This window comes from Kitasatospora sp. NPDC088861, assembly GCF_044750105.1.
Taxonomy (GTDB): domain Bacteria; phylum Actinomycetota; class Actinomycetes; order Streptomycetales; family Streptomycetaceae; genus Kitasatospora.
The window spans coordinates 283733-339647 of record NZ_JBIVJF010000004.1; the positions used below are offsets into that span (position 1 = coordinate 283733).

At 73.9% G+C, this 55915-nt stretch carries 52 protein-coding genes and 1 pseudogene (2 of these 53 cut by a window edge); 27 read left to right on the forward strand and 26 right to left on the reverse strand.

The features are described 5' to 3' along the window. The 10 genes from ACIP37_RS10465 to ACIP37_RS10510 form a co-directional block, all read left to right on the forward strand. Positions 1 to 69: the 3' end of a FecCD family ABC transporter permease gene (locus ACIP37_RS10465; RefSeq protein WP_400805282.1), read on the forward strand. It extends 897 nt beyond the left edge of the window; the window shows 69 of its 966 coding nt (coding positions 898–966); its start codon lies beyond the left edge, outside the window; it ends in the stop codon at positions 67 to 69. Beyond that, entirely contained in the window at positions 66 to 1100 is a 1035-nt protein-coding gene (locus tag ACIP37_RS10470) for a FecCD family ABC transporter permease (RefSeq protein ID WP_400804917.1), read from the forward strand. Before ACIP37_RS10465 ends, ACIP37_RS10470 begins: the two co-directional genes overlap by 4 nt. After that, positions 1100 to 1942 carry an ABC transporter ATP-binding protein gene (locus ACIP37_RS10475; RefSeq protein ID WP_363627563.1) on the forward strand — a complete coding sequence of 281 codons (843 nt, stop codon included), beginning with the start codon at positions 1100 to 1102 and terminating at the stop codon, positions 1940 to 1942. The genes ACIP37_RS10470 and ACIP37_RS10475 overlap by 1 nt, the downstream gene beginning before the upstream one ends. A 100-nt stretch (positions 1943 to 2042) precedes the next feature. Beyond that, positions 2043 to 3032 carry an ABC transporter substrate-binding protein gene (locus ACIP37_RS10480; protein ID WP_400804913.1) on the forward strand — a complete coding sequence of 330 codons (990 nt, stop codon included), beginning with the start codon at positions 2043 to 2045 and terminating at the stop codon, positions 3030 to 3032. Between the two features lie 103 nt (positions 3033 to 3135). Then, the gene (locus ACIP37_RS10485; protein ID WP_400804910.1) at positions 3136 to 4344 is read left to right on the forward strand and encodes an acetyl-CoA carboxylase biotin carboxylase subunit family protein; all 1209 of its coding nucleotides are present in this window, start codon (positions 3136 to 3138) and stop codon (positions 4342 to 4344) included. Further along, the gene (locus ACIP37_RS10490; RefSeq protein WP_400804907.1) at positions 4341 to 6056 is read left to right on the forward strand and encodes an IucA/IucC family protein; all 1716 of its coding nucleotides are present in this window, start codon (positions 4341 to 4343) and stop codon (positions 6054 to 6056) included. Before ACIP37_RS10485 ends, ACIP37_RS10490 begins: the two co-directional genes overlap by 4 nt. Continuing rightward, positions 6053 to 7273 (forward strand): MFS transporter, encoded by a 1221-nt coding sequence (locus ACIP37_RS10495; RefSeq protein ID WP_400804904.1) that lies wholly within the window; start codon positions 6053 to 6055, stop codon positions 7271 to 7273. Before ACIP37_RS10490 ends, ACIP37_RS10495 begins: the two co-directional genes overlap by 4 nt. Continuing rightward, positions 7270 to 9024 (forward strand): IucA/IucC family protein, encoded by a 1755-nt coding sequence (locus ACIP37_RS10500; protein ID WP_400804901.1) that lies wholly within the window; start codon positions 7270 to 7272, stop codon positions 9022 to 9024. The genes ACIP37_RS10495 and ACIP37_RS10500 overlap by 4 nt, the downstream gene beginning before the upstream one ends. Then, on the forward strand, positions 9021 to 10241 hold the full coding sequence (locus ACIP37_RS10505; RefSeq protein ID WP_400804898.1) for a type III PLP-dependent enzyme: 1221 nt from the start codon (positions 9021 to 9023) through the stop codon (positions 10239 to 10241). The genes ACIP37_RS10500 and ACIP37_RS10505 overlap by 4 nt, the downstream gene beginning before the upstream one ends. A gap of 250 nt (positions 10242 to 10491) precedes the next feature. Beyond that, the gene (locus ACIP37_RS10510) at positions 10492 to 11289 is read left to right on the forward strand and encodes an inositol monophosphatase family protein (protein WP_400805280.1); all 798 of its coding nucleotides are present in this window, start codon (positions 10492 to 10494) and stop codon (positions 11287 to 11289) included. A 204-nt stretch (positions 11290 to 11493) separates the two neighbouring features. Here the strand turns inward: ACIP37_RS10510 and ACIP37_RS10515 are convergent, their stop codons facing one another. From ACIP37_RS10515 to ACIP37_RS10530, 4 genes are all read right to left on the reverse strand, one after another. Continuing rightward, a complete protein-coding gene (locus ACIP37_RS10515; RefSeq protein ID WP_400804895.1) occupies positions 11494 to 12957 on the reverse strand; it encodes a pyridoxal phosphate-dependent decarboxylase family protein in 1464 nt (487 codons plus the stop codon). A gap of 239 nt (positions 12958 to 13196) precedes the next feature. Continuing rightward, positions 13197 to 14693 carry a diaminobutyrate--2-oxoglutarate transaminase gene (locus ACIP37_RS10520; RefSeq protein ID WP_400804892.1) on the reverse strand — a complete coding sequence of 499 codons (1497 nt, stop codon included), beginning with the start codon at positions 14691 to 14693 and terminating at the stop codon, positions 13197 to 13199. 142 nt (positions 14694 to 14835) lie between these two features. Next, positions 14836 to 15576, reverse strand: a complete 741-nt coding sequence (locus ACIP37_RS10525) for a response regulator (protein ID WP_363579387.1) — start codon at positions 15574 to 15576, stop codon at positions 14836 to 14838. After that, on the reverse strand, positions 15573 to 17381 hold the full coding sequence (locus tag ACIP37_RS10530) for an ATP-binding protein (protein ID WP_400843611.1): 1809 nt from the start codon (positions 17379 to 17381) through the stop codon (positions 15573 to 15575). Before ACIP37_RS10530 ends, ACIP37_RS10525 begins: the two co-directional genes overlap by 4 nt. 230 nt (positions 17382 to 17611) lie before the next feature. Between ACIP37_RS10530 and ACIP37_RS10535 the strand changes: the two genes are divergently transcribed. Continuing rightward, positions 17612 to 19015: a cation:dicarboxylate symporter family transporter gene (locus tag ACIP37_RS10535; RefSeq protein WP_363579391.1), complete on the forward strand. Its 1404-nt coding sequence runs from the start codon at positions 17612 to 17614 to the stop codon at positions 19013 to 19015. A gap of 160 nt (positions 19016 to 19175) precedes the next feature. Here the strand turns inward: ACIP37_RS10535 and ACIP37_RS10540 are convergent, their stop codons facing one another. Further along, positions 19176 to 20141 (reverse strand): hypothetical protein, encoded by a 966-nt coding sequence (locus ACIP37_RS10540; protein WP_363579393.1) that lies wholly within the window; start codon positions 20139 to 20141, stop codon positions 19176 to 19178. A 45-nt stretch (positions 20142 to 20186) separates the two neighbouring features. Continuing rightward, positions 20187 to 21032, reverse strand: a complete 846-nt coding sequence (locus ACIP37_RS10545; RefSeq protein ID WP_400804884.1) for an RNA polymerase sigma factor — start codon at positions 21030 to 21032, stop codon at positions 20187 to 20189. Between the two features lie 113 nt (positions 21033 to 21145). On the opposite strand from ACIP37_RS10545, the gene ACIP37_RS10550 reads away from it, so the two are divergent. Continuing rightward, a complete protein-coding gene (locus ACIP37_RS10550) occupies positions 21146 to 21520 on the forward strand; it encodes a hypothetical protein (RefSeq protein WP_400804881.1) in 375 nt (124 codons plus the stop codon). A 182-nt stretch (positions 21521 to 21702) separates the two neighbouring features. Here ACIP37_RS10550 and ACIP37_RS10555 read toward each other — a convergent pair whose 3' ends face one another. Then, positions 21703 to 23088 carry a cytochrome P450 gene (locus tag ACIP37_RS10555; RefSeq protein ID WP_363579399.1) on the reverse strand — a complete coding sequence of 462 codons (1386 nt, stop codon included), beginning with the start codon at positions 23086 to 23088 and terminating at the stop codon, positions 21703 to 21705. 108 nt (positions 23089 to 23196) lie between these two features. Continuing rightward, entirely contained in the window at positions 23197 to 24264 is a 1068-nt protein-coding gene (locus ACIP37_RS10560) for an RNA ligase (ATP) (RefSeq protein ID WP_400804878.1), read from the reverse strand. A 360-nt stretch (positions 24265 to 24624) separates the two neighbouring features. Between ACIP37_RS10560 and modA the strand changes: the two genes are divergently transcribed. The 3 genes from modA to ACIP37_RS10575 all read left to right on the forward strand — a co-directional run bounded on the left by modA (position 24625) and on the right by ACIP37_RS10575 (position 27567). Beyond that, on the forward strand, positions 24625 to 25479 hold the full coding sequence (modA, locus tag ACIP37_RS10565; protein WP_400804875.1) for a molybdate ABC transporter substrate-binding protein: 855 nt from the start codon (positions 24625 to 24627) through the stop codon (positions 25477 to 25479). A gap of 71 nt (positions 25480 to 25550) precedes the next feature. Beyond that, positions 25551 to 26372, forward strand: a complete 822-nt coding sequence (locus tag ACIP37_RS10570; protein ID WP_350875665.1) for an ABC transporter permease — start codon at positions 25551 to 25553, stop codon at positions 26370 to 26372. A 52-nt stretch (positions 26373 to 26424) separates the two neighbouring features. Next, on the forward strand, positions 26425 to 27567 hold the full coding sequence (locus tag ACIP37_RS10575) for an ABC transporter ATP-binding protein (protein ID WP_400804872.1): 1143 nt from the start codon (positions 26425 to 26427) through the stop codon (positions 27565 to 27567). Positions 27568 to 27647: 80 nt separating this feature from the next. Here ACIP37_RS10575 and ACIP37_RS10580 read toward each other — a convergent pair whose 3' ends face one another. After that, on the reverse strand, positions 27648 to 28307 hold the full coding sequence (locus tag ACIP37_RS10580; RefSeq protein WP_363579664.1) for a response regulator transcription factor: 660 nt from the start codon (positions 28305 to 28307) through the stop codon (positions 27648 to 27650). Between the two features lie 44 nt (positions 28308 to 28351). Next, on the reverse strand, positions 28352 to 29554 hold the full coding sequence (locus tag ACIP37_RS10585; protein WP_400804869.1) for a sensor histidine kinase: 1203 nt from the start codon (positions 29552 to 29554) through the stop codon (positions 28352 to 28354). Positions 29555 to 29733: 179 nt separating this feature from the next. Here ACIP37_RS10585 and ACIP37_RS10590 point away from each other — a divergent pair, with 179 nt between their 5' ends. Genes ACIP37_RS10590 through ACIP37_RS10600 form a run of 3 tightly spaced genes read left to right on the forward strand, consistent with a single transcriptional unit; the run spans position 29734 to position 32194 of the window. Further along, positions 29734 to 30672: an ATP-binding cassette domain-containing protein gene (locus tag ACIP37_RS10590; protein ID WP_363579408.1), complete on the forward strand. Its 939-nt coding sequence runs from the start codon at positions 29734 to 29736 to the stop codon at positions 30670 to 30672. After that, positions 30669 to 31424 (forward strand): hypothetical protein, encoded by a 756-nt coding sequence (locus ACIP37_RS10595; RefSeq protein WP_400804866.1) that lies wholly within the window; start codon positions 30669 to 30671, stop codon positions 31422 to 31424. The genes ACIP37_RS10590 and ACIP37_RS10595 overlap by 4 nt, the downstream gene beginning before the upstream one ends. 23 nt (positions 31425 to 31447) lie before the next feature. Further along, complete coding sequence (locus tag ACIP37_RS10600) at positions 31448 to 32194, forward strand: hypothetical protein (protein WP_400804863.1); 747 nt, start codon at positions 31448 to 31450, stop codon at positions 32192 to 32194. 122 nt (positions 32195 to 32316) lie between these two features. Here ACIP37_RS10600 and ACIP37_RS10605 read toward each other — a convergent pair whose 3' ends face one another. From ACIP37_RS10605 to ACIP37_RS10615, 3 genes are read right to left on the reverse strand one after another with little or no spacing between them, the layout of a single operon-like run. Then, positions 32317 to 32979: a response regulator gene (locus ACIP37_RS10605; RefSeq protein WP_400804860.1), complete on the reverse strand. Its 663-nt coding sequence runs from the start codon at positions 32977 to 32979 to the stop codon at positions 32317 to 32319. After that, positions 32979 to 34154, reverse strand: coding sequence for a sensor histidine kinase (locus tag ACIP37_RS10610; RefSeq protein WP_363627580.1), 1176 nt, complete (start codon positions 34152 to 34154; stop codon positions 32979 to 32981). Before ACIP37_RS10610 ends, ACIP37_RS10605 begins: the two co-directional genes overlap by 1 nt. Positions 34155 to 34189: 35 nt before the next feature. Further along, on the reverse strand, positions 34190 to 34930 hold the full coding sequence (locus ACIP37_RS10615; protein ID WP_363579414.1) for a hypothetical protein: 741 nt from the start codon (positions 34928 to 34930) through the stop codon (positions 34190 to 34192). A gap of 555 nt (positions 34931 to 35485) precedes the next feature. Here ACIP37_RS10615 and ACIP37_RS10620 point away from each other — a divergent pair. Together ACIP37_RS10620 and ACIP37_RS10625 are read left to right on the forward strand one after the other, a co-directional pair. Continuing rightward, a complete protein-coding gene (locus ACIP37_RS10620; protein WP_363579416.1) occupies positions 35486 to 36259 on the forward strand; it encodes an SDR family NAD(P)-dependent oxidoreductase in 774 nt (257 codons plus the stop codon). A gap of 98 nt (positions 36260 to 36357) precedes the next feature. Then, positions 36358 to 36939 carry a DUF2269 domain-containing protein gene (locus ACIP37_RS10625; protein WP_363579418.1) on the forward strand — a complete coding sequence of 194 codons (582 nt, stop codon included), beginning with the start codon at positions 36358 to 36360 and terminating at the stop codon, positions 36937 to 36939. A gap of 24 nt (positions 36940 to 36963) precedes the next feature. Here the strand turns inward: ACIP37_RS10625 and ACIP37_RS10630 are convergent, their stop codons facing one another. The 3 genes from ACIP37_RS10630 to ACIP37_RS10640 all read right to left on the reverse strand — a co-directional run bounded on the left by ACIP37_RS10630 (position 36964) and on the right by ACIP37_RS10640 (position 39461). After that, positions 36964 to 37737 (reverse strand): peptidyl-tRNA hydrolase, encoded by a 774-nt coding sequence (locus ACIP37_RS10630; protein WP_400804854.1) that lies wholly within the window; start codon positions 37735 to 37737, stop codon positions 36964 to 36966. Between the two features lie 165 nt (positions 37738 to 37902). Beyond that, the gene (locus tag ACIP37_RS10635; protein WP_400804851.1) at positions 37903 to 38442 is read right to left on the reverse strand and encodes a hypothetical protein; all 540 of its coding nucleotides are present in this window, start codon (positions 38440 to 38442) and stop codon (positions 37903 to 37905) included. Positions 38443 to 38528: 86 nt separating this feature from the next. Then, positions 38529 to 39461 carry a hypothetical protein gene (locus ACIP37_RS10640; protein ID WP_350875123.1) on the reverse strand — a complete coding sequence of 311 codons (933 nt, stop codon included), beginning with the start codon at positions 39459 to 39461 and terminating at the stop codon, positions 38529 to 38531. Between the two features lie 122 nt (positions 39462 to 39583). Here ACIP37_RS10640 and ACIP37_RS10645 point away from each other — a divergent pair, with 122 nt between their 5' ends. After that, entirely contained in the window at positions 39584 to 39955 is a 372-nt protein-coding gene (locus tag ACIP37_RS10645; protein WP_363579424.1) for a YbjQ family protein, read from the forward strand. Between the two features lie 142 nt (positions 39956 to 40097). Next, the gene (locus tag ACIP37_RS10650; protein ID WP_400805277.1) at positions 40098 to 41198 is read left to right on the forward strand and encodes an NAD(P)-binding domain-containing protein; all 1101 of its coding nucleotides are present in this window, start codon (positions 40098 to 40100) and stop codon (positions 41196 to 41198) included. Positions 41199 to 41234: 36 nt separating this feature from the next. Here ACIP37_RS10650 and paaE read toward each other — a convergent pair whose 3' ends face one another. The 8 genes from paaE to ACIP37_RS10690 all read right to left on the reverse strand — a co-directional run bounded on the left by paaE (position 41235) and on the right by ACIP37_RS10690 (position 49748). Then, positions 41235 to 42467 carry a 1,2-phenylacetyl-CoA epoxidase subunit PaaE gene (gene paaE / locus ACIP37_RS10655; protein WP_400804847.1) on the reverse strand — a complete coding sequence of 411 codons (1233 nt, stop codon included), beginning with the start codon at positions 42465 to 42467 and terminating at the stop codon, positions 41235 to 41237. Next, entirely contained in the window at positions 42468 to 43034 is a 567-nt protein-coding gene (paaD, locus tag ACIP37_RS10660; RefSeq protein WP_400804844.1) for a 1,2-phenylacetyl-CoA epoxidase subunit PaaD, read from the reverse strand. After that, the gene (paaC, locus tag ACIP37_RS10665) at positions 43028 to 43945 is read right to left on the reverse strand and encodes a 1,2-phenylacetyl-CoA epoxidase subunit PaaC (RefSeq protein WP_400804841.1); all 918 of its coding nucleotides are present in this window, start codon (positions 43943 to 43945) and stop codon (positions 43028 to 43030) included. The genes paaD and paaC overlap by 7 nt, the downstream gene beginning before the upstream one ends. 13 nt (positions 43946 to 43958) lie before the next feature. Beyond that, positions 43959 to 44252 (reverse strand): 1,2-phenylacetyl-CoA epoxidase subunit PaaB, encoded by a 294-nt coding sequence (gene paaB, locus ACIP37_RS10670; protein ID WP_030056311.1) that lies wholly within the window; start codon positions 44250 to 44252, stop codon positions 43959 to 43961. After that, positions 44249 to 45370, reverse strand: a complete 1122-nt coding sequence (gene paaA, locus ACIP37_RS10675; protein ID WP_400804835.1) for a 1,2-phenylacetyl-CoA epoxidase subunit PaaA — start codon at positions 45368 to 45370, stop codon at positions 44249 to 44251. The genes paaB and paaA overlap by 4 nt, the downstream gene beginning before the upstream one ends. 240 nt (positions 45371 to 45610) lie before the next feature. Then, positions 45611 to 47008, reverse strand: a complete 1398-nt coding sequence (locus tag ACIP37_RS10680; RefSeq protein ID WP_400804832.1) for a M20/M25/M40 family metallo-hydrolase — start codon at positions 47006 to 47008, stop codon at positions 45611 to 45613. 734 nt (positions 47009 to 47742) lie between these two features. Next, on the reverse strand, positions 47743 to 48402 hold the full coding sequence (locus tag ACIP37_RS10685; protein ID WP_363579436.1) for a response regulator transcription factor: 660 nt from the start codon (positions 48400 to 48402) through the stop codon (positions 47743 to 47745). Between the two features lie 14 nt (positions 48403 to 48416). Further along, positions 48417 to 49748 carry a sensor histidine kinase gene (locus tag ACIP37_RS10690; protein ID WP_400804828.1) on the reverse strand — a complete coding sequence of 444 codons (1332 nt, stop codon included), beginning with the start codon at positions 49746 to 49748 and terminating at the stop codon, positions 48417 to 48419. A 210-nt stretch (positions 49749 to 49958) separates the two neighbouring features. Between ACIP37_RS10690 and ACIP37_RS10695 the strand changes: the two genes are divergently transcribed. The 4 genes from ACIP37_RS10695 to ACIP37_RS10710 all read left to right on the forward strand — a co-directional run bounded on the left by ACIP37_RS10695 (position 49959) and on the right by ACIP37_RS10710 (position 53697). Continuing rightward, complete coding sequence (locus ACIP37_RS10695; protein ID WP_400804825.1) at positions 49959 to 50801, forward strand: class I SAM-dependent methyltransferase; 843 nt, start codon at positions 49959 to 49961, stop codon at positions 50799 to 50801. A 132-nt stretch (positions 50802 to 50933) separates the two neighbouring features. After that, a complete protein-coding gene (locus ACIP37_RS10700; RefSeq protein WP_400804822.1) occupies positions 50934 to 51947 on the forward strand; it encodes an aldo/keto reductase in 1014 nt (337 codons plus the stop codon). Positions 51948 to 52022: 75 nt separating this feature from the next. Continuing rightward, positions 52023 to 52610 (forward strand): TetR family transcriptional regulator, encoded by a 588-nt coding sequence (locus tag ACIP37_RS10705; protein WP_363579444.1) that lies wholly within the window; start codon positions 52023 to 52025, stop codon positions 52608 to 52610. 139 nt (positions 52611 to 52749) lie between these two features. After that, on the forward strand, positions 52750 to 53697 hold the full coding sequence (locus ACIP37_RS10710; RefSeq protein WP_400804819.1) for an ADP-ribosylglycohydrolase family protein: 948 nt from the start codon (positions 52750 to 52752) through the stop codon (positions 53695 to 53697). An 87-nt stretch (positions 53698 to 53784) separates the two neighbouring features. Here ACIP37_RS10710 and ACIP37_RS10715 read toward each other — a convergent pair whose 3' ends face one another. Then, positions 53785 to 54051 carry a GlsB/YeaQ/YmgE family stress response membrane protein gene (locus ACIP37_RS10715; protein ID WP_350875097.1) on the reverse strand — a complete coding sequence of 89 codons (267 nt, stop codon included), beginning with the start codon at positions 54049 to 54051 and terminating at the stop codon, positions 53785 to 53787. Positions 54052 to 54229: 178 nt separating this feature from the next. Here ACIP37_RS10715 and ACIP37_RS10720 point away from each other — a divergent pair, with 178 nt between their 5' ends. After that, positions 54230 to 55474 carry a glycosyltransferase gene (locus ACIP37_RS10720; protein WP_363627594.1) on the forward strand — a complete coding sequence of 415 codons (1245 nt, stop codon included), beginning with the start codon at positions 54230 to 54232 and terminating at the stop codon, positions 55472 to 55474. Positions 55475 to 55595: 121 nt separating this feature from the next. Here ACIP37_RS10720 and ACIP37_RS10725 read toward each other — a convergent pair. Next, a pseudogene (locus tag ACIP37_RS10725) lies at positions 55596 to 55915 on the reverse strand (NCS1 family nucleobase:cation symporter-1) (it continues 1228 nt past the right edge of the window).

Here is a 55915-nt window from a genome sequence, read left to right on the forward strand (position 1 = left end):
GTCGGCATCGTGACCGCCTTCCTCGGCGCGCCGCTTCTCGCCGTACTGGCCCGGAAGGTGGCCCGGTGACCGCGCTCGCCGTACCCGTCGGCACGCTCGCCCGCCGCCGGGCCCGCACCGCCGTGTGGTCGGCGCTGGCCGCCGTCGTCCTGGTGGTGCTGACGGGCGTCGCGCTCGGCACCGGACAGGTGAGCCTGTCCGGATGGGACGCGCTGCGCGCCCTGGTCGGGCAGGGCGAACCCGGAAACGTCCTGGTGGTGCAGCAGTTCCGGGCGCCCAGGGTGGTGTCGGCGCTGATCGCCGGGGCCGGGCTGGCGATGGCCGGCTCGATGCTCCAGCGGCTCTTCCGCAACCCGCTGGCCTCCCCCGACACCATCGGTGTCACCGGCGGCGCGTCCTTCGGCGCGGTGCTGATGCTCGCCACCGGCGCCTCCCAGCAGCTGATCCCGCTGGCCGCGCTCGGCGGCGGACTGCTGGCGGCGCTGCTGCTCGGCGGCCTCGCCTGGCGGTCGAAGATGGCCGTCACCCGGCTGGTGCTGGTCGGCCTGGCGGTGCAGCAGGGCCTCGCCGCCGCCGTGAACCTGATGATCGTACGATTCCCGGCCGAGCTGGCCTCCTCCGCGATGCAGTGGACCACCGGCTCGCTCTACGGCCGCAACTGGACCGAGGTGTGGATCGGCGGCACCGCCATCGCGCTGACCGCCCTGGCCGTGCTGCTCTGCCAGCGGCGGATCGCGGTCCTCGACCTCGGCGACGACTCGGCCGGCGGCCTCGGCCTCAACCCCGGCCGGGACCGGCTCTGGCTGCTGCTGCTCGGCATCACCCTCGCCTCGCTGGCCGCCGCCCTCACCGGCCCGGTCGCGTTCGTCGCGCTCGCCGTACCGCACCTGGTCCGGCTGCTCGCCGGGCCGCCCACCCTCGGCACGCTCGGACTCACCGCGCTCACCGGCGCCGTCCTGCTGCTGTCCGCCGACCTCCTCGTGCTCCACGTGATCCCCGTCCACGGCCTGCCGGTCGGTGCCGTCACCGCCACGCTCGGCGCGCCCTGGCTCCTGGCACTGATGATCCGCCAGGGCCGGCCTCCCCAGAGGAGCAACTGATGACGCCCACGACGACCGTCGAGTCCGTCACCACCACCGCCAACCGGCTCGCCGCGCACGGCCTCGACCTGCGCTACGGCGACCGCACGATCGTCGACGGGCTCGACCTCGAACTGCCCGGCGGCGCCGTCACCGCCATCGTCGGGCCCAACGCCTGCGGCAAGTCGACCCTGCTGCGCGGACTGGTCCGGCTGCTCGACCCCGCCGCCGGCACCGTCACCCTGGACGGCTCCGACATCCACCGGATGTCCGCCCGGGCCCTCGCCAAGCGGATGGGCCTGCTGCCGCAGCAGCCGGTCACCCCCGAGGCGATCACCGTCGAGGCGCTGGTACGGCTCGGCCGGTACCCGCACCAGCGGATGCTCAGCCCGTGGTCCAAGACCGACCAGGCCGCCGTCGAGGACGCCCTCGCCCGGACCGGCACCGCCGAACTGCGCGAGCAGCAGGTCGACCGGCTCTCCGGCGGGCAGCGCCAACGCGCCTGGATCGCGCTCGCACTCGCCCAGGACACCGAACTGCTGCTGCTCGACGAGCCGACCACCTTCCTCGACCTGCGCCACCAGCTCGACGTCCTCGACCTGGTCGCCGACCTGCACGCCGAGGCCGGACGCACCGTCGTCATGGTGCTGCACGACCTCGGGCAGGCCGCCCGGTACGCCGACCACCTGGTGGTGCTCAAGGACGGGCGGCTCGCCGCCGCCGGACCGCCCGCCGAGGTCCTCACCGCCGACCTGGTCGAGACCGTGTTCCAGGTGCCGTGCCGGGTGGTGCCCGACCCGGAGACCGGCACGCCGCTGGTCGTCCCCCGGGCGCGGACCCGGCCACGCGCCGCCGACCGCTGACCACTGACCACTGACCACTGCCCCCGTTCGTCACCCCCGACGCTCCTCACCCTCGACGCTCCGCAACCCGACGCCCGCTCGACCCGATCCAAGGACCCCCATGAACCGCCGCCTCCCCGTCGCCGTCCTCGCCGTCGCCCTGTCCACCACGCTGCTCGCCGCCTGCGGCAGCGACGGCGGGACCAAGCAGAGCGGGGACGCCTCCTCCGCGAGCGCCGGCGCGTCCGCCGGCTTCCCGCGCACCGTCACCCACGCCGCCGGAACCGCCCAGATCAAGGCCCAGCCCAAGCGCGTCGTGGTGCTGGACAGCGGCGAGCTGGACGACGTCACGCTGCTCGGCATCACGCCGGTCGGCGCGGTGTCGCCGCACATGAAGACCGAGGGCGGGTTCCCGAACTACCTCAAGGACAAGATCAAGGACACCAAGGACGTCGGCCCGATGAACGAGCCGAACCTGGAACTGATCGCCTCCCTGAAGCCCGACCTGATCCTCTCCTCCAAGGTCCGCCACGCCAAGGTCTACGACCAGCTGAACGCGATCGCGCCTACCGTGCTCGCCGAGACCACCGGGTTCCCGTGGAAGGAGAACCTCGCCCTCTACGCGCAGGCGCTCGGCAAGGAGGACGCGGCCAAGAAGGCGCTCGCCGACTACGAGGCGCGGGCCGCCAAGCTCGGTGAGGCGATCAAGGCGAAGAACGGCGGCGCCATGCCGACCGCCTCGGTGGTCCGCTTCGTGGCCGGACCGACCCGCCTCTACGCCAAGGCCTCCTACAGCGGCGTGGTACTCAAGGACGTCGGCCTGGCCCGCCCGGCCGCCCAGGACGTCGACAAGAACATCGTCGAGGTGAGCGCCGAGCAGATCAACCAGGCCGACGCCGACCTGGTGTTCGTCACCACCGCCGACGACCCGTCCAAGACCAAGGAGAGCGAGGTCCAGCAGACCCCGGTCTGGCAGGGCCTGAACGCCGTCAAGAACAGCAAGGTCTTCAACGTCCCGGACGAGACCTGGATGTCCGGCATCGGCGTCCAGGCCGCCGACGCCATGCTCGGCGACATCGCCAAGGCCGCGGGCGTGGACGCACCCAAGTAACCGCCGACGGACGACGGCGGGCGGAGGCGGCTGCCGCTGTGGCCGCCCCCGCCACCGCCCGCCGTCACTCCCGTCCGCCACCACCCTCAAGGACCACCACCCCATGCGGCTCTACCTGCTCGCCCTCAACCCCACCGACTCGGTCACCGCCGGCTTCCTGCCCGCCGCCGCCCGGCTCGGGCTCGACGTCACCGTCCTGACCGACCACGCCGAACCCCACCAGAAGGCCTACGCCGACCTCCCGTTCACCGCACCCGCGGTGCTGGAGTGCGACGTCCGGGACTTCCGCGCCGTGATCAGCCTGGTCTCCCGCCACCACGCGCCCGACGCGGTGTTCAGCAACAGCGACCACCTGCAGACCCAGACCGCCCTGGCCGCCGAGTACTTCGGCCTCCCCGCCAAGGACTGGAAGGCCGCACTGCGGGCCAAGGACAAGGGCCAGCTGCGCCGCCACCTCGCCCTGACCGGCCAGGACGCCGTCTGGTCCGCCGAGTTGGCCCCCGGGCAGGACCCGGCCGAGCTGGAGCCGCCGTTCCCGTGCGTGGTCAAACCTCGTGAGGGAGTGGCCAGCGAGGACGTCACACTGGTCGCCGACGCCGCCGAACTCGCCCTCCGCTGCCGGGAGATCCAGCACCGCCGGGCCGGCGCGACGCTGGTCGTCGAGGAGTTCCTGGACGGCCGGCTGTGCACCCTGGAGACGCTCGGCGACGGCCGCCGCCGGCACGTCCTCGGCGGCTTCCGCACCCAGCTCTCCCCGCCGCCGGACTTCATCGAGGAGGTGCTGGAGTTCGTCCCCGCGCACCCCGGTGAGGTGGTCGCGCAGGTGCTCGCCCAACTCGACGCGCTCGGGATCGGACTCGGCGCCTGCCACACCGAGTTCGTCGTGCAGCCCGACGGCCGTGCCCGGATCATCGAGGTCAACTACCGTGCCATCGGCGACCAGTGCGACCTGATGCTCGCCGAGGTCCTCGGCGTCCCGCTCTTCGAGCACATCCTCGCCGCCCACCTCGGCCGGGAACTCCCCGCGGACCTCGGCGCGCAGTGCGCCGCGACCCCGCGCCGGGCCCGCAACGAGGTGGTCTGCGCCGACCGCGCCGGCCTCCTCACCGCCGCCCCCGGGCCGTACGACGAGGAGCGCGACGGCGTCCGGCTCGCCTACCGCCCGCTGCGCCCGCTCGGCGAGCGGCACGAGCACTACCGCACCAACCGCGACTACCTGGGCGTGATGTGGGCCATCGGCGCCGACCAGGAAGCCGTGGACGCCGCCGTCGCCCGGTTCCGCGCCGCCAACCGCTGGGAGATCACCCCGTGACCGCCGACGAGCAGCTCACCCTGCGGGTGCTCTCCGCCCTGCTGCGCGAGGACGTCCTCGGCCTGCGCACCCGCGGCGCCGTGGAGGACCGCGCGGACGGCGCCTGGTTCACCGTCGCGGACGCCGAACTCGCCCTGCCCGTCGCCGTCGAGGGCTTCCAGTGCGAGTACGCCGCCCGGCTGCCCCTACTGGAGCTGGCCGGGCGCCGGCTCACCGGCCTGGACGCCATCGTGGCAGCCCTGGCCGGCCTGGCCGAGGCCGAGGACCGGCCCGGCTGGGACGCTTTCGCCGAGGAGTGCCGCCAGACCCTCGCCACCATGGAACTGCACGAGCGCGCGCGGCCCGAGGTGCACGCCCGGCTCACCGACCTGTACGGCGAGGACCCGGCCGACTGGACCGGTCTGGCCGCCGCCCTCGGCCACGACACCCTGGCCGCCTACCTCGACCACCCCGTCTACCCGACCTCACGCGGCCGGTCCGGCCTCACCGAACACCAACTGAACTCTTACGCACCGGAGTTCCACCCCGCGTTCGAGCTGCGCTGGCTGGCCGTCCCGACCGACGCCCTCACCACCCACGGCCGGCGCCCGCTCCCGAGCTGGTGGCCCACTCCGGCCTGGCTGGGCCTTGCGGACGCCTGCCCCGGCGACGGCTGGACCACCCTGCCGGTCCACCCCCTCACCGTCGGCGCCCCGCTGGACGAGGCACTGGAGGCGGTCGGCCTGGCCGACCGCGCGGTGCTCGCCGAACGGCCCTACCTGACCGTCGTGCCGACGCTCTCCATGCGCACCGTCGCCGTCGCCGACGACCCCGCCTGCCACCTCAAACTCCCGCTCGCCACCGCCACGCTGGGCCGGCTCAACCGCCGCACCATCAAGCCCGGCACACTGCTCGACGGCGCCGCCGGCCAGCGCCTGATCGAGGCCGTGCTGGCCCGCGAGCCGCGCTTCGCCGGCCGCGTCCTGCACGCCGACGAGCAGACCTGGGCGCACGCCGGTCACGAACTGCTGGCCGTCCTGCTGCGCCGCTACCCCGCCGGGCTGGAGCGGGCCGTCACCGTCCCGCTGGCCGCCCTGCTGGCCCCCGCGCCCGGGGGCCGCCTGGTGCTCGACCACCTCGCCGACCGCTTCCACGACGGCGACCAACTCGCCTTCTACGACTCCCTGCTGGAACTGCTGCTGGACTGGCAGACCACGCTGTTCGACTACGGCATAGCACTGGAGTCGCACCAGCAGAACACCTCCCTGGTGCTCGACGGCGACGGACTGCGCCTGCTCTACAAGGACGACGACGGCCCGCGCGTGCACACCGCCCGGATGACCGCCCGCCTCGGCGAACTCGCCCCGACCCGGGCCGACTTCGACGACGCCCGGATCTTCGGCGACGACGACCGGGCGCTCACCGACCTGTTCACCACCATCACCGGCCACCTGTGCACCGGCGCGCTCGCGTTCGGCCTCGCCGAGCACCGTCGCGCCGAACTCACCGACGTGCTCGCACTGTTGCGAAAGCGCCTGGCCGAAGCGGTGGACCGGATCGGACCGGCCGGTGAGCCGCTGCGGACGGACCTGCTGGAGGCCGAACGCCTGCCGGTCAAGGCCATGGTCAGCGCCGGGACCCTGCTCAGCAAGCAGCGCTCGGGCGCCGCCGACATCAACAAGCACTACACCAGCGGCCCCAACTACCTGCTGGCGGACGGGATCACCCGGTGAGTGTGGAGACCGTTTCGCAGCGGTCCGGCCACGGGACCGACCACTCCGGCGGACTCGGCCGCCGCCAGGTGCACGCCGTCGCCGCCTGCTACTTCGTCGCCTCCTTCGCCGCGCTGGGCCTGCCGCCGTACCTGACCGCGATCCTGCCCACGCTCGGCGATCCGCAGGCCCGGTGGGCCGGCGTGCTCTACATCGTCCCGACGGTCTTCAGCGCGCTCGGCGCACCGCTGTGGGGCCGGCTCGCCGACCGCTTCGGCCGCAAGCGGCTGCTGCTGCGCGCCCAACTCGGGCTCACCGTCTCCTTCCTGCTGGCCGGGGCCGCCGACAGCCTGCCCGCGTTCACCCTCGCGCTGGTCCTTCAGGGCTTCCTCGGCGGCACCTTCGCCGCCACCAACGGCTACCTCGCCGCCGCCCTCGACGGACCGCGGCTGTCCCGCGCACTCACCCTGATGCAAGGCAGCGCCCGGGCGGCCCTGGTGGCCGCACCGATCCTGGTCGGCGCGCTGTCCCCGTGGATCGACCCGCACCGCCAGTACCTGGTGATGGCCGTCCTCCCGCTCGCCGCCGCGCTGCTGCTGTCCCTGCTGCCCGAGCCGGACCGTCCGGCGGCCACCCCCGCGTCGGAGGGCCGCGCCGAGCGGGCACCCGCCGCCCCGCTCCTCCCGCTCTACGTCTTCGAGTTCGTCTTCGTCTTCGCCACCGTCATCTCCTTCCCCTATCTCATCTCGCTCGCCGAGCAACGGCTTCCCGGCGTCTCCGGCACCACCACCGGCGTGCTGTTCGCCCTGCCGCACCTGTGCTACCTGGTGTTCGCCGCACGCGTCCACACGCTGTTCCACGCCCGCCCGCACACCGGCATCGCACTCGGCTTCGGCCTCGTCGCGCTCGGCCTGGCCGGGCACGCCGTCGCGTACTCGCTCCCGGTCTTCGTCGCCGTCCGGCTGCTGCTCGGCGCCGGGCTCACGCTCGGCCTGGTCTGCCTCGCCGTGCTCGCCGCCGGAGCGGCCCAAGGGCGCGCGCCCGGGCGGATGTTCGGCACGCTCGAACTCGTCTCCAAGGGCGGCGCCGTCGCCGCCGGCGCCGTCGCAGCGCTGGCCAACGGGCAGTTCGGCGCCGCCGCGCCCGTGGTGGCCGGCACCGCCGCCGCCCTGCTGGCCGCCGTCGCGGCCACCGCATTCTCCCTCCCGTCCCTCCGCCAGCGCTGGAGTCGCCGATGACCCCCGAGCCGATCGCCCCCAAGTCGATCACCCACGAGCCGATCAGCCACGAACTGCCCACCGCCGACGACGCGGTGGCCCACACCCTGCTGAACTGCCTGCTGCGCGAGGTCTCCGCCCCCGAGCACCAGACCGCCGTGGCCGACGGCCGCCTGCTGCTGCGCCTGCCCCGGCGCGGCGCCCTGCTGCGGATCGCCCTGCGCCGCACCTCGCTGCTCGGCGCGCACCGCTTCACCGGCCCGGTCGAGATCGAACGAGGCGGCATCTGGGCGGAGTTGAACTGGCGAGAGCTGGCGGAACACGTGCAGGACGAACTGGAGCTGCGCACCGGCACGGTGAACGAGGAGTTCCTCGGCCAGGTCACCTCCAGCCACGACGGCCTCCGGCAGAGCCTGGCCGACCGCCCGGTCTCCGGACCGGATCGCTACCTGGAGTCCGAGCAGGCCCTGCTGTTCGGCCACCGCTTCCACCCGGCGCCCAAGTCCCGCTCCGCCGCTCGGGGGGACTGGCGCGGGTACGCCCCGGAGTCCCGTGCGGCGTTCCCGCTGCGCCACCTCGCCGTCCGCACCGAACTGCTCACCGAGCAGTCCCTGGACGAGAGCGCGAGCGCCCTGCTGGACGGCCTCGGCGACGTCCCGGACGGATACCGCCTGCTGCCCGCCCACCCCTGGCAGTACCAACTCATCGGCGATCACCCGCTGTTGCGCGACGCCCTGGACCGCGGGGACGTCCTCGACCTCGGGCCGCGCGGCGAGGAGTTCGCCGCCACCGCCTCGGTGCGCACCCTCCACGGCGCGGACGCCTTCCTCAAGTTCAGCCTCAACGTGCGCATCACCAACTGCCTGCGCAAGAACGCCGCTTACGAGCTCACTGGCGCCGTCGAACTCACCCGGCTGCTCGCCCCCGCCCTCGCCGACCTCGCCCGGCGCTTCCCCGACGCGGCGATGCTGCGCGAGCCCGCGTTCCGCACCCTCGCCCTGCCCGGCGCCGACGGCCGACCCGACCAGGCGCTGTACGAGGGCTTCGGCCTGATCGTCCGCGAGGGCTTCGGCGGCGTGCTGCGGCCCGGCGTCACCCCGCTGCTGGCCGCCGCCGTCGCCGACGAGCACCCGACCAGCTCCGCCCACATCTCCCGTCTGCTGGACGGGAGTTCGGACGCCTTCCGGGCCCTGGACTGGTGGCGGGCCTATCTGGGGCTGCTCATCCCGCCCGTGCTCGCCGCCTACTTCGACCACGGCGTGGTGCTGGAGCCGCACCTGCAGAACGTGCTCATCGGCGTCGACGCCACCGGGTGCCCCACCCAGGTGCTCTTCCGCGACCTGGAGGGCACCAAGCTCGTCCCCGAGCACAACGCCGACATCCTGGCCGCCCTCCCGCCCGAGGTCGCCGGGCCGATGACGTACGACGCCGAACGCGGCTGGGACCGGGTGGTCTACTGCCTGCTGGTCAACCACGTCGCCGAACTGCTGGCCGTCCTCGCCGACCGCCACCCCGAGCTGGAGGGCGCCCTGTGGCAGGCGGTCCGGGACACCCTGGAGCAGTACGCGGCAGGCCACGGCCGCCCGCCCCGGCTGCGGGCGCTGCTCGCGGGCGTGCCGCTGCCGGCCAAGGCCAACCTGCTCACCCGTTGGGAACGCAAGGCCGACCGACAGGCCGGCTACGTCCGCCTGCCCTCGCCGCTCGCCGGATCCGTCCTCGCCCAGGCCGCCCGCACCGCTACCCCCCTCTCCCTCGGGAGCGCCGCCCGATGACCGAGATCGTCCGCCGGCACGTCGCCGCCCTCGCGCCCGACGCCCTGCCCGCTTACGTCTACGACCTGGCGGCGCTGCGCGCGCACGCCACCGCCGTCCGGGCCGCGCTGCCCGCGCGGGTCGAGCTGTACTACGCCGCCAAGGCCAATCCGGAGGCGCCGCTGCTGGCCGCGCTGCGCGACGCGGTCGACGGCTACGAGGTCTCCAGCGGAGGTGAGTTGGCGCACGTGCGGGCGGCCGTTCCGGACGCGCCGCTGGCCTTCGGCGGCCCTGGCAAGACGCCCGCCGAGATCGCCGCCGCCGTGGACGCCGGGGTGCACCGCTGGCACATCGAGAGCGAGCAGGAACTGCACCGGCTCGACGCCGTCCTCGCGGACCGGCCGGGCACGGTGGTCGACGTGCTGCTACGGGTCAACCTGCCGGTCGCCACCGGTGCGCTCGACGCGGTGGCACTCGCGATGGGTGGGCGACCGACGCCCTTCGGGCTCGACCCGGACCGCGCCGAGGAGTGCGTGCGCCAGCTCACCGGCGACGGCACCGGCGACGGCACCGGCCCGCTCGGACGGCGGCTGCGTCTGCGCGGCGTGCACGCCCATCTGGCCAGCGGGCTCGCGGCGGCTGAGCAACTGGCCGTCGCCGAGCAGATCGTGGCCTGGTCGGCCGCGCTGGCCGAGCGGCACGGCTTCCCGCTGGCGGAGGTCAACGTCGGCGGCGGAATGGCCGTGGACTACGACGACCCGGCGAACCACTTCGACTGGACGGCCTTCGGCGAAGGGCTGGCCAAGCTGCTGGACGCCCACCCCGGTCTGACCCTGCGGATCGAACCCGGCCGGGCCCTGACCGCCCACTGCGGCTGGTACGCGACCGAGGTGCTGGACGTGAAGCAGAGCCACGGCGAGGACTTCGCGGTGGTCCGTGGCGGCACCCACCACCTGCGCACCCCCGCCACCCGGGGGCACTCCCAGCCTTTCGAGGTGCTCCCGGTCGACGCCTGGCCGCACCCGTGGCCGCGCCCCGCCGTCGCCACCGGCCGCGCCACCCTGGCCGGCCAGCTCTGCACCCCGAAGGACGTCCTCGCCCGGGCCGCCGCCGACGCCGACGGCCTGCGGGCAGCCGACCGGGTGCTGTTCGCGATGGCGGGCGCGTACGCCTGGAACATCTCGCACCACGAGTTCCTGATGCACCCGCGCCCGGGGTTCCACTACCTGGGCGACTGAAGGCACCCCCGGGACGGCGGGCAGCAGGTAACAGATAACAGCCGACAGATAACAGCTGACAGATAACAGATTTCGAAATCTGTTATCTGTCAGCTGTTATCTGTTCGCCGTTCCCTGTTCGAGCCCCGCCGCCCGCCCGTCCGCGCGCCGGACCCCACCCGTAGGCCCCGCCCGCCCCAGGGGTCGCCGCAGGTCGCCTCCGCACACTCGTGCGACAGTGGTAGGCAGCGAAGGGAGCGCGAACGTGCTGATGGACAAGGTGGCGGCGATACTCGCCGAGGCGTCGGCCGAGGTGGTGGAGCCGCGCTTCCGGGCGCTGGCCGCCGGCGAGGTGATGGAGAAGGCGCCCGGCGAGATCGTGACGGTCGCCGACCGCGAGGCCGAGGTGATCATCGCCCGCCGCCTGCGCGAGCTGCTGCCCGTCCCCGTGGTCGGCGAGGAGGCGGTCTCCGCCGACCCCGAACTCGCCCAGGCCCTCCACGACGAGCCCGCCGCCTGGCTGGTCGACCCGGTCGACGGCACCGCCAACTTCGTCGCAGGCCGCCCCGAGTACGCCGTGATGTGCTCGCTCGTCCGCGGCGGAGAGACCGTCGCCTCCTGGATCTGGCAGCCCGCCACCGCCACCGCCTACTGTGCCGAACTGGGCTCCGGGGCCTGGCGCGACGGCGTGCGCCTGACCCGGCCGCCGGCACCGCGCGACGCCGCGAAGCTGCGCGGATCCGTGAAGAGCCGCTACCTCGACCCGGAACACCGCCGGCGTTTGCAGGCCAACGAGTCGGCCTTCGGCGAGGTCTCCCCCGGTCGGCACGCCGCCGGAATCGAGTACCCGGACGTCGTCGAGGGCCGCTTCGACTTCCTCCTCTACTGGCGCACCCTCCCCTGGGACCACGCCCCCGGCTCCCTGCTCGTCACCGAGGCCGGCGGCGTGTCCGCCCGGCTGGACGGCACCCCCTACCGCCCCGAGGCCCCCGGCTGCGAGAACGGCCTGCTGGTCGCCGCCGACCCGGAGACCTGGGAGCTCACCCGCACCACACTCCTGAGCGACTGACCGACCGCAACCACAGCCACGCCGCCACCGCCACCGCCACCGCCACCGCCACCCGCCACCGCCACCGCCACCGCCACCGCGGCAACCATGGTCATCCGGTCGCGGTCATGAATCGGCGCCCTGGTCCTCGGTCCCGAACGGGGCCTGCCCGGGCGCCGGTCGGCCGGCGATGACCGGCGATGACCGACTCCCCGCAGCGCGCGCCTAGCCGGCCCGGTCCCCCTCGGCCTTCCGCCCGGCGCCCACCACCTCGCGCAGCAGTGCACGGACCTCCCCCGCCGTGGCGTGCGGGTTGAGCAGGGTGAGCTTGAGCCTCACCCGGCCCGGCCCCTCGCCCGGGAGTTCGGTCCGCCCGACCACCGCCCGCCCGGTGTGCAGCAGCAACCGGCGCAGGCTGCCGTTGAGTTCGTCGACGGCAGCCTCGTCGGTCAGGCCCGGCGGCCGGTAGCGGAACAGCACGACGGTCAGCGCGGGTTCGGCGTGGAGTTCGAGCGACGGTTCGGCGCGGACGGCCTCGGCGGCCGACCAGGCGAGTTCGTGGCAGGCGTCGACGAGTCGGCCGAGCCCGTCGCGGCCGAGGGTGCGCAAGGTGACGGCGAGTTTGAAAGCGTCGGCCCGCCGGGTGGTGCGCAGCGAGCGGCCGAGCAGGCTGGGGTAGCCGGCCTGCTCGTCGTCCACGGGGTTGAGGTACTCGGCGCGGCGGGCGAGCGAGACGTAGGTCTCGGTGCGGCGGACCAGGAAGACGCCGGCGGCGGCGGGCTGCCAGCCGAGTTTGTGCCAGTCGAGGGAGACGGAGTCGGCGCGGTCGATGCCGTCGAGGAGCGGGGCGAGCCGGTCGGAGAGCAGCGCGCCGCCGCCGTACGCGGCGTCGACGTGCAGCCAGGCGCCGTAGCGGCCGGCCAGGTCGGCGGCGACGTGCAGCGGATCGATGCCGCCGGTGTCGGTGGTGCCGGCGGTGGCGACGATGGCAATCGGGGTGCGTCCGGCCCAGCTGGCCTCGGCCAGGGTCCGCTCCAACTCCTTTGGTTCCATCCGGAGTTGCCGGTCGACGGGGACGGTGGTGACGGCGCGCTCGCCGAGCCCGAGCAGGGCGGCGGCGCGCTGGACGGAGAAGTGCGCGGCCTCGGAGGCGACGACGCACGGCCGGACTCCGGCCGGGATGCCGTCCAATTCGACGATGCCGTCCAGCTTCTGGTCCCGTGCCAGCATCAGTCCCATGAGGTTGGACTCGGTGCCGCCGGAGGTGAGGACGCCGGCAGCGCGGGCCGGGTCGTAGCCGACGAGGGCGGCGAGTTCGGCGAGGAGGGCGGTCTCCAGGGCGGTGGCGGCGGGGGCCTGGTCCCAGGAGTCCAGGGAGGGGTTGAGGGCGCTGACCACGAGGTCGGCGGCGGCGGCCACGGCGAGCGGCGGGCAGTGCAGGTGGGCGGCGCAGGCCGGGTCGGCGGGGTCGGCGGCGCCGTAGGCGAGGAGTTCGGTGAGGCGGGCGAGCGCGCCGGGCCCGTGGGCGCCGGCCAGACCGTCGGCGACCAGCGCACCGAGCTCGGCCGGACTGCCTGCGGGCAGCGGCCCGCCGCGCAGGGCGATGCCGTGGTCGAGCGCGTCGAGGACGGTGGCCAGCAGCGGTCCGAGCGCGCCAGGCCCGCCGACGCCGCCCGCGAGGGCGTCCAACGGGGCGGGCCCGCCGGGCAGTCCGGCTGCGGCACCGGAACCCGAGCCGGAACCCGCATCGGAACCGCCACCAGCCCTCGAACCGCCTCCGACTCCAGAACCGGCCCCGACTCCAGAACCGGCCCCGACTCCGGCCCCGGAACCGCCCTCGGCACCGGAGTCACCACCGGCCCCGGCTCGGGCGCCCGAGCCTCCTCCCGAGCCTTCCCCTGAACCGCCATCGCCCCCTCGCCGCGCGCTCATTCGGCGCCCCGGGCCGCGGGAGCCGCGGCGCTCGCCGCAGCGACGGGTTCGACGGCCGCAGCGGCCGCGATCGCGTCGGCCAGCCGGTCGAGCACCGCGGCGACCTGCTCGTCGGTGATGGTCAGCGGCGGCAGCAGTCGCAGCACCGCGTCGTGGCGCCCGCCGAGCTCGACGATCAGCCCGCGTGCCAGGCAGGCCTCCCGCACCCGGCGGGCGAGCGCCGGGTCGGCCGGCCTGGCCCCGCAGGCGTCCGGATCGGCGGCGGGGTCGACGAGTTCGACGCCGAGCATCAGGCCGCGCCCGCGCACGTCGCCGATCACCGGCAGTTCGGCGGCGAGCCCGCGCAGCCGGGCGGTCATCCGCTCGCCGACGACGGCGGCGCGCTCGGCCAGCCCGTGGGCGGCGACGTGGCGCAGGGTGGCGGCGCCGGCGGCCATGGCGAGGGTGTTGCCGCGGAAGGTGCCGGTGTGGGCGCCGGGGCGCCAGCCGTCGTAGTCCTCCCGGTAGACGACGACGGCGAGCGGCAGGCTGCCGCCGATGGCTTTGGAGAGCACCATGGCGTCCGGGACGATGCCGCTGTGCTCGACGGCCCACATCGCCCCGGTGCGCCCGACGCCGGTCTGCACCTCGTCGACGATCAGCGGGATGCCCCGCTCGGCCGTGATCCGGCGCATCTCGCGCAGCCAGCCGTCGGGCGCGGGGACGACGCCGCCCTCGCCCTGGACGGCTTCCAGGATCATCGCGGCGGGCGGGACGACCCCGCCCGAGGGGTCGTCGAGCAGCCGTTCGACGTAGGTCGCGGCGAGGTCGGCGCCGGCCTCGCCGCCGACGCCGAACGGGCAGCGGTAGCCGTACGGGTAGGGCAGCCGGACGACCTCGCCGCCGCTCGGCAGCGGTTCCTTGACGGCGACGTTTCCGGTGAGCGCCAGGGCTCCGGCGGTCATGCCGTGGTAGGCGCCGGTGAAGGCGAGCGCGCCGGACCGGCCGGTGGCGGTCTGCATCAGCTTGAGCGCGGCCTCGACGGCGTCGGTGCCGGCCGGCCCGCAGAAGTGGATCCGGGCGCCGGCGGCGAAGTCGGCGGGCAGGCTCTCGAAGAGGGCGCTGGTGAAGTCGTCCTTCTCGGCGGTGGCGAGGTCGAGCAGGTGCAGCGGGGCGCCGCTGTCGAGGGTGCGGCGGATCGCCTCCAGCACCACCGGGTGGTTGTGCCCGAGGGCGAGCGTCCCGGCGCCGGAGAGGCAGTCCAGGTAGCGCCGCCCGTCGGCGCCCTCGACGGTCATGCCGTGGGCCCGTACCGGGACGATCGGGAAGGACCGGGCGTACGTACGGGCGGCGGACTCGCGTACGCGCTGGCGGCGCAGGATGGCCTCGCCGGAGGCCGGGGCACCGGCGGCTCCAGCGACACCGGCGGATTCGACACCTCCGACGGCTCCGGCGGCTCCGACAGTTCCGGAGGAGGAGGCCGGAACCTGGGCGGGAACGGCGGCGAGCGACAAGGCAAACCCCCAGAAGAAGTTAGGTAAGCCTAACTTTACCGCCCCTGACCTGGCGGGATACCCCATGGGCCCCCAGAACCACCCGAGTGAGTGAACCGCCCCCGGTCCTGCCAACGAGCCACCGGCGAAAAGGTCACGGCCCTCACCCCCGCCGACCCGGAGCCGCCCCGCCACCCTTCCACCGGTAGCAGAGCTCCGGCCGCCCCACGCTCCCGTACTGCGGTTCCCGCACCGCCCGCCCGGTGTCGACGAGGTGTTCGAGGTAGCGGCGCGCGGTGATCCGGGAGACCCCGGCGGCGACGCCCGCGGCGGCGGCGGACAGACCCGTCGCCGTCTCGCGCAGTACGGCGGCGACGGTGTCCAGGGTGGGCGCGCTCAACCCCTTGGGGAGGCTGCTGCGCTCGGGCGTGCGGAGCAGGGCGAACGCCTGGTCGACCTCGTCCTGCCCGGTCGCCTCGCCGGTGCGCCCGAGGCTGTCGCGGTAGCGGGCGTAGCGTTCCAGGCGGTCGTGCAGGGCGGCGGCGCTGAACGGTTTCAGCAGGTACTGGACCACGCCCGCCGACACGGCCTGCCGCACCATCGCCAGGTCGCGGGCCGAGGTCACCGCGATGACGTCGGTGGTGTGGCCGGCGGCACGCAGCGAGCGGCATAGGTGGAGGCCGTGGCCGTCCGGCAGGTAGAGGTCGAGCAGGGTCAGGTCGACGGGCCTCCCGGCAGCGCGGGCGCGGTCCAGGAAGCGCAGCGCGTCGGCGCAGCTGTGCACCGTCCCGGCGGCGTGGAAGCCGGGTTCGCGCTCGACGTAGAGGGTGTGCGCGGCGGCGGCCACGGGGTCGTCCTCGACGACCAGCACGGAGATCCCCGGCCCGGCGGTCACCTCGGTCATCGCGACACCCCTTCCCGTCGGCCCGGCTGCCCCGGCTGGCCTGGCTGGCCCGGCTGGCCAAGTTGCTCCGGGCTCCCGAGTTGCCCCGGCTGCCGCTCACCGGATCGTGCCGGCAGCCCAGCGAGCGGCAGCCGGACGGTGAGCACCGCACCCCGGTCGCGCCCGACCTCGACGCTGCCGCCGTTGCGCCGGGCGGCCTGGGAGACCAGCGCCAGCCCGAGACCGTGCCCGCGCACGTCCTGCTTGGTGCTCCAGCCGCGCCGGAACACGTCCTCGACGGCGGCCGGGTCGATCCCCGCCCCGGTGTCGGCGACGCGCAGCAGCAGGCAATCGCCGCCACCCGGAGCCGCGTCGCCGCCACCCACGCCACCCACGCCACCCACGCCACCGCCATCGATCCGCACGGTGACGGTGACCTCCGGCGGCACCGCGCTCTGCGCGGCTCCGGCGATGGCGGCGTCCACGGCGTTGTCGATCAGGTTGCCGAGGACGGTGATCAGGTCCCGCGCGGAGAGCCCGGGCGGCAGCAGCCCGTCGTCGATCCGACTGTCGTCGGTGAGGGCCAACTCCACTCCCCGTTCGGCCGCTTGGGCCGCCTTGCCGAGCAGTAGCGCGGCCAGTACTGGTTCGCCGACCGCCGCGACCACCCGGTCGGTGAGCTGCTGGGCGAGCGCGAGCTCGGCGGTGGCGAACTCCACCGCCTGTTCGTGGCGGCCGAGTTCGATCAGCGAGACGACGGCGTGCAGCCGGTTGGCCGCCTCATGCGCCTGCGCCCCGAGGGCCTCGGTGAAGCCCCGTACGGAGTCCAACTCTCCACTGAGCGACTGGAGTTCGGTGTGGTCGCGCAGGGTGACGACCCGGCCGAGGCCGGTGCCGATGGTGGAGGTGTTGAGCACCACCACCCGCTCGGCGGTCAGGTGCACCTCGTCCCGGACCGGCTCGTCGCCGAGCACGGCCGCGACCAGCGCCTGCGGCAGCCCCAGCTCCACGATCAGGCGGCCCTCCAAGTTGCCGCCCAGTCCGAGCAGTTCACGGGCCGCGTCGTTGCAGAGCACCACCCGGTGCGCGCGGTCCAGCAGGACCAGCCCCTCGCGCACCGAGCGCAGGGTCGCCTGGTGGTATTCGTAGAGGTGGCTGAGTTCGGCCGGCCCCATGCCGTGGGTGTGCCGCCGCAGCCGGGAGTTGGCGAGGTAGGTGCCCACACCGCCGACCCCGAGCGCGGCCACCGCCACCCCGACCAGGGCGAGCAGCGGGCCGCTCAACTGCGCGGAGATGGATTCCACCGTGAGGCCCGCGCTGACCAGCGCGATCACCTGGTGCCGGTCGTCCAACACCGGCGTCACCACCCGCACGGACGGCCCGAGCGTGCCGGTGTACGTCTCGCTGCGGGTCTCCCCCGCGAGTGCCCAGTCGATGTGTCCGAGGAAGCGCTTGCCGATCTGCTCGGGCAGCGGGTGGGTCCAGCGCACGCCCTCGGTGTCCATGACGGTGATGAAGGAGACGCCGGTGTCCACCCGCACCTGCTCGACGTACGGCTGGAGCACCGCGGTCGGGTCCGGCGTGGTGACGGCGGCCCGCACGGACGGCGAGTCGGCGACGGCGTGGGCGACAGTGGTGACCTGACGGCGGGCCGCGTCCTCGGCCCGGTCCGCGGTGAAGAGGTATGCGAGCACCGCACCGCCCGCCACCACGGCGGCGACGATGACCACCTGGACGACGAAGAGCTGCCCAGCCAGGCTGCGGACCAGCCCGCGGGGTGCCGGGAGCCGTCGGCGCGAGGGCGTGGGGGCGGTGCGCACGGACATGCCTGCCAGTGTGCACCACACTCCCGGGGTCCCCCAGGGGCCCGCGACAGGTCGGCGGCCTGCCGACGACCTGTCGACGAACGCCCCCCAGCCCCGTCGCACCCCACGGCCCAGCGGCACCCGGCCGTGAACTCTATGAACGCAAACGTGACCTCCGTCACGCCCAGGCCCGATAGTCAGAGCGGCCCACCACCCGGGGCCGCCAGGACCGCACGGCGAAGGAGCCGCAGATGTCGATCGATGGAGCCGCACCGGCGGGGGGATCCAGACGCAGGGACCGGACCCACTACCTCTACCTCGCCGTCATCGCCGCCGTGGTCGCGGGCATCGCGGTCGGGCTGGCCGCCCCCGGCTTCGCCGTGGAGTTGAAGCCGGTCGGCACCGGATTCGTCAACCTGATCAAGATGATGATCAGCCCGGTGATCTTCTGCACCATCGTGCTGGGCATCGGCTCGGTGACCAAGGCCGCCAAGGTCGGCAAGGTCGGCGGCCTCGCCCTCGGCTACTTCCTCGTCATGTCGACCGTCGCGCTGGCCATCGGCCTGGCCATCGGCAACCTACTGGAGCCCGGCGGCGGCCTGCACCTGACCGCCGCGCTCGCGAAGTCCGGCCACGCCCAGGCCGTCGCCGGCGGCGCCCAGTCGACGACCGACTTCCTGCTCGGGATGATCCCCACCACCACGTTCTCGGCCCTCACCGAGGGCAAGGTGCTGCAGACCCTGCTGGTCGCACTGCTCGCCGGCTTCGCCCTCCAGGCGATGGGCCCGGCCGGTGCCCCGGTGCTGCGCGGGATCGAGCACGTGCAGCGGCTGGTCTTCCGGGTCATGTCGATGATCATGTGGGTCGCGCCGATCGGCGCCTTCGGGGCGATGGCCGCCGTCGTCGGGGCGACCGGCACGGCCGCGCTGAAGAGCCTCGCGGTCATCATGATCGGCTTCTACGCGACCTGCGTGCTGTTCGTCGTCGTCGTCCTGGGCGCGCTGCTGCGACTGGTCGCCGGGGTCAACGTGTTCGCCCTGCTGCGCTACCTGGGCCGCGAGTTCCTGCTGATCCTCTCCACCTCCTCCTCCGAGAGCGCGCTGCCCCGCCTGATCGCCAAGATGGAGCACCTCGGCGTGAGCCGCCCGGTCGTCGGCATCACCGTGCCGACCGGCTACAGCTTCAACCTCGACGGCACCGCGATCTACCTCACCATGTCGTCGATCTTCATCTCCGAGGCGATGGACAAGCCGATGTCGATCGGCGAGCAGCTCTCGCTGCTGGTGTTCATGGTGATCGCGAGCAAGGGTGCGGCCGGGGTCACCGGCGCCGGGCTGGCCACCCTGGCCGGCGGACTGCAGTCGCACAAGCCCGCGCTGGTGGACGGGGTCGGCCTGATCGTCGGCATCGACCGCTTCATGTCCGAGGCCCGTGCGCTCACCAACTTCGCGGGCAACGCCGTCGCCACCGTCCTGATCGGGCACTGGACCGGCGAACTCGACGCGGACCGCGCCCAGCGGGTGCTGGCCGGCGAGGAGCCGTTCGACGAGCGGACCCTGGTCGACGCGCACGGCGGGCCGGTCGAGGCCCCCGAGGCCGTCCCGGCGACTCCGGAAGCCGTCCCCGTCCAGAGCGGCGCGGCCGCGGCCGCCTGAGCGGCCCCCTCATACGCCCCCGGTCCGGCGCCACCACCTCCCCCGGAAACGGCGCCGGACCGGGGGTTCCGCATGTCCGACGGGCCTTCGCCACAGGCCCTCACCGGTCCTCACCGGTTCTCGCGGGTCCCCACAGGTCCTCGCAGGTCCTCGGAGGTCCTCACAGGTCCTCGGAGCCGCTCACCGCCCAGGCCAGGCCACAGGCCGGGTCCTCCAGCGCGACGTGCAGATGGCGCAGCCCGGCGGTCGGCTCGTGCCAGATGAAGCAGCGCATCCGGGCCACCAGCGCGTCGACCTCCGCCCGGTCCGACCCGTCCGTACCCTTCGCGCCGGCCATCTCGACCAGCGCCCGCCAGAGCGCCAGCCGTCCGTGCGCCGAGCCCCGTCCGCGGTCCACGACGGCGGCCTGTACTAGCGCCGGATAGACCAGCGCGAACGGCAGGTACCCGCCGGTGACCCGGGAACTACGGGCCAGTTGGGCGGCCGCCTGCGGCGCCGGGCCCCGGACGCAGACCACCTCCGCCCAGTCCGCCAGTGCGGCCAGTGCCCGGGTCGCCCGCTGCCCGCCCAGCCGTACGCCCGATGCGGGCAGCGTCACGTCACCCAGACCCTCCCGGCTGGCCGGCAGGGTCAGCAGCGCACTGCGCGCGCCCCCGCAGGGCAGGTACTGGCGCACCCGCGCCCCCTCGTCCCATCCGGCCGCCTCCCACGGCGCCAGCAGCAGCGGCACGCCCTCCGGGTCGGGTTCGGCCCCGTACGAGAGGTCCTCGCCGAGCAGCACCCGGGTCTGCGCGACCAGTCGGCGCACCGGGGCCGGGACGAGCAGCGGGGCCAGCCGCAGCCAGGAATGCCGGGTCGCCAGCACCTCCCAGAGCGGACCGGCGTCATGGTCGGCGACCCCGGCGACCGTCCCCGGGCCGCCGTCCCGGTCGAACAACCGGACGGCCAGCTCCGGCGGCGCCGAGTAGGCGATCAGGTGGCCGAGCGGCGCGGTCAGCGCCGCCGCGGGCTCCTCCCCGGCGCGCTCCACGGCTGCCGCCCGACCCTGCCGGTAGGCGGTCAGCAGTTCGGGCCAGCGGCCGTCGTCAGCCAGGGCGCGGAGGCGGTGGTCCTCGTACGTGATCACGATTTTCAGCGTACGGGCCGGGGCGGCGCATCAGCTGACTTGGCGTCAGCTCGGTGCGTCGGGTGCCGCTTCGGGCGCCGCCCCAGGGCCTGCACCGGGCCCCGCAGCGGACCCCGCAGCGGACCCCGCGCCGGGCGCCGCTTCGAGGGCGGGCCCCGGCCGATGGTCCCGCTCGCCCTCCCGCTCATGTTCCCGCTCCCGCGCGAGGACCGCGCGCAGCCTCCCGTGGGCGCGGCGACGGGTGACGGCCAGCGTGCTGCGATGCAGGCCCAGCAGTTCGGCGGCCTCGTCGACGGTGTAGCCGTCGAGGTCCACCAGCACCACCACGCGGGCCTGCTTCGCCGTCAGGAAGCCCAGCAGTCGGAGCACCTCCCAGCGCGCCTGCAGCTCGGCCATCCCGCCCGACGGCGACTCGACCGGCGGCCGGTCCCGCTCCCGCTCGGCCGTCCCGCACGGATCGGGCAGCACGACCCTCCGCCGCTCCCGGCGCCACTGGTCGCGCAGGATGTTCGCCATCGTGGTGAACACGTAGGCGTAGGGCTGCGGATGGCTCAGGAACCGCTCCGGCCTGCGGGCGATCCGCAGATACGCGTCATGCACCACGTCCCCGGCGGCGAGCCCGCCGGTGAGCGACGCGGCCGCCCGGTGGAGCCTCGGCAGCATTTCCGTGAACACCCGGTTGAAATCGTCCGATTGACGATCGGCAGGCCTCGGACCGAAGTCCTTCCCACCGCCGCCCCCGCGTCCGCCACCACACCTACCGCCGCATTCCGCCATGCCGCTCTCCCCGGAAATCGGCACTCCGAAAGCCCAGTTGGGCAGGTCACAACCCAAAGAAAAGGTTGTGACACAGCTCACATCATAGGCCGTCGTCTCACTGTACGCAGTCATTCGTGCGCAATACGTCATCGGCCGGACGGGAAGCCGGAATTCACCCACCCCGTGGATCTGGACGGCCGGGGACACACCGCCCGATCCGTACCGCTGAGCGAGGAGAAACCGCCATGCGAGGTCGCATCGCCAGGAAGATCGCCACGTTCGGGGCCGCCGCCGCGGCCACCCTCGGCGTGCTCGGGACCACCACCCTGCCCGCCGCCGCCGCGCCCACCGTCGCCGACCAGACCATCACCGCCAATGCCATCGGAGCCTCGCCCGAGGTGGCCTCCGCCTCCTACCACTGCGTCATCACCGCGAACTACGGGTGGCGCTGGGAGGGCTACTGCAACGTCTACTCGGGCGAGTTGCGCACCATCACCTACTGTGCCAACGGCACGAGCACCACCGGCCTGTGGATCGGCGCCCGATCCCAGGCCTGGGACGTCTGGGGCAACTGCCCGGGCTCCACCTGGACCAGGATCGTGTTCCAGAGCCGGGGCTGAGGCACCGGCAGAGCCGATCGGGGGCGCTGTCCCGCCGGGGCGGCGCCCCCGCCGCGCACCCGCACCCCCCGGTGGGCGCCGGCCGGCCACACACCCGGAGAGGCAGCGAACAGATAACGACAAACAGATGACAGATAACAGATTTCATCCTCTGTCATCTGAAATCTGAACGCTGTCAGCCGTTACCCGGCGAGCCCTGCGGCTCCCCGCGCCGTCACCCGGATCCGCATCGGGCTCGCCGCGCGGAGCGTGATGCCCTGGGCGAGCGCCACCCGCTCGTCCACCGCCTCCATCTCGAAGTCCCGCAGCAGCACGCCCAGGCTCAGCACCGATTCCAGCATCGCGAAGTGCTGCCCGATGCACGCCCGCGGACCACCACCGAACGGGTACCAGGCGTAGCGGTGCCGGTCCTTCTCCTGCTCGGGCAGGAAGCGGTCGGGGTCGAAGCGTTCCGGGTCCGGCCAGTGCGCCGGGTGCCGGTGGGTGACCAGTGGCGAGACGACGACCTGGGCACCCGCCGGGATCACGTACCCGTCGATGACCGTCTCGGCGACCGCCCGCCGCCCGACCAGGGCCGCCGCCGGGTAGAGCCGCATCGCCTCCTTCAGCACCCGGGTGATGTACGGCAGCGACTCCAGGTCCGCCGCGGTCGGTTCCCGGCCGGCCAGCACGGTCTGCGCCTCCTGCTGGGCGAGCTTCCGCTGCTCGGGGTGCTTGGCGAGCAGGTGCAGCGCGAAGGCCAGCGAGGTGGCCGTGGTCTCGTGCCCGGCAAGCAGGAACACCAGCACCTGGTCCCGGAGTTCGGCCGGGTCGAGTTGCTCCCCGTCCTCGCCACGGGCCCGTCCGAGCAGTGTGAGCAGGTCGTCCGCGTCCTCGTCCAGGTCGCCGCGCGCGGCCCGCTCGGCGATGATCCGGTCGCAGACCGCGTACAGGGCGCGCTGGGCCTCGGCGCCGCGCCGGTTCGCGGGGGTCGGCCAGGTGCGCGGGATGCGGATCGCCGCGAAGCCCCGGTCCCAGACGTACTCACCGAGCACCGGGAAGCTGCGGTCCACCACCGCCACCGCCTCCTCGACGTCCGCGCCGAACAGGATCCGGGCGACGGCTCGCAGCGCGAACCGGGACATCTCCTCCGCCGCGTCCACGACCCCGACCGGGATCGCGTTCCACCGCTCGGTGAGCGCCCGCGCCTCCCGGGCGACGGCGCCCGCGTAGCCGTCCACCCGGCGGCGGGTGAACAGCGGCTGGACCAGCCGGCGCTGGCACTGGTAGTCGCCGTCCTGGCTGGTCAGCAGGCCGTTACCGACGCTGGTCCGCAACTCGTCGTAGAAGGCGTTCTCCTTGCGGAAGTTGGCCGCCTCACCGCCCAGCACCTGCTGGACGCCCTCCGGGGAGAACACCCCGTAGAACTCGACCCGCAGCCCGGGCGGCCCGACCCGGAACCGGACCACGTCCCCGTGGTCGCGGCGGGCGGCGAGGTAGGTGCGCAGCGGGCGGCGGGTGAGGTCGAACAGCGACCCGACCAGGGGGTTTCCGGCCGGCCCGGGGATGAGGGCGGTGGCGGCGGTCATCGGCACTCCATTCTCCGCAGGCGACCCACCAACCTAGCTGACGATCCATCAGCTGCGGAAGGCGTGAAAGCGCGGGGGAGGGCGCGAGAGGGCGCGACGGGGCGGGGATCACTCGTACTCGGTGCCGCCCCTGCGCGTCAGGTAGGCGTCACCGACCACCTTGGCGATCGCCCGTCCGCCCACCACCGGGCTCCAGCGCTCGGTCACCGGCCGGACCACCACGCCTTCGCGCAGGTGGAGTTCACGCCCGGAGACGGTCTCCTTGCCCTGGGCGAAGGCCAGCACGGTCTCCGGGTCGAACGGCCCCCGCCACAGTTCGGGCACCAGCGGCAGTTCGCCGTCGAGCAGTTCGGCGGCGGAGTACCACCTCAGCTGCCCGTCCACCACGGCCGACACGTCGAACACGGCGTAGCCGGGCAGTTCGGCACGGCCGGAGGCTCCGTACGTCAGGTCCTGCACACCGGCGCCGAAGACCTCGCCGAAGACGCCGACCCGCTCGGCGCCCAGCCGCTCGGCCAGTCGGGCCGCCACGGCGGGGAGGTCGTACGCGCGCACGGCCCGCCAGTACAGGTTGCGCTCGTCCTCGACCAGTGAGAGCCCCTGCGCCCCGATGCCCTTGGACGACACCCGGACCTCGCCGGTGGCGGCGGTGTACGTCATCAGGCAGCAGCTGCCGTGCAGCTTCTCGGTCAGCACCACGGGCTCGCCGGGCTCGAAGACGTCGGGGTAGCGCTTGAGGTTCTCGATGTCCACCCAGGGCAGCAGGTCGGGCGCGCTCAGCACGTCGCCGCTCATGGAGGTCGGTACCGGGGGCTGCCACTTGACGACTCCGAGCAGCTCGGCGAAGTCCTCGCCGCGCCCGGCGGCGTCCGCCAGGTCGGTGCCGGCGAGCGCGGCCGGCAGGCAGACGATGCCCTGGGACAGCTCACCGCGCAGCCGGACGGCCCTCACCCGGTCGGACTTGCTGCCGGCCAGCTTGCCCGTCAGGCCCAGCTCCTCGATCAACTTCACCGGGAGGACCGACTGTTCGGGGATGTAGACGGCGTAGTCGCCGGTCCGGTACCTGCCCTTGGCGACCACCGCCCGGTAGAGGCCGACCTGCGCGAGCTCCAGTGCGTCGGCGTTCGGGTGCTCCAGGACGACCAGCTTCTCCGCGGTGACGCGCAACGTGGACATGGACGGACCCCCCCTCCTCTTCTGGGCCGTTCGGCCCGGGTGGTGTGTACGGACTGCCGTACGAATCGCCCCCACTCTGTCCGCCCGGCCGCCCCCTGCGCGACGTAATTTCCCCGGCACCACGCTCACGCCGGCCCTCACACAGGCCATCACGCCGACCCCCGCAGCACTCCCGCTCCGGCGCCGTCCGTGCGCGTTTGAGCCTTCGCACAGCCGGGCGGAGAGCGCCGCCACACCCCGCCTGTGCGAAGCGACAGAGGACTTATCACTCGCATTTGCGGCACTATGATCACCGTAATGGCCGCACCTGCGGCCTCACTCCGCGCCCCTTCCGGCGCGCGCCCTGGAGGGGAAGCCCCGATGAGCACCCGTACGACCACCCGCAGACTCGCCGTCGCCGCCGCGGCGGCCCTCGTCCTCAGCCTCGGGGCCACCGCCTGCGGCAGCGACGGCGGTGGCAAGTCCAGCAGCTCCTCGGCCGCTTCGACGGCGGGCTCCTCGGCCTCGTCGGCGGCCGGTGGCGGCAGCGTCCCGAAGGCCACCGCCGACATCACCGTCTTCGCCGCCGCCTCGCTCAAGGAGACGTTCACCGACCTCGGCAAGAAGTTCGAGGCCGCGAACCCGGGCGCCAAGGTCAAGTTCAACTTCGGCGGCAGCTCCAGCCTCGCCACCAGCATCAACTCGGGCGCCCCGGCGGACGTGTTCGCCGCCGCCAGTCCGGCCACCATGAAGACCGTGACCGACGCGGGCGGCGCGAGCGGCGACCCGAAGACCTTCGTCAAGAACACGCTCACCATCGCCGTGCCCAAGGGCAACCCCAAGCACGTCGCGGGCCTGAACGACCTCACCGCCTCCGGTGTGAAGGTCGCGCTGTGCGCAAAGGAGGTGCCGTGCGGCGCCGCCGCCCTGACCGCGCTCAAGGCCGCCAACGTCAACCTCACCCCGGTCACCCTGGAGCAGGACGTCAAGGGCGCGCTGACCAAGGTCGAGCTCGGCGAGGTCGACGCCTCGCTCGTGTACAAGACCGACGTGAAGGCGGACGCTGGGAAGATCGACAGCGTGGACTTCCCCGAGGCCGACAAGGCCGTGAACGACTACCCGATCGCCGCCCTGGCCAAGGCCCCGAACAAGGACGGCGCCGCCGCCTTCGTCGCGTACATCCAGTCGCCCGAGGCCAAGCAGGTGCTCACCACGGCGGGCTTCCAGGCGCCGTGAGCGACCGCACCACCAAGCGCACCACCGACACCGGGCGCACCACCGAGCGCGCCACCGGCACCGGGCCCGGCGTGGCAGGAACGGCGAAAGCCCTGCCACGCCGGCGCCGGCGCACCCACCGCGTCCCGGTCACTCTGCTGCTCCCGGCGCTGCTCGGGCTGGCGTTCCTGATCCTGCCGCTGGTCGGCCTGCTCGTCCGGGCGCCCTGGAGCGGCCTGTCCGAGCAGCTCACCAGCGCCGCCGTCTGGGACGCCCTGCGTCTGTCGCTGATCTGCGCGACGGCGGCCACGGCGGTCTCGCTGGTCCTCGGCGTCCCGCTGGCCTGGCTGCTCGCCCGCACCGAGCTGCCGGGCCGACGGGTGATCCGGGCCCTGGTCACCCTGCCGCTGGTGCTGCCGCCGGTGGTCGGCGGCGTGGCACTGCTGCTGGTCCTCGGACGGCGCGGCATCGTCGGTTCCTGGCTGGACTCGGCCTTCGGCATCACGCTGCCGTTCACCACGACCGGAGTGGTCATCGCCGAGGCGTTCGTGGCGATGCCGTTCCTGGTGATCAGCGTGGAGGGCGCGCTGCGCGCCGCCGACCCCCGCTACGAGGAGGCGGCCGCGACCCTGGGCGCCTCCCGGCTGACGGCGTTCCGCCGGGTGACCCTGCCGCTGATCGCCCCGGGTATCGCCGCCGGGGCGGTCCTCGCCTGGGCCCGGGCGCTCGGCGAGTTCGGCGCCACGATCACCTTCGCGGGCAACTTCCCGGGCCGCACCCAGACCATGCCACTGGCCGTCTACCTCGCCATGGAATCGGACCCCGAGGCGGCGATCGCGCTGTCGCTGGTCCTGCTGGTGGTCTCCGTCGCGGTCCTGGTCGGCCTGCGCGACCGCTGGATGTCGACCCCGTGACGGCCCCGCGAGCCCCGGCCACCGCTGCCCCGACCCCCTGGACGCCGCCCCGATGAGCACCTCCCCCACCGACCCCACCGACCCCACCGACCCCACCGACTCGGCCGACCCCGCCTCCACGGCCGCCGCGGCTGCACCTGCACCCGCCCTCGACGCCCGGCTACGGGTGGAGCGCGCCGCGTTCACCCTCGACCTCGCCCTCACCGCCGCACCCGGCGAGGTGATCGCGCTGCTCGGCCCGAACGGCGCCGGCAAGTCCACCGCCCTGCGCGCCCTCGCCGGGCTGCTCCCGCTCACCGGCGGCCACCTTCGCCTGGACGGACGCCTGTTGGAGGAGCCCGGGCAGCGCGTGCACACCCCCGCCGAGGAGCGTCCCGTCGGTGTGGTGTTCCAGGACTACCTGCTCTTCCCGCACCTCAGCGCGCTCGACAACGTCGCCTTCGGCCCGCGCTGCCAGGGCCGCCCCAAGCGTGCCGCCCGGGCCGAGGCGGCCGGTTGGCTGGAGCGGATGGGCCTGGCCGACCACGCCTCCGTACGACCCGGCAGCCTCTCCGGCGGCCAGGCCCAGCGGGTGGCGCTGGCCCGGGCGCTGGCCGTCCGCCCCCGGCTGCTGCTGCTGGACGAGCCACTGGCCGCTCTGGACGCCCGCACCCGGCTCGACGTACGCGCCCAACTGCGGCGCCATCTGGCCGAGTTCGAGGCCGTGGCGGTGCTGGTGACGCACGACCCGCTGGACGCGATGGTACTCGCCGATCGGCTGGTGGTGATCGAGAGCGGGCACGAGGTGCAGTCCGGCAGCCCGGCGGAGGTCGCCCGGCGGCCGCGCACCGACTACATCGCGCGCCTGGTCGGACTGAACCTGTACCAGGGCGTGGCCGACGGCCACCAGGTCACGCTCACGGCCGGCACAGTCCTGGCCACCACCGAGGAGCTGTCCGGCCCGGCCTTCGTCGCCTTCCCGCCGTCCGCCGTGACCCTGCACCGCGAACGGCCCCAGTCCAGCGCGCGCAACGTGTGGAAGGCCGAGGTCACCGGCCTGGACCTGCACGGCGACCAGGTGCGCGCCGACCTCGCGGGCGAACTCCCGATGGCCGCCGACCTCACCCCGGCCGCCGTCGCCGAGCTGGGGCTGGCGCCCGGATCCGAGGTCTGGGCCTCCGTCAAAGCCACCCAGACCCACGCGTACCCGGCCTGACCCCGACACCGCGCCGGGCCGGGCCGGGCCGCGCCGGGCCGCCCGCGTCCCCGCCGAGCTCCTGCCCGCTGCGCTCTGCGCTACTCCGACGGCTCGACGAAGCCCGACTCGTACGCGGCGATCACCGCCTGGGTGCGGTCCCGCGCCCCGAGCTTCGCCAGCACACTGCTGACGTGGGTCTTCACCGTCTGCACGCCGAGGAACAGCAGCTCGGCGATCTCCCCGTTGCTGAGGCCGCGCGCGACCAGCCGCAGCACCTCCGCCTCGCGCTCGGTCAGTGCCGCCCGCTCCATGGTCGCGCGGGCGGCGGGATTGCCGTGGCCGGCCGCGAGGCGGCGGATCGTGGCCGGGAACAGCAGTGACTCGCCCGCCGCCACCAGCCGTACCGCGTGCGCGATCTCGGCCGCTCGGGAGCGCTTCAGCAGGAAGCCATCGGCGCCCGCGCGCAGCGCCTGGTAGACGTAGTCGTCGTTCTCGAAGGTGGTGACGACCAGGATCTTCGGCGGCTGGTCCCCCGGCGCGCCGGGGCGCAGGAGCTCGCGGGTGGCCGCCAGGCCGTCCAGCACCGGCATCCGGACGTCCATCAGGACGACGTGTGGGCGCAGCGTGCGGGCCAGCGCCACCGCGTCGGCGCCGTCGGCGGCCTCACCGACCACCCGCAGGTCCCCCTGCGCCTCCAGGACGGCCCGCATCCCGGCCCGGACCAGCTCCTCGTCGTCGGCGAGCAGGATGTCGATCATCCCGGCGGAGCCCCTCGACGGTCCGTCGCCCACAAGATCGTTCGTCACGAGCCCAAGCGTAGGGGCAACCGGACGGCGAGCACCCACTCCCCGCTCCCGTCGCCCGAAACCCCGGCGGTGGCCTCCCCGCCGAGCAGCGTGGCGCGCTCCCGGATGCCGCGCAGCCCCTTGCCGCCCTTGCCCGCCGCGCCGCCCGGGAGGCGCGCCGGAACGCCGCCGACCGCCGGGCGATTGGCGCAGCGCAGCTCCAACTGCCCTCCCTGAACGGCGATCCGGACGCTGACCGGCTCGCCGGGCGCGTACTTGAGCGCGTTGGTGACACCCTCCTGGACGATCCGGTAGGACTCGCGGGAGAGCACCCCGGGCAGCGCGCCCGCCGACACCTCGATCCGCGCCTCGACCGGGCTCCCGGCCGACCGGGCGGTGTCGAACAGTGCGGGCAACTGGTCGACACCGGGCTGTTCGGTGGCCGTTCCGTTGCCGGCCGCGCCCTCCGGCGTCTCGCGGAGCAGGACGAGGGTGCGTTCGAGGTCCTCCATGGCCCGGCGGCCGGTCTCCTCGATGACTTCGAGCGCCTTGGCGGTGAACACCTGGTCCCCGACCTCCCGCGCGGCACCCGCCTGAAGGACCGTCACCGTCAGTGCGTGGCCGATGGAGTCGTGCAGCTCGCGGGCCAACCTGTTGCGTTCCAGCAGCCGTTCGGCGCGCAGCTCCGCCTCCGCCAGCCGCTCCGCCGGGGATGGCCCCAGAAGCCTTACAGCCATGGCGAGTTGGAGGCGCCCGGCGGACACCACCAGCCAGCCGTAGCCGATCACCAGCACCGGGGCGAGCGGGAGGTACCAGAACGAGTCCGGTCCGGTCAGCAGGTCGTAGCCGCTGGTGAGGCCGAAGGCCGTCGCGAACCCGACCACCGAGCCGAGCACGACCCGCCCGATCAGCCAGCCGGCGGTGCGCCGCCGGTCCGCCCAGGTGCGGGAGGACTCGGCGGCGATGTCCTCCTCGCGGTCGGGCAGCAGCAGCAGTCGCGCCTGCACCCCCTCGGCGCGCCGCGTCGCGGGGACGAGGGCGACCAGGGCGAGCAGGGCGGTGTCCACCGCGGCGCCGGCGACCACGATCTCGCCCAGGCTCTTGTGGTACGTCCCCGGGTAGATCATCAGGACGACGCCCACGAAGATCCACCCGACCAGCAGATGCAGCAGGCGCGCGTACGTGGCGCCGGCCAGCAGCGGCGCGAGGATCCTGGGCATTCCACCATCCTGCCAGCTCAGCGGTCGGCCCGGGCTCCCCCGCCGGCCTGCCGCCGTCTCCCTCCCGGGAGGGAGACGGCTCCCAACCCCGGCGGGATCCGCCGGTACGGCCCGCTCCGGTCGAATGTGACCACCAGCCGGACGATCCGGCACCGGAGCACCGAGAGGGGAGCGCGGCCGTGATCGAGATCCAGGGCCTCACCAAGGAGTACGACGGTCGGCGCGTCGTCGACGACCTGTCCTTCGAGGTCCGGCCCGGCCTGGTGACGGGCTTCCTCGGCCCGAACGGCGCCGGTAAGAGCACCACCATGCGCCTGATCCTCGGCCTGGACCGCCCCACCGCCGGTAGCGCCCTGGTCGGCGGCCGCCGGTACGCCGAACTCGTCCAGCCGCTACGGCAGGTGGGCGCCCTGCTGGACGCCCACGCCCTGCACGGCGGCCGCACCGCCGCCGGCCACCTGCGCTGGCTCGCGGCGAGCAACGGCCTGGCGCCGCGCCGGGTGGACGAGGTGCTCGCCCAGGTCGGCCTGACGGACGCCGCCGGACGGCGGATCCGCGGCTTCTCCCTCGGTATGCGCCAGCGCCTCGGGGTGGCCGCCGCGCTGCTCGGCGACCCGCCGGTGCTGCTGCTGGACGAACCGGTCAACGGTCTCGACCCGGAGGGCATCCGCTGGATCCGCACCCTGTTGCGCGAACTGGCCGCCGAGGGCAGGTCGGTGCTGGTGTCGTCCCACCTGATGACCGAAATGGCGCTCACCGCCGACCACTTGGTGGTCATCGGCCGTGGTCGGCTGCTCGCGGACGCCGCCACCGCCGAGTTCATCGACCAGCACGGCCGGACCAGGATCCGCGTCCGGGCCGTCAACTCGGCCAAGCTCGCCGCCCTGTTCGGCGGCGACCTGCTCCGGCAGTCGGACACCGCCGGCAACCTCACCGCGACCGAGGTCGACGACGGCGCCTGGGAGGTGACCGGCGCCGAACCCGAGCAGATCGCCGCGCTCGCCGCCGCACACGGCGTGGTCCTGTACGAGATCGCGGTCCAACAGGACTCGCTGGAGGAAGCGTTCATGCGGATGACCGCCGACAGCGTCGAGTACCGCGCCGAGGCCACCGCATGAGCCCCGACTCAACTCTCCGGCACCACCTCTGCGCCTTCGACGCCGAGCGGATCAAGCTCACCACCCTCCACTCGCTCTGGATCACCCCGCTGCTCGCCTTCGCGCTCACCGTGGGCACCACCACGGCGATCGGTGCGGCCCTCGGCGGCTCGGAGCACAACCTCACCGACGACCCCGGCGTGGGCGTCTTCTACGGGCTCAACTTCGGCCAGGCCGCGCTGGTCTGCTTCGCGGTCCTGCTGATCGGCCAGGAGTTCAACACCCGCATGATCGACGTCTCGCTGACCGCCGTCCCCCGGCGCGGACGGCTGTACGGCGCCAAGCTCACGCTCGGCGCGCTGGTCGGCCTCGGCGTCGGCGCGGCGGGCACGGCGGGCGCCTTCGCCGGGTACGCGGCCACCGTCCCCGGCGACTGGGACGGCCCCGCCTTCGTCCGCAGCGCCACCGCCGGCGTGCTCTACCCGGTGCTGCTGGTGGTGTTCTGCCTCGGCGCGACCGCGCTGCTCGGCAACCTCACCGCCGCCATGGGACTGCTGGTCCCGGTCTTCTTCCTGCTCTCGCCGCTGCTCGGCGGCGTGGCCGGGGTGCGGCAGGTGGCCCAGTTCCTGCCCGACCGGGCCGGCCAGTACGCGATGCACTACGCCGACGACCCGCAGGTCTCGTACGGGCACTGGACCGGACTGCTGATCATGGCCCTGTGGGCCGGCGCCGCGGCCTACGGCGGCCTGCCCGCCCTGCGGCGCGCCAAGTGACCACGAACGAAGGGAAGATGACCATGAGCGCGGCCCACGCCCTGCGCGCCGAACGGATCAAGTTCACCACCCTGCCCTCCCAGTGGGCGGCCCCGCTGGTCGCCCTGGTCCTGACCGTCGGGGTCACTGCGGCCGTCAGCGCCGCCTCCGACCCCAAGACCGTGGCCCCCGGCACTGACCCGGCCAACGGGATCTACTACGGGCTGCTCTTCGGGCACGTGGCCGTGGCCTGCCTCGGGATCCTGCTGATCGGGCAGGAGTTCAACACCCGCATGATCAGCATCTCGTTCATCGCCGTCCCCCGGCGCGCTCGGCTGTACGGCGCCAAGCTCACGCTCGGAGCCGGGCTGGGCCTGCTGCTCGGGCTGGCGTCGACGGCGGGCTCGTTCCTGGCCGTCGACGCCACCGTCGGATTGGACTGGTCAACCCCCGGCCTGGCCCGCAGCTTCGTGGCCGGCGTGCTCTACCACCCGCTGCTGGTACTGCTCTGCCTCGGACTGACCACGATGCTGGGCAACTTCAGCGCCGCGCTCGGCCTGCTCGGCCCGATGGTGTTCCTCGGCACCACCTGGCTGGCGGCCATCCCCGGCGTCCGCGAGGTCGGCCAGTTCCTGCCGGACCGGGCCGGCCTGTACGCGATGCACACCCGGACCGAGGCCGGCATCCACTACGGCCACTGGACCGGACTGCTGATCATGGCCCTCTGGACGGCCGCAGCCGCCTACGGCGGGCTGCGGGCGATCCGGCGGCACCAGGCTTCCGGCGAGTAGCGCCCGACGGCGGGCGGCGGGCCGGTGGGCCGGTGGCCGATGACAACAAACAGCGAACAGATAACAGATTTCGAAATCTGTTATCTGTTTTCTGTTATCTGTTCGCTGTCATCTGTCACTCGTCACCCGAGCCAGCCAGGGCGGACCAGGCCAGACTCGTAGGCGAGGACGACCAGTTGGGCGCGGTCGCGGGCGCCGAGCTTGACCATGGCGCGGCTGACATGCGTCTTGGCGGTCAGCGGGCTGACCACCAGGCGGCGGGCGATGTCCTCGTTGGAGAGCCCGAGCCCGACCAGGGCAAGCACCTCGCGTTCGCGTTCGGTGAGCATCTCAAGGCCGACCGCCTGCGGTTCCTTCGAGCGGGCGGCGAACTCTCCGATCAGGCGCCGGGTGACGCCCGGCGAGAGCAGCGCGTCGCCTGCGGCGGCGACCCGGACCGCCCGGAGCAGTTCGGCCGGCTCGGCGTCCTTGACGAGGAACCCTGCCGCGCCGGACCGCAGCGCCTCGAAGACGTACTCGTCGAGCTCGAAGGTGGTCAGTACGACCACCCGCACCCCGCCGAGCTCCGGGTCGGCCCCGATCCGCCGGGTGGCCTCCAGGCCGTCGAGGCGGGGCATCCGGATGTCCATCAGCACCACGTCGGGACGCAGCTCGACGGTGAGGCGCAGGGCCTGCTCGCCGTCGTCGGCCTCGCCAACCACCTCGACGTCGAGCTGGGCGTCGAGCAACGCCCGGAAACCGGCCCGGACCAGCATCTGGTCATCCACCAGCAGCACCCTGATCATCAGTCACCCCTCGTCAAGCGGGCCCGGACTCGGAATCCCGCGTCGTACGGGCCCGCCTCCAGGGTGCCCCCGAAGGCGGCGACCCGCTCCCGCATCCCGATCAGTCCGGCTCCCGAGCCGCCCGCGTCGCCGCCGCCCACCGGGCCCGGGTCGTCGATCCGCACGGTGAGGCCGTCGGCCGTCCGGGAGAGCAGCACGGTGGCCGTCCGGGCGGCGGAGTGGCGGATCACATTGGTCAGGGCTTCCTGGACGATCCGGAAGGCGGCCCGCTGGACGGCGGCCGGGACCTCCCCGGGGATGCCCTCGGAACGGACGCTGACGGTCAGGCCTGCCCGGCCGGCCTGGTCGACCAGTTCGTCCAGCCGGTCCAGGCCGGGGGCGGGAGTGCGCGGCGCGGTGGCCCCCGGTCCGCGCAGCGTGCCGAGGACCTGCCGGACCTCGCCCAGGGCCTCCTTGCTGGCGGCCTTGATCGTCGCCAGGGCGCTTCTGGCCTGTTCCGGGCGGGTGTCGATGAGTTCCAGCGCCACCCCGGCCTGGACGTGGATCAACGAGATGCTGTGCGCCAGGATGTCGTGCAGCTCGCGGGCCATCCGCAGCCGCTCCTCGTCGACGCGGCGCCGCTGCGCCTCCTCCGCGGCGGCTCTGGCGGCGGCGGACTGCTCGCGGCGGGTCCGGGCCAGTTCCGCACCGGTCGCGATGAGCAGCAGCACCGCCGTGACGCCCAACTCCTGCCAGGCGTTGGCCTGCCAGCTCTTGGCCCGCAGCCAGTCGTGCGGAACCGCGTAGCTCATCAGCAGCTGACCGACGTAGAAGGCGCCGCCGCAGGCCCAGGCCGCCCGCCGTCGCCCGCACTGGACCGCGACGAAGAACGCCACACCAAGACTGACGAAGACCGGGCCGTACGGGTACCCGGCGAGCAGGTAGCCGATGGTGACCGCTGTGGTGCCGACCATGACCGCCGCCGGGTGGCGGCGGCGCAGCAGCAGCGCGGCGGGGCCGAGCAGGAGCAGCGCGTAGCCGAGGGCGTCGAGCTGGACGCGGTCGGGCTGCCGGTGTCCTGCGCCGACCGTGCCCGCCACCTGGAAGCAGGCGACGGCCAGCGACGAGAGCACGGGCAGGCCCGCCCGGCCGGACCGGTTCCACGGCGGCTTCCACGACGGGCGCAACTCGTTCATCCCGGAAGGCTAGTGCGGCGCGCCACACCTGGGCATCAGCTCGCGGGTGCGGGCGCAGCTACTCCCGCCGTAGTACGCGACTGGCCCGTGGAGGGGGTGCCGCCGTCCCGACGCCACAGCGTCAGGCTCACCGCGACGAACCAGAGGAAGCCGACGTAACGTCCGACCGGGATCAGCAGCGTGGCCGGCTCGGCGACCAGCGAGAGCAGAGACAACGTGCTCGCGGCGGACAGGGCCAGTCCGGACCAGGCCACCCAGGCGGGCAGCGCCCGGCTCACCAGCGCGGTGCGCGACACCTGCCACAGGACCACGCCGAGCGTACCGATCGCGGGCGCGGCGCCGGTGATGAAGGCGAGGTCCATGAGGGCGCGGGACACCGACAGGTCCGCGGCGGTGCCCAGCAGCGACAGGACCCAACCCGCGCTCGCGGACAGCACCAGCAGGACCCCGGACGCACTGCCCGCCGCCCGGACCACACCCGCCCGCACCGGGGTGCCGTAGCGGCCCACGAACTCTGTGAGCCAGGGGACGAACGCCAGCAGCGCCAGTGCCGAGAGCAGTTGGAACAGGGCTCCCACCTGAAGCGAGCGGTGCAGCACCACCGGATCGGCGAGCAGGTACTTCCGCACCACGTCGTCACTGGAGTACGGGGTGGCGAACGGCCCGGAGGGCGCGGTGATGCCGCTGATGACGAGGCTGGCCACGAAGAGGAGCACGTACAGGATGCCGCTGAGCGCTCCCGCGGACGACCGGCGGGGCGAGGTGAAGGACGACAAGGTCGACAGCCTCCAGGCAAGGGACGGCGCCGGCTGGAAGGCCCACGTCCGGCGCGGTTCAGTTCACCGCGCCGGCCGCGCCGGGGCGTCCTCCGGAGGAAGGCTTCCGCCGTACGCCCGCGGAGGTACCGGATCACCGGCCGCCCTCACACAGGCCTGGCGCTTCGGCCGCGGGTCGTACCAAGGGCTCGGCCACCAAGAGAGCATTGTCCTTGTGTCGTGTCAGCAGCTGGTCTGAGACTGGCACTTCGGCCTCCTCCCAACGTCGTACCACCGGGACGCGACGCTACGTCAGCAGGAGTATCCCGACGGCCGCCGCTCGGACGACGACGGCGTGCAGGCGCGGCGACGAGGATTCCTGGGGTCGGCACGGGCGGCAGGTGCCCGCATCGGCGGATCAGTCCGGGGCGACGCGCCGGCCGCCAGGCCGGCGCCCTCAACCCGGCGCGACGCCCGGCCGAAGCCGATGACGCCACGGCCCCCTCCCATGTCTGACGAGACCACGCCGCCCGCCGGCCGATTCACCGTCAACCGAGAATCCACGGAGCCACACTGATGACCACGCCACTGCCCACCTATCCCGATCTCGCGGGCAAGGCGGCCCTCGTCACCGGAGGTTCCCGGGGCATCGGAGCCGAGACGGCAAAGGCCCTGGCCGCCAACGGTGTCAAGGCAGCCGTCGTCGGCCGCGACCGGAGTGCCGTCGACCGGACGGTCGGCGAGATCCGCGCGGCAGGCGGAACGGCGGTCGCGATGACGGCCGACTGCACCGATCCCGCCGACCTCGTGCGGCTGCGTGCACAGGCCGAGCAGTCCGTCGGTCCGATCGAAGTGCTCTGCGCGTTCGTCGGCGGAGGCGGCGACCCGGTGCCGATCGAGCAGATGAGCCTGGAGCACTGGCGCTCGGTGGTCGACCTGAACCTGACCACCACCTTCCTGGCCGTGCAGACCTTCCTGCCCGGCATGATCGAGCGCGGCGGCGGTTCGATCATCACCATGGCGTCCACCGCCGGGCGGCTTCCCGGCGGTGCCGCCGCCTCCTACGCGGCGGCCAAGGCAGGCGTGCTGATGTTCACCCGCCAGGTCGCACAGGAGGTGGGCCGGTACGGCGTGCGGGTCAACTGCCTCGCTCCGTCCTTGATCATGACGGAGAGCCAGCAGGAGCGCATACCCGCCGAAAAGCTCCCGCTGATCGTCAGGCAGTTCCCGCTGGGCCGCGCAGGAGTGCCCGCCGATGTCGCTCACGCCGCGCTCTTCCTCGCGTCCGAGTCGTCGTCCTGGCTGACCGGCCTGACGATCGACGTGGCCGGCGGGCGCATCATGCTCTGACGCCGGTGGCCGGCCGCAGCCACAGGCCGGCGACCACGGCGCTCGCCACGAGAGCCTGACGCAGGCCCCCTCCCCCGTCGTCTCCCGAAGGACCCCGTATGACCACCCCCGCCGCGTCCTCCGCGGCAACGCCCCGTCCGGGCACCCGGCAGCCCAAGAACTTCCGCCTCTCACCGACTGCCCGCAAGAGCGCGGTGGTCGTGCACATCGTCAGCTCGGTCAGCTGGCTGGGCCTGATGCTCTGCCTGCTCACACTCGGCGTGACAGGGCTGCTGACGGACAGCGCGGAGACCCTGCGCAGCGCCTACCGGATGATGCCGGTCCTCGGCGACGCGCTGGTCTTCCCGCTGAGCCTGCTCTCCCTGCTGACCGGACTGCTCCTCGCGCTCGGCACCCCCTGGCGCCTGTTCAGGTACCGCTGGGTTGCCGTCAAGTTCTGGCTCACCCTGGCCGCCACCGCCGCCTCGATCTTCGAACTCACCGCCCGGCTGCACGAAGCGGCCCACCTGGTGGACCAGCACCCCACCGGCACCATCGCGGACATGCACCTCGGATTCACCCGCTACAACCTGGTGATCATCCCGATCGTCGCGCTGTCGGTGTACGTCGCCAACGTCGTGCTCTCCGTCGTCAAACCGTCGGGACGCCACCATGCCCGTTCACGGCCCAGTGGCGGGTGAGCCGAGGCAGGGCCGAGCTCGCTGTCAGACCTCAGCAGTCCCCCGCAATGCCGGGTGGTCCGCGATCACCGTGCAGCTACCCGGCGCGATCTCGGTGAAGCCCGCATCCCGGACCAGCGGCAGACCGCTGGTGACCAGCCCCTCCCACGCCTCCGCCGGGGCCGTCCGCACCGCGAGCGCGAATCCGGCCTCGGCCCACTCCTTGCGCTGCGCCTCGTCCAGCCGCCACCAGGCCAGCTGGGCGGCGTGGCCGGTCTGCGCCATCGTCTTACCCGCGCTCATCTCCAGCTCCGGGTTGAGCCACAGCACCGGCAACCCGGGCTCAGGAGCGCCGACCTCGGTGGTCTCCTCCAAGTCCGTCCCGGAGACCTGGAGCTTGGCGAGGTCCTTCGGCCAGCCATCCAACGGCACCGGCGGAAACACCCGCACCTCGGCCTCCCGTCCGCTCACCGTGATCCCCGGCAGTTCGCCCGCCCGGCGCCACTCCCCGCCCCGGGCCCGCCGGACCACCTTGCGGATCCGGGCGTCCTCCCAGGCCTCGACCCGCTCCGCCCACTCGCCGTCCGCGTCGGTCACCCGCGAGTCGGACAACAGGGTGAGCACCGCCCGGGCCGAGGTCTCCAGCGCGTCGGTCCGCCCGGGCGGCGTGGCCTTCTCCAGCCGGACGAGCAGCGGCAGCACGTACTGCGGCCGCGCGTCACGGTCCGCCGGGGCCGGGGCGTCGTCGGCAGCGGAAACGGGCGCCGGAGCGGAATCGGAAGCGGCATCGGGAGCAGGGGTGTCGAACGGAGAAGTCACCCGTCCAGCATGCCAGCCCCGCCACCCCGGTGATCACGCGGTGCCGGGAGCCCGTACGACCCGCCCCGAACCACCCGAGCCGCCGCCATCTCCACCCCCGTCCCTACACGCCCCTGCCCCCGCACGCCCCTGCCCCTGCACACCCCCGCCCCCGCACACCGCCGCTCAGCGCAGCCGCTGCCGCAGTTCGTCGACGGCCGACCGGATGCCCGCGCTGTAGGCGTCCTCGGGGAGCGCGTCCAGGCTGCGCACGGCGCGTTCCAGCTGCTCGCGCGCGAGGTCGGGCTCGCCGAGCTTGAGGTGGTCCGAGGCCAGGTTGAGGTGCAGCGAGGGGTAGAACGCGCGCACCTGGAGGGCGGACTCGTAGGTCTGGGCACGCTCGGCGGTCAGCGAGTCGGCGGCGGCCAGCGCCCGCCGGTCCCACTCCAGCTCGTCCTGCGGATAGTCCTGTAGGTCGGCCAGGTAATGGGCGAGGACGCAGCGGTGGAAGACGTCGCCCCGCTCGCCGAGCGCCGCCCAGAGCGCCTCGAAGCTGGCCCGCGCCTCGGCCGTCCGCCCGCGCTGGGCGGCCTGCACGCCGTCCAGTCCGAGCGCGATCCGGGTGAGCACCTGGTCGTCCCGGCCCGCCGGACTGTCCGCCCGGGCCGGACCGTCCGCCCCGTCCGGTCCCCCGGGTACCGCACGCACATCAGACGTATCGGACATGCCCGCAGCCTAGTCGCCCACCCGTCGCAGCGCCCGAAGAGCACTTCGCACCATCCCGACCAGGGCCGACCCGGCCCGACGGCCGGTCAGCGCCGGTAGCCGCGCTGCGGGTCCCGCGCCTCCGCGTCCTCGTACGTCAGGAACCAGCCCTCCGGGTGCGTGGCCGCCAGCAGCACCTCGGTGCGCTGCTCGGCGCCCAGCTCCGGGTCGCCGTCGTCCGGTCCGTAGACGCCGAACAGTTCGTCGTGACAGCCGTCCCAGTCGTAGTCGTACAGGTCGGCCGGCAGGTCGCCCATCATGTCGGCCACCGACTCGGGCTGCGCGCCGAGCAGGGCCCGGGCGTCCACCAGGGCCATCCGCAGCCCGATGTCCTCGGCCAGACATCGCGGCAGCGGCCATTCACCGAGCGCGAGGTCGTCGGCCAGGTCGTCGAAGGCCCGGGCCATGGCGCGGCGCCAGTTCCGGTGCAGCCGCCAGGTGCGCTGGGGCAGGCGGGCGTAGACCGCCCAGTCGGCGTCCTCGCCGTCGACGACCGGGTCGTCACCGTGCTCGTCGAAGTCGTCGTAGGCGGCGTCGGCCAGGCCGATCAGCTGGGCGTGCAGGAGGCAGGCGGTGCGCGGGGTGAGGGTCCAGTCCGCGCCGGCGCCGCCGTCCTCGTCCTCGTCGCCCTCCAGCGGGAACAGCTCGGCGAAGTCCGGCGCGAAGTCCTCGGTGACGCTGATCTCCAGCGTGCCGCCGATCGCCTCGACCCCGGGGATCGCGGCCACCAGCCGGTCCGGGTGCAGCAGGGCGCCGAGCGCCGCGTTGGCGTCCTCGGAGACCTCGCGCAGCAGCTCGCGGCGCTGGCCGGCCGGGTCGACGCCCTCGAACACCAGCTCCTCGACGGCCCTGATCGCGGCGGCGCGCAGCGCCGGCCAGTCGGTGATCCGCAGGCCCAGCACCACCGTCGCCTCGATCTCCTGCGCGCCGGAGTCCTCCGCCGCGCCCGGCCCCTGTGGATGATCGCTTCGCTCGCCCATGGGGCTACGGTACGGCCTTTCGGCCGCCCGATCACCGGTCTGAACCAGCTTCTGGACCCCTTCTCGGCCATCGCCCGGCCCCGCCTCGATCACTCGGACGTACGACACGGCAGGATGGACCCATGGCTGACATCAACGAGTACGGCGGCGGGCAGGGCCCGAACGCCGACGTCCTGGTCGTGACCACCAACGACATCCCCGGCTTCCGGGTCGATCATGTGATCGGCGAGGTCTTCGGGCTGACCGTGCGCAGCCGCCACCTCGGCAGCCAGATCGGCGCCGGACTGAAGTCGCTGATCGGCGGCGAGCTGCGGGGCCTGACGAAGACCCTGGTCGAGAGCCGCAACGAGGCGATGCAGCGGCTGATCGAGCAGACCAAGGCGCGCGGCGGGAACGCGGTGCTGATGATGCGCTTCGACGTGACGGAGGCGGCGGACGTCGGCACCGAGGTCTGCGCCTACGGCACGGCCGCGGTGATCTCCCCGGCCGTCTGACGCGTCGCCCGCGCGGGGCGCCACGCGGCGGGACCGCAAGCACCCGCGGACGCGGGAACACCCGCCGCACCCCCGATGTTTCACCGGCGTGACTGTTTACGGTGCAACCAATGGCGGGCAGCGGCACGCGGACGTCCTGGTAGTGGACGTCCACGTGGTGGACATCCTGGTGGTGGGCGCCGGACAGGCCGGACTGTCCGCCGCCTACCACCTCCGCCGCCGCGGCTTCGCCCCCTACCGGGCGGACGCCGACGGCGGCTTCGTCGTGCTCGACGCCAACCCCGCACCGGGAGGCGCCTGGGCGCACCGCTCACCGTCCCTGCGGATGGCCACCGTGCACGGTTTCCACGACCTCCCGGACGCCGAACTCCCCGCGCCCGACCCCGAGGCCCCGGCGCGCGAGGTCGTGCCGGGGTACTTCGCGGCGTACGAGGCCCGGCACGCGCTCCCGGTCGTACGCCCCGTCGCCGTTCGCGCGGTGCGCGCCGAGTCGGACCGCCCGGACTCCCGGCTGCTGGTCGAGACCGACCACGGCACCTGGTCCACGCGGGCGCTGATCAACGCCACCGGCACCTGGACCCGCCCGTTCCTGCCCCACTACCCGGGCCACTTCGCCGGTCGCCAACTGCACTACGCCGACTACCGCGGCCCCGGGGAGTTCGCCGGCCGGCGCGTCCTGGTGGTGGGCGGGGGCGCTTCGGCGATCCAGGTGCTGTCCGAGGTGGCTGCGGTCGGCGAGACGGTCTGGGTCACCCGGACCCCGCCCGTCTACCACGAGGGGCCGTTCACCCCCGAGTACGGACGCGCGGTGGTCGCCAAGGTCGAGGAACGGGTCCGGCAGGGCCTGCCGGTGCGCAGCGTGGTGAGCGTCACCGGGCTCGGCCCGTCCGTCGCCTACCGGCGTGCCGAGGAACTGGGCGCCCTGCACCGCCGCCCGATGTTCGACCGGCTCACCGAGCACGGCGTCGCCTGGGGGGAGGAGGAGCTGGCGGTGGACGCGATCGTGTGGGCCACCGGCTTCCGCCCGGAGGTCGGCCACCTGGCCCCGCTCGGGCTGCGCTCCCCCGGCGGCGGCATCGCGCTCACCGGCACCCGTGCCACCGCCGACCCGCGCGTCCACCTGGTCGGCTACGGCCCGTCCGCCAGCACCATCGGCGCCAACCGGGCCGGTCGCGCCGCCGTCAGCGACCTCGTCCACCTGCTCGGCGACCCGGCCAGGCTGCCCGCCCCGGCCGTGGTCTGAAGCAGTCGGGAGGGGAAGGGCGGGGCGGTCGGCCGCTCAGCGGTCGTAGTCGACCGTCACCCGGTCGGTGATCGGGCGGGCCTGGCAGGTGAGGACGTAGCCGGCAGCCAGCTCCTTCTCCTCCAGCGCGAAGTTGCGGCGCATCTCGACCTCGCCCTCGGTGACCAGCGCACGGCAGGTGCCGCAGACCCCGCCCTTGCAGGCGAACGGCAGGTCGGGGCGGGAGCGCTGGGCACCGTCCAGGATCGAGCGGTCGCACGGCAGGGAGAGCGTGCTGCCGCGCCCGTCCAGGACGACGGTGACCTCGCTGTGCGGGCCGTCGGCCGCTCCCGCCGCGCCGTCCCGGTCCTCCGGTCGCTCGGACACCGGCTCGTCCTCGGCGTGGAACAGTTCCTGGTGCACGCGCTCGCCCGGCACGCCCAGCCCGGCGAGCAGTTCCTTCGCCCCCGCGACCATCCCGAACGGGCCGCACAGCCACCAGTGCCCGACGCTCCCGACATCCACCAGCGCCCCCAGCAGCGCCCCCACCCGCTCCGGGTCCAGCCGCCCGCTGAGCAGTTCGGCGTCACGGGTCTCCCGGGACAGGACGTGGACCAGCTGGAAGCGGCCGAGGTAGCGGTCCTTCAGGTCGGCCAGCTCGTCCGCGAACATCACGGTGTCGCTGCGCCGGTTGCCGTACAGCAGGGTGACGGTGGAGCTGCGGTCGGCGGCCAGGACGGACGCGGCGATCGACAGCATCGGGGTGATGCCGGAACCGGCCGCGAGCAGCACGTGCTCGGCCGGAACGCCGAGGTCGGGGGTGAACAGGCCCGACGGCGTCAGCACGTCCACCTCCTCGCCCGGCCCCGCGTCCCGGACCAGCCACCGGGAGAACAGCCCGCCGGGCACCTCCCGGACGGCAATCCGCAGCGGCCCGTCGGCGGGGGCGCAGATCGAGTACGAGCGGCGCTCGTCGACGCCCTCCACCACCTTGCGCAGCGTCAGGGTCTGCCCCGGCCGGAATACGAAGTCCGCCGCGAGCCCGTCCGGCACCTCGAAGGTCACCGCCACGGCGTCGTCGCAGAGCCGCTCGACCCGCTCGATCCGCAGCCGGTGGAAGGTCGGGCGGCGGGCGGGGCGCAGCGTGGACACCGCGGCCTCAGCGGGAGTGTCGGCGTGCGCGGCGACGGAGGCTTCGGTCTGGGAGGCTTCGGTCTGGGAGGCGTCGGCCTGGGACGCGGCGGGCTGGGAGGCGTCGGCCTGGGACGCGGCGGGCGAAGCGGCGGGCATTCAGATCTCCTTGACGCGTTCGAACGGCTCCCGGCAGGCGCGGCAGCGCCAGAGCGCCTTGCAGGCGGTGGAACCGAAGCGGGACAGCTCCTCCGTGTCCGCACCGCCGCAGCGCGGGCAGGGCACGGGGGCGGCCGCGGAAGCGAAAGCGGCAGCGGAGGTGCCGGCCGGAGCGGCGGTGCGGGTGGGACCGAGCGCGAGCGGGACCGGGCCGGCCACGCCGGCGGCGGAGGTCGGACGCGGCGGGGCGATACCCGCCTCGACGAGTTTGCGGCGGCCCTCGGCGGTGATCAGATCGGTCGACCACGGCGGATCCAGCCGCAGCCGGACCCGGACGTCCCGGTACCCGGCCGCGCGCAGCCGGCGGTCCACGTCTGCGGCCATCTCGGCCACGGCGGGGCAACCCGAGTAGGTCGGGGTCAGCCAGGCGGTCACCGCGCCGTCGTCCACCGCCACCTCGGCCAGCACGCCCAGGTCGGCCAGGGTCAGCATGGGCAGCTCCGGGTCCGGCACGACCGCCGCGACCTCCCAGGCCGTCCCGCGCTCCGTCAGCGCCGCGCTCACCACGTCGCCCCCGGGTGCGCGCGGGCCAGCACCTGGAATTCGGCGAGCAGCGGGCCGAGCGCCTCGGTGTGCACGCCGTCCCGGCCGGCCCGGCCGAGCACGGTGGCCAGCGGCCGCACGTCCGGTACGGTCAGCCCGGCCTCGGCGAGAACGGCGCCGAGCGAGCGCAGCACCGGTTCGCGCAGCACCGCCGGATCGGCGCCCGTCCGCAGCTCCACCGGGTGGGCCGTGAACAGTTCCTCCAGCAGCGGCCAGAGCGCGTCCAGCCCGGCCTGCATCCGCGCCGAGGAGTACGGCGTGCCGTCACCGAGCCGAAGCGTCCAGGCGGTGGCGTACTCGCGGTGGTACGCCAGCTCCTTGACGCCCCGGGCGGCGACCGCCGCCAGCACCGGGTCCGGGTGCGCGCTCAGCGCCTCGTACAGGGCGCAGCGCGTGGTGGCGAACAGCAGCAGCCGGGCGATCGAGTGGGCGAAGTCGCCGTTCGGGGCCTCGACCAGCCGGACGTTGCGGAACTCGTGGTCCTCCCGCCAGTACGCCAGGTCGTCCTCGGTGCGGCCGGAGCCGTCCGCCTGGCCGGCCCGGGTGAGCAGCAGCCGGGCCTGGCCGAGCAGGTCGAGGCCCAGGTTGGCGAGCGCGACCTCCTCCTCCAGTTCGGGCGCCCGGGTGCACCACTCGATCAGGCGCTGGGAGAGGATCAGGGCGTCGTCTCCGAGCATCAGGCAGTAGGCGGCGAGGTCCGCGCCGTCCACTCCGGCGGGCACGGCGGTGTCCACGCCGAGCAGCGGGTCGGCGAAGCCCGTCCCGTACGCCCAGCGGCCCTCGCCCTCGGGGCCGGGCGTGGCTTCGGCGAGGCCGAGGTAGACGTGGTCGTCGGCGTCGACGTCAGCGCCGGCCTGCGTGCTGTGGTCCTGCATGGCGGTTCCCCCGTCAGATGTGCGGGACATCCTCGGGGATGTCGTAGAAGGTCGGGTGGCGGTAGACCTTGTCCCCGCTGGGCTCGAAGAACGGGTCGCGCTCGTCCGGGGTGGAGGCGGTGATCGCGTCCGAGCGGACCACCCAGAGGCTGACGCCCTCGTTGCGGCGGGTGTAGAGGTCGCGGGCGGCGAGCAGGGCCATCCGGTCGTCGGCCGCGTGCAGCGAACCGACGTGGACGTGGTTCAGCCCGCGTCGGGGGCGCACGAACACCTCGTACAGCGGCCAGCCGGCCTTGGACTCGGTCACTTTCCGTTCTCCTGTTCCGTGGGCTCGCCCGTACGCCCGGGCTGCCCGGCTTCGACGGGCGGTTCGGATCCGGTGGGCTGCCCGGGTTCGGCGGACTGTTCGGCGCGGCGCTTGGCCGCGTAGGCGACGGCCGCCTCACGGACCCAGGCACCGTCCTCGTGCGCCGTCCGGCGGCGTTCGACCCGCTGGGCGTTGCACGGGCCCTGGCCGTGGATGACCCTGGTCAGCTCGGACCAGTCCGGCTCGCCGAAGTCCCAGCCGCCGCGCTCCTCGTTCCGGCGCAGCTCGGGATCCGGGAGCGTGACGCCCAGGTGTTCGGCCTGCGGGACGGTCATGTCGACGAAGCGCTGGCGCAGCTCGTCGTTGGTGTGCCGCTTGATTCGCCAGGCCATCGAGCGGGCGGTGTTCGGCGAGTCGGCGTCCGGGGGCCCGAACATCATCAGAGACGGCCACCACCAGCGGTCCACCGCGTCCTGGACCATCCGGCGCTGCGCCTCGGTGCCGCGCATCAGTGTCAGCAGCAGCTCGTAGCCCTGCCGCTGGTGGAACGACTCCTCCTTGCAGATCCGCACCATCGCGCGGGCGTACGGGCCGTAGCTGCAGCGGCACAGCGGGACCTGGTTGCAGATCGCGGCGCCGTCGACCAGCCAGCCGATCACACCGACGTCGGCGAAGGTGAGGGTCGGGTAGTTGAAGATCGAGGAGTACTTCTGCCGGCCGGAGATCAGCTTCTCGGTCAGCTCGGCGCGGTCGACACCCAGGGTCTCGGCGGCGGCGTAGAGGTAGAGGCCGTGGCCGGCCTCGTCCTGGGCCTTGGCGAGCAGGATCGCCTTGCGGCGCAGCGAGGGGGCGCGGGTGAGCCAGTTGCCCTCGGGCTGCATGCCGATGATCTCGGAGTGGGCGTGCTGGGCGATCTGGCGGACCAACGTGGCCCGGTAGGCGTCGGGCATCCAGTCCCTGGGCTCGATCCGCTGCTCGGCGGCGACGACCGCCTCGAACCGGTCCTCCAGCGCCTGCGCGGGGACCGCCTCGGCCACCTCTGCTGTCACCACGATCACCTCTCGTGTCCCGCGCCGGCGCCCGCGGCGCCAACCGACTGACCGTTCGGTCGGTACCATTCTGCGCGGCAAGGTGGAGGGATGGCAAGGGACGCGGGTGAGGGGCGGGGTTTCGGGCGGCGGACAGTCGTCGACGGGCGGGCTGCCGCGAGCGGGTGGGCAACAAACAGATAACAGCTAACAGATTTCATTATCTGTTAGCTGTTATCTGTCAGCTGTTACTTGTCATCCGTCTTCTGTTCTCTGTTCCCTGCTCCCTGCTCCCTGTTCGCCGACAGCCCCCGGCCGCCGGCAGCCCGCTCAACCCTCCGTGCGGTCGCGCAGCCTCGGCAGCGGTACGGCGAGGAGCGCGGCCAGCAGGGCGATCCGGGGTGCCAGCTGGTCGAGCCGGATGTGCTCGTGCCGGGCGTGAGCACCGGCACCGACCGCGCCGAAGCCGTCCAGCGTCGGCAGCCCGCGCGAGCCCGGCAGATTGGTGTCCCCCGCGCCGCCCGCCGGACCGCCGTCCAGCTGCTGCCCGAGCACCGCGGCGAGTGAACGAACGTGCCGCAGCAGCGGGTTGCCGGTGCGCTCGGGCCACGCCGGACGGCTGGACAGCACCTCGGTCCGGACCCTGGCCCCCGGGCGCAGCGCGGTGAGCCGAGCCAGGTTGTCGAGCGTACGGCGCTGCGCCTCGACGGTGGAGAACCGCAGGCCGAGCTCGGCCTCGGCCCGGCCCGCGACCACGTTGGCCCGCGAACCCCCGCTGATCCGACCGGCGTTGAGCTCCGTCCCCGGCTGTCCCGCGAGGCCGCGGACGACGACGAGCTGGTCGACGAGTTCGTCGACTGCCGACACCCCGTCGTGGGCGTCGTTGCCCGCGTGGGCCTCACGCCCGGTGACCGTGAGCCGGACCCGAGTGCTGCCGCGCCGGGCCGTCTTCAACCGGCCGTCGGGGTGCGGAGGTTCGAGCCCGAGGACCGCGGCCGCACCGCGCAACTGGCGCTCGACCAGGCGCCGTCCGTCCGGACTGCCGACCTCCTCGTCGGAGACGACGACCAGCCGGACGGCGCGGTGCGGCCGCTGCCCGAGGTCGGCGAGCAGGGCGAACGCGCCTTCCAGGATGGCGAGTCCGCCCTTCATGTCGACGACGCCGGGGCCGCTGAGCAGACCGTCCTGCTCGGTGACCGGCCAGTCGGCGAGGGTGCCCACCGGCCAGACGGTGTCGTGGTGGCCGACGATCAACAGGTGCGGCAGCGTCTCGTCCTGCCCCTCCCACTCCAGGACCAGGTGGTCACCGGCCGGCCCGGGCTCGCGTCGCGCGGTGGCACCGGTGGCGCTGAAACCGGCGCTCAACTCCTCGGCGAGAGCGTCGAGTCGGGGCACGTCTCCGCTGGGCGACTCGATCCGGGCCAGGTCCGTGCACCGGCGCCGGACGGCCCCGGCCAGCGTACGGGCGCGGGTGCTGAGGGCCTGCGGTAGGCCGGGGAGTGCGGCGGTCGCAGCAGCGGTGGCCGAGGCTGTGACGGTGACCGTGGCCGTGGCCGTGGCCGTGGCATGAGCGGTCGCGGTAGCAGTAGCGGTGAGGGCCTCACCGTCAGCAGCGGCCGGGAGGTCGACGGGGGCGCGGTCCGAGGCAGGGGCGGGCGCGGGGGCGGAGTCACCGTCGGGGGCGGCGGCACTCGGCGCGGCGGGCGACCCGACGATCTGGGGACTCAACGTTCGCCTCCGCGGCCGCTGCCGGTATTCAGCGGCCGGTCCGGCCGGCCACCCCAACCCGGCTGCCAGGCCCGGCCGGACCGCGCCGATCGACCGGGATGGTGCCCGGCCCTTCGGAACGGACCGTCTGGCCCAAGTGCGGTGGAACGGCTGGGCGGCGTGCTTGGCATTGCGTCCTCCTCGCTCGATCCGGTGGCCCCGGTCCGCCCGGGGCCCCGTGGACGGCGGCTTCCTGACGGCGGGCGCAACGGGCCGGACCGCCGCAGGGAAGCCGAGATGTGAGCCTAGAAGAACCGTTCGGCTTCCTGCGAGGTGGCCCTGCTCCCAGCGTGCCGGGACCGGGCCCTCAGCCTCGGACACCCGTCGGAGAACAGCGGCGGGCACGCGGCGCGCGGGCCTGGATCGGCGCGCGGGCGCGGTCGCCGGATCGCGCCCATCTCCACCATGGACCCGCCGCCCGGGTTCGGCAGCGCAAACCGCCAAGGCGCGGGATTTCCACGCCGGATGGGTGACAACGGCTCAGCGCGCGGTACGAACCGGGAGCACGCGACCGGCTCAGGGGGAGCCCGGTCCGACGCCCCGGGAACACTCGCGTGAACACCGGACGACATGACACCCCACCCACCACCGCGCGCGCACCACCGGGCGTCGCGCATCGGCAGGACCAGCGACCACACGAGCCACGACGGCACCGCACCACCGCACCGCACCGCCCCACAGCGCCCGGTACCGGCTCAGGCGCCGTCCCCGACCAGCCCGGAATCGCGCGCGAGCAGCGCGGCCTGGACCCGGTTGCCGACGCCCAACCCGGTCAGGATCCGGCTGACGTGCGCCTTCACGGTGCTCTCGCGCATCCCGAGGACGCCCGCGATCTCCGCGTTGGAGAGCCCGTCGGCGAGTTCGCGCAGCACGTCGGTCTCGCGCGGGGTCAGCCCGGCGACCCGGTTGCGGGCGGCGACCGACCGGGGCGCACCGGTGCGGTGGTAGCGGTCGATCAGTCGCCGCGCGGCCGCAGGGTGCAGCATCCCCTGACCGCCGGCGACGACGTGGACGGCCCGGGCGATCTCGGCGGGCGGGGTGTCCTTGAGCAGGAAGCCGTCGGCCCCGGCAGCGAGCGCCTGGTACACGTACTCGTCGAGGTCGAAGGTGGTGAGCGCGATCACGCGCGGGGCGTCGGGCAGTTCGCGCAGGCGCCTGGTGGCGGCGATGCCGTCGAGCCTGGGCATCCGGATGTCCATGAGCGCCACGTCGATCCGCTGGCTGCGGGCGAGTTCGACGGCCTGCAGTCCGTCGGTGGCCTCGGCGACCACGGTGAGGGCCGGGTCCTGGGCGAGCAGGTCGACGAGGCCGAGCCGCACCAGCGCGTCGTCGTCGACCACCATCGTGCGGATCATTCGGCGTCCTTCGGCTACGGGGTCGGGGAGGGGGCAAGGGCCGGGGAAGGCCCGGATCCGGGGTCGTGTCCCGGTTCTGGGCCCGGTCCTGGGACGGGCCCTGGCACGGGTCCTGGCACGGTCCGCGGCGGGCGCTCCGGTGCGGGCAGGCGGGCTGCGAGCCGGAAGCCGCCACCACCGTCCGGTCCCGCGTCGAGGTAGCCGCCGAGCGCGTCGACCCGTTCGGCGAGCCCCACCAGACCGTACCCGCCGCCGGTGCCCGGCCCGTTCGGCGACGCCTCCCCCGGACCGTTGCGGACCTCGACGGTGGTTGCCGGGGCGCCGTAGCGGACCCGGACGGTGACGGGCGCGGCGTGCGCGTACTTGCGGGCGTTGGTCAGCGCCTCCTGGACCAGGCGGTGCACGGCCAGCCGGTGGGTGGTGGGGACGGTCTCCGGGTCACCGGAGAGGGCCAGTTCGACCTCTTGCCCGGCCGAAGTGGCCTCACCGACGAGTTCGGTGAGGTCGCGCAGCGCGGGCGCCGGGACGCGCGCCGGGACGGGCACCGGGACGCGCGCCACCCGGGGCGGTGCGGCCGGCACCTCCTCGGCGGCCGGTGCTGTCGGCGGGTCGGCCCGCAGGGCGCCGAGGACGTCACGCAGGTCGTCGAGCGAGTGGGCGGCGGTGGTGCGCAGCAGTTCGAGGCGGTGGGTGAGCCGGTCCGGGTCGGCGGCGACGGTACCGGCGAGGGCCTGGTCGCGCAGCACCCCGGCGTGCAGCACCAGCAGGCTGAGGCGGTGGGCGAGCACGTCGTGCATCTCCCGGGCGATCCGGGCCCGTTCGGCGGCCTGGGCCCGTTCGGCGCGCAACTCGCGCTCCCGGCGCAGCGCGTCCACCTGCTCGTGCAGGGTGCGGATCAGCACCCTGCGGCCGTGCAGCCACAGGCCGAAGGACAAGGTCGCCACCTGAACGAGGAGTTGGGATCCGGTGGTGCCCGCCCAGCCGACCAGCGAATCGGCTCGGGTCGCGCCCACCATCGCGATGAGGGCGCCGCCGGCCGCCGCCGGGCCGGTCCGGCCGAGGGAGGCGAGGTAGTAGACGCTGAACAGCCCGGGAAAGGCGCGGTTGAACAGGCCGCCGGTGAGCACCGGCAGGACGGCGGAGGCCATCGGGTAGCGGCGGGCGAACAGCAGGGAGAGCGAGGCGAGGACGGCCACGACGGTCCGGGGCAGCCGAAACGGCTCATCGGCGTGGACCCACTGGGAGAGGCCCTCCTCGGCGGTGAGCGCGAGGATGCCGAGCAGCAGCAGGGTTTCGCTCCACAGCCGGCGGCCCGGGCCGTACCAGCCCAACAGGCCTGCGCGCATCGGGCCGCTCCCGTCCTCTCGCATCGGGCTCCCTCCGCGCTCGCTCCGTCCGTCCGTCGCCTGTCCGTCCGTCCGTCCGGCTCGATGTTACGGGCGGGCGGCGGGCGGGTGCCCCCTTCTCCCGGGTACCCGCACCCTCGACTTTCGTCGGGGGTACGCGTCGCTCGTCGGCCGATTCGGGGTGCGGCGGGGCTGCCTAGCGTCGAAGGCATGACCACCGAACAGCTTCGCCCGCGCCCCGACTTCCTCACCCCGCAGCGCAGTTCACGGTCCGCCGGGGACCACCTGCTGTTCCTCGCCGAGGCCCTGCGCACCTTCCACGACACCGGAGCGCTGGCCCCGAGCGGTGAGGACCTCGTGAACGCCCTGGTGGTTCCGGCCACCAGCCGCCCGAATCGGCCGATCTCGGTGCTGGAAGTCGGCGCCGGGACGGGCGTGGTGACCCGCCGGCTGGCCCAAGTACTGCTCCCGGGCGACCGGCTGCACGTCGTCGAGGCGAACCCGCGCTTCGCCGACCGGCTGCGCGAGGACTCGGTGCTGGCCGCACGACGCCCGGGTGTCGCCCTGCGGCTGTCGGCCTGCCGGGTGGAGGAACTGCCCCAGGACCAGACGAACGTGACGGGCCGAGCCGGCGAGACGGACGAGCGGTACGACGTGATCGTGTCGGGCCTGCCGTTCACCAACTTCGAGCCGGCCCAGGTACGCCACCTCCTCGACCTCTACCTGCGGCTGCTTCTGCCCGGGGGCGAGCTGACGTACTTCGGCTACCTCGGCACGACGACGGCCCGCACCCTGTCCTCGGGGCCCCGGCAGAGCGCCCGCCACCGGGCAGTGGTGCGACTGCTGCGGCGGTTCGAGGCGGCGTACGGGCTGGGTGAGCGCACGGTGTGGCGCAACCTGCCGCCGGCCCGCGCCTACCTGCTGCGGTCACTGGGTGGGCGGGAGGACTGGGGTCCGGCCTCGCCGCCAGAGCCCCCGGCCGGCGAGGCCGCGGCCGGCGAGGCACTCGCGTACGAGAACCGCAGCCGGGCGGCCGATCGAGTCGGCGGGTGACAGATAACAGGTGACAGCTTTCAGATAACAGATAACAGACGACAGCGAACAGATTTTGAAATCTGTTCGCTGTCGTGTCATAGTGGACCCCGGGTCACCCCACCCATCGCCGCACCCACCCCTGGAGTCCCCGTGGCCACGACCTCCCGCCCCACGCAGCGCACCCTCGGCACCTCCGGACCGGTCACCTCCGCCCTCGGCCTCGGCTGCATGGGCATGTCTGACCTGTACGGCCCGGCCGACGAGGCCGAGAGCATCGCCACCATCCACGCCGCGATCGACGCCGGGGTCACCCTGCTCGACACCGGCGACTTCTACGGCATGGGCCACAACGAGCTGCTGATCCACGAGGCCCTGCGCGGCCGCGCCCGCGAGAGCGTGCAGATCAGCGTGAAGTTCGGCGCCCAGCGCGGCCCGGACGGCCAGTGGCTCGGCTACGACGCGAGCCCCGCCGCCACCAAGACCGCCCTCGCCTACACGCTGCGCCGACTGCGCACCGACCACATCGACGTCTACCGCCCCGCCCGCCTGGACCCGAACGTCCCGGTCGAGGAGACCGTCGGCGCCATCGCGGACCTGGTGAAGGCCGGCTACGTCCGTCACATCGGCCTGTCGGAGGTCGGCGCCGACACCCTGCGCCGCGCCGCCGCCGTCCACCCGATCAGCGACCTGCAGATCGAGTACTCGCTGATCTCCCGCTCGATCGAGGACGCCATCCTCCCCACCGCCCGCGAGCTCGGCATCGGCATCACCGCCTACGGCGTGCTCTCGCGCGGCCTGCTCAGCGGCCACTGGGACCAGGGCCGCGCCCTGGCCGGCACCGACTTCCGTGGCCACAGTCCGCGCTTCCAGGGCAACAACCTGGCCCACAACCTCGCGCTCGTCGAGGCACTGCGCGCGGTGGCCTCCGCGAAGGAGGCGAGCGTCGCCCAGGTCGCCATCGCCTGGGTCGCCTCGCGCGGGGAGGACGTCGTTCCGCTGGTCGGCGCCCGCCGCCGCGACCGCCTCACCGAGGCGCTGGGCGCGCTGGACGTCACGCTCACCGCGGCCGACCTCGCGGCCATCGAGGCGGCCGTCCCCGCCGGCTCCGCAGCGGGCGACCGCTACGCTGCCGCCCAGATGGAGCACCTGGACAGCGAGCACTGACCCACCGGAACCGGCCCGACGGCCGGGGACGGCAGCACCACCCTCGACCGCACGACCCTAAGGACGGACCTCCCCGTGACCACGGACACCACACTCACCGCCGAGCAGATCCTGATCGCGGCGGAGGACGTCCTCCGGCGGTTCGGCCCGGCCAAGGCCACCGTCGTGGACGTCGCCCGGATCCTCGGCGTCAGCCACAGCAGCGTCTACCGCCACTTCCCGAGCAAGGCCGCGCTGCGCGAGGCGGTCACCCAGCGCTGGCTCGACCAGGCGCACCACCAGCTCGCCTTCATCTCGACCGAGGCCGGCTCGGCCGTCGAGCGGCTGCACCGCTGGCTGGTGACGCTGTTCGCGGCCAAGCGGAAGAAGGCGCTGGACGACCCGGAGCTGTTCGCCACCTACATGGTGCTGGTCGAGGAGAACAGCGGCATCGTCGAGGCGCACATCGACACCCTGGTCACCCAGATCGCCCAGATCGTCCAGGACGGCATGGAGAGCAAGGAGTTCAAGCTCGCCCACATCCTCTCCACGGCCCGCGCCGTCTTCGACGCCACCGGCCCCTTCCACGACCCGGCGTACGCGTCCTCGTGGTCCGAGCCGACCATCGAGGACCGTTTCGAGGCCCTCTGGAAGCTCATCCTCGGCGGCCTGCTCACCAAGTGACGCCCCTCCGAAGCCCCGGGCGCCCCTGAACCCGGACACCGACGGCCGGGCTCGCCGGCACCGGAGCGAAACCCGGTCGCCGGCGGGCCCGGCCGTCCGGCAGACTGCCGCGCACGGTTGATCTCACTTGGAGGACGACATGCGTCCGGCCCGTCCGACCCCTCCGCCCCGTCCAACCCGTCCGACCCTGGACAGTTTGCAGGGGCTCGCCCTCGGCGACGCCTTCGGCGACCGCTGGTTCTCGTGGCCGCTCGACGAGGCGCCCGCCGCGCTGGCCGCTCGCCGGCTCCGCCCGGCGCCCTGGTACTGGACCGACGACACCGCGATGGCGCTGGTCCTCGTCCGCCACCTGGCCTCCTGGGGCGAGGTCCGACAGGATGCGCTGGCCGGCGAGTTCGCCGAGGAGTACGCCCGCGAGTACGGGCGCAAGTACGGCCCGTCGATGCACCGGGTACTGCGTGAGATCGGCGCCGGCGGGGACTGGCGCGCCATCACCTCGCGCCAGTTCGAGGGTCAGGGCTCGTACGGGAACGGCGCCGCGATGCGGGTCGCCCCACTGGGCGCCTGGTTCGCAGACGACCTGGACGCCGTCGCCCGGCAGGCCGAACTCCAGGCGCTCACCACGCACTTCCACCCGGAGGCGGTCGCGGGCGCGGTGGCAGTCGCCCTCGCCACGGCACTCGCTGTCCGCAGCCGGGGCCAAAACCCCCCCGGCCGTGCCGAGTTGCTGGCGGAGGTGGCCGGGCGTCTGCCGGACGGCGAAGTGCGCTCCGGTCTACGGATCGCCGCCCGGCTGCCCGGACACACGAGCGTCCGGCAGGCCGCCAACGTACTCGGCTCCGGGTTCATGATCTCCGCCCCGGACACCGTCCCGTTCGCCCTCTGGTCCGCCGCCGGGCACCTGGACTCACTTCCCGAGGTCATCTGGCACACCCTGGAGGGCTGGGGCGACATGGACACCACCTGCGCGATCGCCGCCGGGGCGGTCGCCGCTCGCACCGGCCTCGCCGAGGTGCCGACCGCCTGGCTGGCCGCCCGCGAGGACCTGCCGGAGTGGGTCGCGGAGGCGTCGGCACCGACGCGCTGAGCCGAGCCGGCCGCCCCGTGGGCCTGGCCGGCTCGGCTGTGCGACACCGTGTCCGCGTCGGCGCGGGGCCGGTTCCCGGCGCTCGGGCTAGCGTCGGGAGCTGCCGAACACCAGCCGGTAGATGATCAGCAGCACCAGGGCCCCGCCGATCGCCGACACCCAGGTCGCCATGTCGAAGAAGTGCGCCGTCACCGACCTGTGCAGGAAGTGCGAGGCGATCCAACCGCCCACGAAGGAGCCGGCGATACCGATCAGGGTTGTCACGATCAGGCCGCCCGGGTCCTTCCCCGGCAGCAGCAGCTTGGCCAGTGCCCCCGCCAGCAGGCCAAGCACGATCCACGCGACGATGCTCATCTGTCCCTCCCGTCCACGGCGCGGCGGCCCCGTTCCGCCGCTCTGCCAGGAAGGACGCCGCCCACCACCGCCCGGTTCCGGCGCCGCGGGAGCACCGGCCCGAACCGGCCACCCCGGACCGGGCCGCTCCGGGCACGGCACCTTTCCGGCGGGGCGCCCGCGCCGGGATACTGCGGCCATGCGCATCCTGATCGCCACCGCCGGATCCCGGGGCGACGTGGCCCCGTTCACCGGGCTCGGCGCCCGCCTCCAGGCGGCCGGCCATCAGGTGGCCGTCGCAACCCACGCCACCTTCGCCGCCTCGGTGCGGACCGCAGGGCTGGAGTTCCGCCCGCTGCCGGTCGACCCGCGCGCCGAACTCGCCTCCGCCGAGGGGCGGCGCCTGCTCCAGGCCGGCACCGGACCTCGCGCCGTCCTGCAACTTCTACAGCTGGGGCGGAAGTTCATGCCGGAGCTCGCCGACGGCATCGCCGACGCCACGGCACTCGGCACCGACCTGCTGCTCACCACCAGCACCACCAGCCCGCTCGGCCAGGTCGCCGCCGAGGCTGCGGGCATTCCCAGCATCGGCCTACACCTCCAACCCCTCTCCCCCACCAGGGAGTTCGCGCCCGCTGTCACCGGTGCCCGCTCACTCGGCCGCCCGGGCAACCTGCTCGCGGGGCACGCCGTCCAGGTCGCGACCGACCAGCTCTTCGCCCCCGCCGTACGCGGGCTGCGGCGCCGCCTCGGCCTACCGCCGCTCGGCGCCGCCCACGCCAGGCGCAAGTACCCCGTCCTGCACGGGTTTTCGCCCGCCGTGGTCCCGCGGCCCGCCGACTGGCGCCCGGGGCTGGACGTGGCCGGTTACTGGTGGCCGGTACGGGATCCGGACTGGCACCCCCCGGCCCGACTGCTCGACTTCCTCGCCGCCGGACCGCCGCCGGTCTTCGTCGGCTTCGGCAGCCTGGTCGTCCCCGACCCCGGCCGGCTCACCGCGACGGTGGTCGCCGCGGTCCGCGCCGCCCGGGTCCGGGCCGTCCTGCAGTCGGGCTGGAGCGACCTCGGAGCCGGCGAGGCGGAGGACGTCCTGACCATCGGCGACGCCCCGCACGACTGGCTGTTCCCCCGCATGGCCGCCGTGATCCACCACGCCGGCGCCGGCACGACCGCCGCCACCCTGCGCTGCGGCACGCCGGCCGTACCGGTACCCGCACAGCTCGACGCCCCGTTCTGGTCCGACCGGCTCACCCGCCTCGGCGTCTCCCCCGGGCCGGTACCGCTGCACGCCCTCACCGCCGCACGCCTCGCCGCCGCCATCCGCCAGGCCCTCGACGACCCCCGCTACCGCGACCAGGCCCGGGCGGCGGCCGCCACGCTCGCGGCCGAGGACGGTGCGGCGAAGGTGCTGGCGGCCGTCGACCGGGCAGCGACTGGCGAATGACAGCGGGCAACCGGCAATGAACAAGTAGCAGCGAACAGATAACAGATTTCGAAATCTGTTATCTGTTCGCTGTCATCCGTCCGCTGTTATCTGTTCGCTGTTATCCGTCCGCTGTCACTTGTCAGCCGTCCGCCGCCGTCCGCCCGTGGCGCCCGCCCACCCGCCGGGCACCCGGGACAGCGCCCAGCACGAGGTACAGCACCGAGGCCGACCCGAAGCCGACCGCCCAGCCGTAGTCGGCCAGCGGCTTGAACACGGGCAGCAGCCCGTCCGCCGGGAACGGCCCGCCGTACGAGCCGCCGATCGCCAGGACGCCCCCGACCAACAGCGCCGTCACCGCCCGCCAGTTCCACCCGCCCGCGTACCAGTACGCCCCGCCCGGCTGGTACAGCTCGGCGAGTTGCAGCCGGGTGCCACGCAGCACCCAGTAGTCGGCGATCA

What these genes read in the sequence shown, in the direction of transcription:
- paaA (WP_400804835.1), bottom strand. Translation starts at nt 45,370, where the DNA reads ATGGTACCGACCGAACGGTCAGTCGGTTGGCGCCGCGGGCGCCGGCGC.
- ACIP37_RS10690 (WP_400804828.1), bottom strand. Translation starts at nt 49,748, where the DNA reads ATGCGCGCAGGCCTGTTGGGCTGGTACGGCCCGGGCCGCCGGCTGTGG.
- ACIP37_RS10685 (WP_363579436.1), bottom strand. Translation starts at nt 48,402, where the DNA reads ATGATCCGCACGATGGTGGTCGACGACGACGCGCTGGTGCGGCTCGGC.
- ACIP37_RS10480 (WP_400804913.1), top strand. Translation starts at nt 2,043, where the DNA reads ATGAACCGCCGCCTCCCCGTCGCCGTCCTCGCCGTCGCCCTGTCCACC.
- ACIP37_RS10535 (WP_363579391.1), top strand. Translation starts at nt 17,612, where the DNA reads ATGTCGATCGATGGAGCCGCACCGGCGGGGGGATCCAGACGCAGGGAC.
- ACIP37_RS10715 (WP_350875097.1), bottom strand. Translation starts at nt 54,051, where the DNA reads ATGAGCATCGTCGCGTGGATCGTGCTTGGCCTGCTGGCGGGGGCACTG.
- ACIP37_RS10610 (WP_363627580.1), bottom strand. Translation starts at nt 34,154, where the DNA reads ATGAACGAGTTGCGCCCGTCGTGGAAGCCGCCGTGGAACCGGTCCGGC.
- paaE (WP_400804847.1), bottom strand. Translation starts at nt 42,467, where the DNA reads ATGCCCGCCGCTTCGCCCGCCGCGTCCCAGGCCGACGCCTCCCAGCCC.
- paaC (WP_400804841.1), bottom strand. Translation starts at nt 43,945, where the DNA reads ATGCAGGACCACAGCACGCAGGCCGGCGCTGACGTCGACGCCGACGAC.
- ACIP37_RS10530 (WP_400843611.1), bottom strand. Translation starts at nt 17,381, where the DNA reads ATGTCCGTGCGCACCGCCCCCACGCCCTCGCGCCGACGGCTCCCGGCA.
- ACIP37_RS10645 (WP_363579424.1), top strand. Translation starts at nt 39,584, where the DNA reads ATGGCTGACATCAACGAGTACGGCGGCGGGCAGGGCCCGAACGCCGAC.
- ACIP37_RS10605 (WP_400804860.1), bottom strand. Translation starts at nt 32,979, where the DNA reads ATGATCAGGGTGCTGCTGGTGGATGACCAGATGCTGGTCCGGGCCGGT.
- modA (WP_400804875.1), top strand. Translation starts at nt 24,625, where the DNA reads ATGAGCACCCGTACGACCACCCGCAGACTCGCCGTCGCCGCCGCGGCG.
- ACIP37_RS10525 (WP_363579387.1), bottom strand. Translation starts at nt 15,576, where the DNA reads ATGACCGAGGTGACCGCCGGGCCGGGGATCTCCGTGCTGGTCGTCGAG.
- ACIP37_RS10595 (WP_400804866.1), top strand. Translation starts at nt 30,669, where the DNA reads ATGAGCCCCGACTCAACTCTCCGGCACCACCTCTGCGCCTTCGACGCC.
- ACIP37_RS10585 (WP_400804869.1), bottom strand. Translation starts at nt 29,554, where the DNA reads ATGCCCAGGATCCTCGCGCCGCTGCTGGCCGGCGCCACGTACGCGCGC.
- ACIP37_RS10505 (WP_400804898.1), top strand. Translation starts at nt 9,021, where the DNA reads ATGACCGAGATCGTCCGCCGGCACGTCGCCGCCCTCGCGCCCGACGCC.
- ACIP37_RS10500 (WP_400804901.1), top strand. Translation starts at nt 7,270, where the DNA reads ATGACCCCCGAGCCGATCGCCCCCAAGTCGATCACCCACGAGCCGATC.
- ACIP37_RS10575 (WP_400804872.1), top strand. Translation starts at nt 26,425, where the DNA reads ATGAGCACCTCCCCCACCGACCCCACCGACCCCACCGACCCCACCGAC.
- ACIP37_RS10485 (WP_400804910.1), top strand. Translation starts at nt 3,136, where the DNA reads ATGCGGCTCTACCTGCTCGCCCTCAACCCCACCGACTCGGTCACCGCC.
- ACIP37_RS10545 (WP_400804884.1), bottom strand. Translation starts at nt 21,032, where the DNA reads ATGACTGCGTACAGTGAGACGACGGCCTATGATGTGAGCTGTGTCACA.
- ACIP37_RS10510 (WP_400805280.1), top strand. Translation starts at nt 10,492, where the DNA reads ATGGACAAGGTGGCGGCGATACTCGCCGAGGCGTCGGCCGAGGTGGTG.
- ACIP37_RS10635 (WP_400804851.1), bottom strand. Translation starts at nt 38,442, where the DNA reads ATGTCCGATACGTCTGATGTGCGTGCGGTACCCGGGGGACCGGACGGG.
- ACIP37_RS10475 (WP_363627563.1), top strand. Translation starts at nt 1,100, where the DNA reads ATGACGCCCACGACGACCGTCGAGTCCGTCACCACCACCGCCAACCGG.
- ACIP37_RS10720 (WP_363627594.1), top strand. Translation starts at nt 54,230, where the DNA reads ATGCGCATCCTGATCGCCACCGCCGGATCCCGGGGCGACGTGGCCCCG.
- ACIP37_RS10695 (WP_400804825.1), top strand. Translation starts at nt 49,959, where the DNA reads ATGACCACCGAACAGCTTCGCCCGCGCCCCGACTTCCTCACCCCGCAG.
- ACIP37_RS10550 (WP_400804881.1), top strand. Translation starts at nt 21,146, where the DNA reads ATGCGAGGTCGCATCGCCAGGAAGATCGCCACGTTCGGGGCCGCCGCC.
- ACIP37_RS10640 (WP_350875123.1), bottom strand. Translation starts at nt 39,461, where the DNA reads ATGGGCGAGCGAAGCGATCATCCACAGGGGCCGGGCGCGGCGGAGGAC.
- ACIP37_RS10625 (WP_363579418.1), top strand. Translation starts at nt 36,358, where the DNA reads ATGACCACCCCCGCCGCGTCCTCCGCGGCAACGCCCCGTCCGGGCACC.
- ACIP37_RS10710 (WP_400804819.1), top strand. Translation starts at nt 52,750, where the DNA reads ATGCGTCCGGCCCGTCCGACCCCTCCGCCCCGTCCAACCCGTCCGACC.
- ACIP37_RS10620 (WP_363579416.1), top strand. Translation starts at nt 35,486, where the DNA reads ATGACCACGCCACTGCCCACCTATCCCGATCTCGCGGGCAAGGCGGCC.
- ACIP37_RS10555 (WP_363579399.1), bottom strand. Translation starts at nt 23,088, where the DNA reads ATGACCGCCGCCACCGCCCTCATCCCCGGGCCGGCCGGAAACCCCCTG.
- ACIP37_RS10600 (WP_400804863.1), top strand. Translation starts at nt 31,448, where the DNA reads ATGAGCGCGGCCCACGCCCTGCGCGCCGAACGGATCAAGTTCACCACC.
- ACIP37_RS10580 (WP_363579664.1), bottom strand. Translation starts at nt 28,307, where the DNA reads ATGATCGACATCCTGCTCGCCGACGACGAGGAGCTGGTCCGGGCCGGG.
- ACIP37_RS10560 (WP_400804878.1), bottom strand. Translation starts at nt 24,264, where the DNA reads ATGTCCACGTTGCGCGTCACCGCGGAGAAGCTGGTCGTCCTGGAGCAC.